The following is a 57,671-nucleotide window of genomic DNA, read 5'->3' as shown; positions in this document are numbered from 1 at the left end:
TCTCGGCGCGCAACTGCGCGTTGGTCTCGCGCAGCGCGCGTGTCCGCGCCTCGACCCGGGTTTCAAGCTCCGCCCGGCGCGCAGCGGCCTCCGACAGCCGCATCCGCGTCCGGCGGCCGCGGTCGGCCAGGGCGAAGAGCCCATACCCGACGAGCGCCGTGGCCAGCGCCGCGATGATCCAGGCCTGAAGCCGCTCGCGCTCGACGGCGGTGCCGACCGGTGTCAGCGTATGCAACCGCCAGTCTGTGCCGGGCACGGGGGCCTGCGACAGGATCGCGGTCCAGGCCGGCAGTGCCCCCCGGGCGACGCGGACGGCGTCCGGCTTGCCGGCGATCGGATGCAGAGGCAGCCGCTTGAGGGACGCCGCACCGAATTCCTGCCCCGCCTCGATCCGGGCACGCTCGGCGGCATCGATGGCGTCGAGGGTATCGAAGCGCCACCCCGGCTCGCTGGTGACGAGGACGATGCCCCGGGCATCGGTGACGAAGGTCACCTCGTGGGCCGCGCGCCACGCCGCCTCGACCGCGTCGAACTCCACCTTCACCACGACGACCCCGGCGCCAGTGCCGACGCGCCGCGCGAGGTACAGGCCGGGCCGGCTGCTGACCGTGCCGAGGGCGAATTGCGATCCGGCGCCGCCGGCCAGGGCCTGCTTGAAATAGGGACGGAAACCGTAATCCTGTCCAACGAAGCTGCGGTCGGTCCCGGCATTGCTGGCTGCGACCGTGAGCCCATCGGCGCCGATCACGTAGATGACCGCCGAGCCGGTGGCGGCTGCGATTTGTGCGAGCCGTTTGTCGACGCGATCCAGAAGGCCGCGGCCCGGATCCGGCCCGAGTGCGGCGACGACTTCGGGGTCGGTGGCGAGTGCAAGCGGCAGCGAGGCTTGCTTCTGCATCTCGGCCAGCAGCACGCCGACCTGAAGCCCGATGGCCGAGCGGGCGGCCCGCCGCAGATCCGACAGGGCCCAGCGTTCTGCGGTGCGGCCTGCGAGCCACGTCGCCGCCAGGACTGCGCAGAGCCCGAGAAGAATCGCGAGACCCCGCCGCGACGGCGTTCCGTCCGGCGTCCGGGCTCCGCTTTCGGGTGCTGCCGAGCGGATCAACGGGCTCCAACCCGTGCGGAAAGCCGGAACGCTTCGGCCCGAGGCGTGCGGAAATCCGCAAGAGAACCGATCAGGCGGTTGCACCACGGCCGTAAAAAACCGTTTTCTTTCAATGAAATGAAGAAATGCAACTCGCCGCCTTTCGGTGGCATGCCGGTTGCCATTCCCGCCACGTAACGCAGCCATGTCGTCAGGGAACGGCTGCCAGCCAAACGGCCAAGAGCAAGCGCGGACAGCGTCGGACCATTTCGACGCCAGCCGCCCAAACCGAAGCTATCGACAGGGAGAACGCCCCATGGCTGCCGTGCCGTCACCACTCACCGCCCCGCATCCGCCCGCCAAACCGAAGCCGCTGTACCGGACGCTGTACTTCCAGGTCCTGGTCGCCGTCGCGATCGGCATCCTGCTCGGCCACTTCTATCCGCAGCTCGGTGCCGAGATGAAGCCGCTCGGCGACGCCTTCATCAAGCTCGTCAAGATGATCATCGCCCCGGTCATCTTTCTCACCGTCGTCTCCGGCATCGCCGGCATGACCAACCTGGAGAAGGTCGGACGCGTCGGCGGCAAGGCGCTGATCTACTTCCTGACGTTCTCGACGCTGGCGCTGATCGTCGGCCTCATCGTCGCCAACGTGCTCCAGCCGGGCAACGGCCTGCACATCGACCCGAAGTCGCTCGATCCGAAGGCGATCGCCACCTACGCCGGCAAGGCGAAGGAGCAGAGCATCGTCGACTTCCTGATGAACATCATCCCCACGACGGCGGTCGGCGCCTTCGCGGGCGGCGAGATCCTGCAGGTGCTGTTCTTCTCGGTGCTGTTCGGCTTCGGCCTCGCCTTCCTGGGCGACCGCGGCAAGCCGGTCCTGGACATCATCAAGGTGCTGTCCGAGGCCATCTTCGGCGTCGTCAACATCATCATGAAGGTCGCCCCCGTGGGCGCCTTCGGCGCGATGGCCTTCACGATCGGCAAGTACGGCATCAGCTCGCTCGCCAACCTCGCCTATCTCGTCGGCGCGTTCTACCTGACCTCGACGATCTTCGTGCTGGTCGTGCTCGGGGCGGTGGCCCGCTACAACGGCTTCTCGATCATCCGGCTCATCCGCTACATCAAGGAGGAGCTGCTCCTCGTGCTCGGCACGTCCTCGTCCGAGTCGGCGCTTCCCTCGCTGCTGGAGAAGATGGAGCGGGCCGGCTGCTCCAAGCCGGTCGTCGGCCTCGTCGTGCCCACGGGCTACTCGTTCAACCTCGACGGCACCAACATCTACATGACGATGGCGGCCCTGTTCATCGCCCAGGCGACCGATACGCCCCTGAGCTTCGGCGAACAGGCCCTTCTGCTCCTCGTGGCCATGCTGTCCTCCAAGGGCGCGGCGGGCGTGACCGGCTCGGGCTTCATCACGCTGGCGGCGACGCTGGCGGTGGTGCCCTCCGTGCCGGTGGTCGGGATGGCGCTGATCCTGGGCGTGGACCGCTTCATGTCCGAGTGCCGGGCGCTCACGAACTTCATCGGCAACGCCGTGGCCTGCATCGTGGTGGCGCGCTGGGAGAACGAGGTCGACGAGGACAAGCTCGCGGCGGCCCTCGCTGGCCAAACCACCCGACCGGCCGGCCATACGCCGGCCCTGCAGGCCGCCGAGTGAGCCGCGGCCGTCGCGGGCCGCGGGTGCGGCTCGCGACGGCCACATCCTAGACAAGCGATATGCGATCAGCCCGCGCAGACCGGCGGGCGGCTGTGCCGGGACTCCAAGGGCCGATCCCCGGCCGTCAGCCCTGCGCGAGGGCCTGGGGCGCGAAGGCGGCGACGACCGGCCGGAACGCGCCAACGATCGCAGGATCGAGCCGGCCGGCCATGCCCTCCAGAATCGCGTATGCCGCCTCGCTCGCCATGGGCGCCCTATAGGGCCTCTGCTCGATCAGGGCCGCGTGGATGTCGCAGACGGTGACGAGCCGGACGAGGTCGGGGATGTCGCGTCCCTTAAGCCGGTCCGGATAGCCCGAACCGTCGAGCATTTCGTGATGCGACCGGACCACCAGAAGCATCTGCTGCTCGAAGCCCTGCTCGGCGAGCATGCTGTATCCCTTTTCCGGATGCAGCCGCATCACGGCCATCTCGGTGTCGTCGAGCCGGCCCGGCTTGTTGAGGATGGCGGCCGGGATGTGGATCTTGCCGACATCGTGCAGCAGGGCCGCTTTGGTGACCCGGTGACGCTCCTGCACGCCGAGGCCGAGACTTGTCGCGAAGGCGGCCGCCAGCCCGGCCACCAGCAGGCAGTGCTGGTGCGTGGCATCGTCGAATTGGCGCACCGCCCGGATCCAGTCGCGGATCCCCGTATCCCGGATCGCGACGTCGATGGCCTGGGTGCCGTTGTCGATGACGGCGGGTGTGATCGGCTGATCCGCCACGAAGACCGATGCGTAGAACCCGCGCACCTCTGCCGCCATCCGGACCGCGCAGGCGGGCACCGGCTCCTCGACATGCGCCGCGACGGGTGACGGCGGCCGCTGCGCGCCGAGCCGATCCCGCAGGTGATCGATGTCGATGGGGGCGCACAGCGTGTGCGTCGCACCGAGCGCGACGCCGACGAGCCGGGTGCGCGGGCTCTCGGTCGGCAACAGGACGACCAGGGGGACCCCGTGCCGGATCTGCACCAGGAGGCGCCGCAGACGCTCGACGGATGCCGTACCGAGATCGAGGACGTCGGTGACGATCGCGGTCGGTGTGCCGACCGGCGCCGCCGCGGCGCGGAGGTCGTGGATCTCGCAAGACAGACCATCGGACAGGTCCCCCTGCAAGCCCAGGCTGCGTACGGGATCGTCCGTGATCAGAAGGATACGGCCCATCGGCACGCTCTCTGATCGCGGCCTACGGGAACATTGCGTCAACCGTGTCCTGCGAGACCGAGGCATCGCCGGGTAGCACGGGGCCATTCAGCAGGGCCGCTTCGCCGCTGCGTCTGTCGTGCGGCAGGTTGGGCCGTGCCGGGCCATCGCCGGACGCCGACCAGACGCGCAGCATCTCGCCGATCCGCTCCTCCACGAGAACGATCGTGCGCACGACCTTCGAGATCCGCTGCCCGGTCAGATCCTGGAAGTTGCACGCCTCGAAGATGGTTTGCATCTCGGCCTGAATGGCCTCCGCGTCGGCCCGGGTCGCAGGGTGTTCCGAACGCCTCACGATCCCGCGGGCCAGCCCATCGACGGTCTCCGACGCCGTCAGAATCGCGTTCGTGGCGTCTTCCGTGCCTTGTACGACGGCGTGGAGCTCGTCGCAGGCGCGACTGGTCTCCTGCTCCTGTCGAAGGTCTGCGATTTCCTGGCGCGTCCGCGCGATCGCGTCCGAGATCGACACGAGCTGGCTCCGCAGGAGCCCGACACCCTCTTCGATGGAAACGACGTCCGGTACAGCACGGGCCATGATCGACGATCACCATGCGCTTTAATTTAGGCGCCGAAACTATCGACCATGTCTTAAGCTGGGCTTAATGCCGATTGTTTCCGTGTCTCGTCAGCGTATCGTACGATTGATGACTTAAAGATTTCATGATTTTGCGCTTCGACCCGGACGATCGGTCAATTCGATCTCCGCCGACTCATCAGCGGCGTCTTCGAGGGCGTGCAACGGTGATCTGCTGATCTGACAAGCGGCAGCGATCCGGGGCGCCGTCGCAAGCCTCGTGGAATCTCTGCCAGTTCTTTCAACTTGAGGTGGACGTGACGGTTAAAGTTGCAATTGCATGTTAAGTGACAGCATTCCGAATGGATCGATTTTGAACAATGCTGCGCGAAAAAAAAGTAAGCTTTTGATGCTCTTCTAGCGGCGTGGTCCGGTCGAAGGCTGGGTATTGAGCACGGAAATCCGAACGGTGGTTCGCTGGCTTGATGGACGAGCGCAGGCGGCGCGCTTCGTGCGGGCGCGCGGGGGTGCGACTGCCGTGGAGTTCGCCCTCGTGGCCCTTCCGTTCTTCGCGCTGATCGGGGCCTGCCTGGAGAACGGGATCGTCTTCTGGGAGCAGGAGATCCTCCAGCAGGCAGTGTCCGATGCCGGCCGGCAGATCTATACGGGCTCCTTTCAGACCGCGAACACCGGCACCACCGATCCTGCGACCCTGATGAGCCGGTTCCGGACGGCGATCTGCACACAGTCGAACGGCACCCCGCGGGTGACGATCTTCAACTGCGCCAATGTCCGGGTCAGCGTCACGCAGGCCAGCAGCTACGCGGCCGCCAACCCGGTCTCGCCCGTGGCGACCAATGCCAGCGGCGCCAGCGACTGGAACGCGAGCTTCCCCAGCTATTCCTGCGCGGGCGCCTCCGCGATCGTGATCGTGCAGGCGGCCGTGGACGTCCCGATCTTCTTCCCGCTGCTCGGTGCGGCGACGCCGAGCCTGCCCAACAGGCGTCGGGTGATTCAGGCGGCGACGGTCTTCAAGGTCGAACCGTACACAACCCAGTCCGTGTGCTCCTGATGCGCCGGATTCTGGAACGTCTCGCGCGCTACCGATGCGACGAGCGCGGGATCGCCGCGGTCGAGTTCGCGTTCGTGTTGCCCCTCCTCATCATCCTGTATTTTGCCACCGCGGAACTCACGCGCCTGGTCGACGCGAACCGCAAGCTGACGCTGTTCGCGCGCACGCTGAGTGATCTGTCGGGACGCGCGGACAATCCGAGTCCGACGGTCGAAGCCATGGCGACGATCGCGGGCGCCGCGACCGCGATCCTGCGTCCCCTCGATGCCTCGAATCTGCAGATCGTCGTCAACGCCATGGGTGTGGAGTCGGTCTCAGGCACGCTCTATGGCGGGGTCTGCTCCAGCTGGGCCCAGAACGCGACCAAGCGGCCGGCGCAGCAGCGCAACGGGACCAACGGGTTGCCCCAGACGCCGGCCGTCTATCAGTTCGACGGCGCCCGCTACATCCTCGGTGAAGTGACGATGACCTATACGCCGATCATCGGCAGCGCCCTCTACCGCTGGATCTTCGGCAACCGCGGCCTGACCTTCACGCGGCAGATCCCGTGGTCGGAGCGCACCGCGAGCGAGATCATCATGCCGGGCGGCGTGGCTTGCCCGATCTTCAACTAGCGCGACGGGGGCCCAACGTGTCCGCTGTTCCAGCCGGAATGAGCCGCCTCCTCACGCGCTGCGTCCGCACGTGTGCGCGCTCGCGATCCGGCCAGGTCGCGATCACCTTCGCCCTCGTGATGCTGCCGGTGCTGTTCGCCACGGGGGCGGCGGTGGATTACGGTCGACGCAACGCCGCCAAGGCACAGCTCGACGCGGCCCTCGACGGCGCCGTCCTCGCGGTGATCTCGCAGAAGACGAATTCGATCTCATCGACCAGCCTGCTGAACATGGAGACGCAGTTCCGAGCGGAGGCCGCCAAGGTTCCGGGCGTCACCGTGACCTCCTTCAACCCGGGAACACCCGTCAGCAACTCGGCCACACTCAGCCTGGCAGCGAGCTATACGGCCACGGTGAAGACGACGATCTCATCGTTGATGCAGGTGCCGGTCATGAACATCAACGGGAGCTCGTCCAGCACCCGCAACATGTTCCAATATATCAACTTCTACCTGCTGCTCGACAATTCGCCGTCGATGGGGCTGGCGGCGACCGACACCGATGTCGCCAACATGAAGATCGCGACGGGCGGCTGTGCCTTCGCGTGTCATCAGCACACCTACGACAATAAAGGTCGTATCACAGGGGATAGCCAGACCGACTTTTATCACGTGGCGCTGAAGAACAACATCAAGCTGCGCATTCAGGTCCTGCGTGACGCCGTGTCGGCCTTGGTCGATCAGGCGAACGCAAGCATGTCGCTGTCGCAGCAGTATCAAATGGAAATGTGGACGTTCAACGATTCCACGACGCAGACCCGGCTCCAGGCGATGACGCCGACCCTGAGCCAGATCAAGGCTGCGGCGCCGAACATCGACATCGCGTACGCGTATTACAACCAGTCGGACAACCAGACGGATTTCGAGCGCGCCATCGCGGTCATGAATACCACGATCCCGGCAAGCGGGACCGGCATCACAGCGTCCTCTCCGATCCGCTTTCTGTTCCTGGTCACCGACGGGGTCGAGGATACCGGTGGCAGCGTCACGAACCAGAGCGCCGGCTTTCAAATCCAGAGCGACCGCTTCATCGGCCCTTTCAGCCCATCGACATGCAATGCGCTGAAGAGCAAGAACGTGCGGATCGGCATCATCTATACGCAATACCTGCCGATCTACGACAACGACTTCTACAATCGGTACGTCAGACCCTATGAGGGCCAGATCGGGCCGGCGCTGCGGTCCTGCGCGTCGGACGGGCTGTACTTCCCCGTTGCGTCCGGGGGTGACATCACCGCCGCCATGCTCAAGCTGTTCTCCACCGCGGTGGCATCCGTCCGGATCAGCAACTGAACGGGTTCCGGTCACTCCGGGGGCCGGCATGGCCCTGCCTGTCGGTGGCCCTGCGTTCCGCTAAGGCGATCCGGCCGGCGTCGGTCCGAGGACATTGACCCACAGCACGATGGTTTGGCCATGCGGGTCGGGATTGCTGAACCGGTGTGGTCGCCGGCTCTCGAAGCGGAAGCTGTCGCCTTCCGCGAGTTGAAGGGTCCGCGCCTCGACGACCAGGGTCAGGCGCCCCTCCAGAACGAGGCCGGCCTCCTCGCCCTCGTGGCTGAACGGCTCGTCGCCGGTGCTCGCCCCCGGCCTCAGCACCATGTGGAAGAGGCTCATCCCGTGCGTGCCGCCGGGCGGGGTCAGCAACTGCTTGGTGATGCCGGCCCGCCAGAGCTGAAGTTCCGGCCGGTCCTTCCGGAACACCACGATCGGGTCCGGATCGGGCTCGTGCGGGCTGGGCTCGAAGAGGCCGCCGATACCGATCTGCAGCGTGTCCGCGAGGAGCGCCAGGACCCGGAGCGAGGGCGACGACAGACCCCGTTCGACCTGACTGATGAACCCGATCGAGAGACCGGTGCTGGATGCGATCGCCTCGAGGGAAAGCCCCCTGGCGCGCCGGAGGCCGCGCAGGCGCTGACCCACAGCCCGGTCGACCGGTTCCGGACCCGTTGCGTCGCCTTGGGGAATGCTCACCGTCGCACCAACCTGCCTCTCGCGTGTCTCTTCATGCACGTGAAAGTCCCTTGCGTCGATATTGGAAACGTGCGGTATTCTTCACGAGAATGAAATCGGGCGGCGGCTCTCGTCGCGCAATCCGGTCATGATGGGAGCGGCAGGATGAGAAGACGATTGGCCGGGCTGTGTCTGTCGTCGACGCTGCTCCTGGGAATCCTGGGGAGCGCGGTCGGCGCCCAATCCCTGAAGGTCGGTGCGACGCCGACAGGCCTGCCGTTCACCTTCCTGGACACCAAGACGAACACCATCCAGGGCGTGATGGTCGACCTCGTCAACGCGGTCGGCAAAGAGGCGGGCTTCACCGTGGCGGTCGAGCCGCTGCAATTCTCGACGCTGATCCCGGCGCTCACCGCCTCGAAGATCGACATCATCTCGGCGGCGATGTTCATCACGCCGCAGCGCAAGGAAGTCGTGGCGTTCTCGGCGCCGGTCTACAGCTACGGTGAGGGGCTGATCGTCCCGAAGGCCGACACGAAGGATTACATGTCCTTTGCTGACCTGAAGGGCGAGACCGTGGGCGCCCAGGTCGGCACCGCCTTCGTCGAGCCGCTGAAGAAATCCGGCCTGTTCGGCGAGGTGAAGATCTACGATACGATCCCCGACATCATCCGGGACGTGAACTCCGGACGGCTGAAGGCCGGCTTCGCCGATGCGCCGATCCTGGCCTACTACGTGAAGCAGGGAGCGTTCCCCGGCGTCCGCCTGGTTGAGACCTTCAAGCCGACCGTGGTGGCCTCGGTGGCCCTCAGCGTGCGCAAGACCGACGCGGACTTGCTGGCCAAGATCGACAAGGCGCTCGCCAAGCTGAAGGCCGACGGGACGCTCCAGGCGATTCTCACCAAATGGGGCCTGCCGCCATCGGCCGACCGGTCCTGAGCTCCATGCGCGAGTTCCTCGCCGATGCTCAGGAATACCTGCCGATCCTGCTGCAGGGCGTGCAACTGACCGTCCTGATCACCCTCGCCTCCCTGGTGGTCTCGACGCTCCTCGGCTTGGTCTGGGCGGTGATGCGCGTCTCCGGCATCGCCGTGCTGGCGGGCTTCAGCGCGGTGATGATCAACATCCTGCGCGGCATCCCGATCATCGTGCAGCTGTTCTACATCTACTTCGTCATGCCCGATTTCGGCCTGTCGCTGACCGCGGTGCAGGCGGCGATCATCGGGCTCGGCATCGCCTATTCGGCCTACCAGGCGGAGAATTTCCGCGCCGGCATCGAGGCGGTGGATCGCGGCCAGGTCGAGGCGGCGCTGTCGATCGGCATGGGCTGGGGCATGACGATGCGGCGGGTGATCCTGCCGCAGGCGATCCGGATCGCACTGCCGCCCTACGGCAACATCATGATCATGATGCTCAAGGATTCGTCCCAGGCCTCCACCATCACGGTGGCGGAATTGGCACTGCAGGGGAAGCTGATCGCGTCGTCGACCTTCAAGAATACCAGCGTCTACACGATGGTGGCGCTGATGTACCTCGCGCTCAGCCTGCCGCTCATCCTTCTGGTCCGGCATCTCGAGGCCAAGGGGCGGCATCGATGATCGTGCTGAAGGACGTGCGGAAGCACTACGGCACCCTGGAGGTGATCAAGGGCGTCTCGGCCGAAGTCACCAAGGGCGAGGTGGTGTGCATCATCGGACCCTCGGGGTCCGGCAAGTCGACCCTGTTGCGCTGCATCAACGGCCTGGAAGCCTATGACGGCGGCGAGATCCGCGTCGACGGTCAGCGGGTCGACCGGGACAAGCGCAGCATCAAGGCGATCCGGACCCGGGTCTCCATGGTCTTCCAGCGATTCAACCTGTTCGCCAACCGGACCGCCCTCGAGAACGTCGTCGAGGGGCCGATCCACGTCAAGGGCGAACCCCGTGCGGAGGCCGAGGAGCGCGCCCGGGCGCTCCTCGCGCGGGTCGGTCTCTCCGGCAAGGAGCACGCCCGGCCGGACGAACTCTCCGGCGGCCAGCAGCAGCGCGTCGCCATCGCCCGGGCGCTCGCCATGCGCCCGGAGGCGATCCTGTTCGACGAGCCGACTTCGGCCCTCGATCCCGAACTCGTCGGCGACGTGCTGCGGGTGATGCGCGGGCTCGCCGACGAGGGCATGACGATGATCGTCGTGACCCACGAGATCGGCTTCGCTCGGGAGGTCGCCGACCGGGTGCTGTTCCTCGATGGCGGCCGGCTCGTCGAGCAGGGACCCGCCGCCGAGATCCTGAACCGTCCGCAGAACCCGCGCACGCAGGATTTCCTGCAGCGTGTGCTGCACCCGCTTTAGGACAAGGCCGTGGCCGAACCGTTCCCCCTCGCCCCCTCGCTCTGGGCCACTACGGCGGCGCCCGCGCCGGACACGCCGCCTCTCGTCGAATCCGGCACGGCCGACGTGGTGATCATCGGCGGCGGATTCTGCGGCCTGTCCACCGCCCTGCACTTGGCCGAGCGCGGCATCCGCCCGGTGGTTCTGGAGGCGCGGGAGGTCGGCTATGGCGGCTCCGGTCGCAACGGCGGCCAGGTGATCCCGGGCCTGAAATACGATCCCGCGGATCTCGTCGCCCGGTTCGGGCGAGAGCGCGGCGAGCGGCTCGCACGCTTCGCTGGCGGAACCGCCGACGTGGTGTTCGACCTGATTGCCCGGCACGGGATGGACGTGCCGCACCGGCGTGCCGGCTGGATTCAGGGTGCCCATACCGAGACGGGGCTCGCCGAAGTCGAGCGACGGGCGGCGCAATGGGCCGATCTCGGCGCGCCGACCCGCGTCCTCGACAAGGCCGAGGCCGAACAGCTCCTCGGGACCGGTCGCTATCGCGGCGGCTGGCTCGACGGACGCGGTGGCGCGATCCAGCCCTTGAGTTATGCCCGCGGCCTCGCCCGGGCGGCCCTGAAGGCCGGAGCGTCGATTCACGGCGCATCGCCGGTGACCTCTCTCGAACGGACGGGATCGGGCTGGACGGTCACGACGGCCCAGGGGGCCCGGCTGAATGCCGAACGGGTCGTTCTGTGCACCAACGGCTACACGGGCGGCCTCTGGCCGGACCTCGCGCGGACCGTGATCGCGGCGAACTCCTTCCAGGTCGCCACGGTGCCGCTCTCCGACAACCTGCGGCGCTCGATCTTGCCCGAAGGCCATGTCTCGTCGGACACGCGCAAGCTCCTGCTCTACTTCCGGCTGGACCATACCGGTCGCCTGCTGATGGGCGGCCGCGGTCCGTTCCGGGAGCCGCGGAGTCCTGCCGACTGGGCCCATCTCGAACGGATCGTTGGCAAGCTGTTCCCGCAGCTCGACGGGACCGCCTTCGACCACCGCTGGTGCGGCCGCGTCGCGATCACCCGGGACTACCTGCCCCATCTCCACGAGCCGGCACCCGGCCTCCTCATCGATATCGGCTGTCAGGGCCGGGGCGTCGGCCTCCAGTCGGCAATGGGTCGTGCGATGGCCGCCTACATCGCCACCGGCGATGCCGACAACCTGCCGCTCCCGCTCACTCCGATCGCGCCGCTGCCGCTTCACGCCCTCCACCGACTGTACGTGTCGGCGATCATCGCCTGGTATCGCCTAAGCGACGGCGGCATCCGCTGAGGCGGCGAGGCTCGGCGTCTCGATGATCCAGCGAGTTCCCCGCGGGCGGAGGTGCCAGGATCCCGACCGACAGGTCGGGAAGCGGACGCTATCGGCTTCTTGGGGCAATCGCGACCCGGCCATCGAGCCGCATCGGAACAGGCCTGCCGCGCCGGTGGAGCGGCTTACTGAAACCGCCGCATCTCCGGTGAAAGGGAGCGTCCGGCCTCGAGCAGGGCCCGAACCTTGCGGGTTGCATGCAGCAGGATATCCGGGCGGGCATCCTCGTAGGACGTCTCGTCGACGAAACTCTGCAGCGCCTCCGTGATCCGATCCTCGATCTCGTCCATCAGGGCGAGGCCTTCCGGACCCTCCCTCCGGAGATGTGCGTCCGCGAGGGTCAGATAGGCCGCGCTCGCCAGCAGGAAGGCGATCCCGTTCGCCTCCCGGGCCGCGTCTGAACTCGCGTCGCCGCCGTCCGTACCGTCTGCGACGTCGTCGTCCATCGGCCTATGCACTCCTCATCCGTCAGGCCCGCTGTGCCGCCTGCGCGGCGCCGCGCAAAGTAGGGAAAAAGGGGTCGGTCCCGTCACCATTCGGGCAACGTCGGCGGTGGGTGTGGCCTGCGCGCTTGCGCCCGTGGCTCAGCCGCTGGGATCGGTCCGATCCTGCGCGGCCCGCCGTTCGCGCATCCTGCAGAGCGCCCGCCGCCAGGCGGCCACGACGGCCTCGCGTGCGCCGGCCTCGGCGCCCCTGGTCGGATCGGCCGGCCGGCCCCTGCCCTCGCGCTGGCTGTTTCGGTCTCTCGGATCTCGATTCATGATCGCCTCCCTGCGTGACAGAGAGAGACGCCGAATCCAGGGACTCCGCGGTGAGGCCGCGCACGCGAACCGCGGAAACCGCGTGCGGGGGAGCACATGCGGTCACGCTCGAGCCGATCCTCGTCTGCGGCGCTGACACCGCGCAATTTTTCTGATCGTGGACCGAAGAGTTTTTCAGCAGCGCCGGTCTGCATTTTAGGAGTACTGTCACGCGGCCGGCATGGGCCCTCGTGCAATGCCGCAAATATTGATGCGGTGCAATAACGATCGTATTCAAAACTCAGCTGACTCCCGGGGCCGATATGTCCCGGAACCACGGGGGCGGCGTATGGCAGAATCGGAGGGGACGGGCATCACGGCCGGCCGCACCTCCGAAGGCCGGGGAGGATCACGGGCTCCATGAGGAAGAACAAGGTCATCTCGGCGGAAGAGGCGATCGCGCTGATCCGCGAGAACGACGTCGTGACGACAACGGGGTTCGTCCAGAGCTGCATCCCGGAGGCCCTGCACGCCGCCCTCGAGAAGCGGTTCGTCGACACCGGATCGCCCCGTGGGCTCACCCTGATCATGACGGCGGGCGCCGGTGACAGCAAAGGGCTCGGCACGGGCCGCCTGCACCATGACGGCCTCCTCTCGCGGGTCATCGCCGCCAATTTCGGCCGCATGCCGAAGGTCGCGAAGGCCGCGCAGGACAACCTGATCCGCGGCTACAACCTGCCTCAGGGCGTCATCTCACAGCTGTACCGGGCCTGCGCCGCAGGCCAGCCGGGCCTGTTCTCGAAGGTCGGCCTGAAGACCTACGTCGATCCGCGTCATGGCGGCGCCAAGGTCAACGAGCTGACCACCGAGGATATCGTCAAGCTCGTCGAGGTCGATGGTGAGGAGTGGCTGTTCTACACGGCGACCAAGATCGACGTGGCGTTCATCCGCGCGACATCGGCCGACCCGTCCGGCAACCTCTCCTACGAGAAGGAGGCGCTGACCCTGGACTGCCTCGCGCAGGCCATGGCGGCCCGCAACAACGGCGGCATCGTCATCGCCCAGGTCGAGCGCATCGTCGACGACGGATATCTTCTGCCGAAGGATGTGCGCGTCCCCGGTATCCTCGTCGACTGCGTGGTGGTCGCCGAGCCCGAGATGCACCGCATGAATTACGGCGTCATGCACGACGCCGCGCTCGCGGGCGAGATCCGCGTTCCGGTGACGGGCATCAAGCGGATGCCGCTCAACGAGCGCAAGATCATCGCCCGGCGCGCCGCCTTCGAGCTGCCGCCGAACGGCGTCGTCAATCTCGGCGTCGGTGCGCCGGAGGGCATCTCGTCGGTCGCCAACGAGGAGAAGATCACGCCCTACATCACTCTTACCACCGAGGCGGGCGCGGTCGGCGGGGTGCTGGCCTCCGGTTCGAGCTTCGGTGCGGCGACCAATGCCGACTGCATCATCGACCAGAATCAGATGTTCGACTTCTACGACGGCGGCGGGCTAGACATGACCTGCCTGGGCATGGCCGAGTGCGATGCCGCCGGCAACGTCAACACGTCCAAGTTCGGCGGCAAGCTGAATGGCTGCGGCGGCTTCATCAACATCTCGCAGAACGCCCGCACCGTGGTCTTTGCCGGCACGTTCACGGCCGGCGGCCTCGAGATCGCGGTGAACGACGGTCAGGTGCGCATCGTCAGCGAGGGCAAGGCGCGCAAATTCGTCACGCAGGTGCAGCAGAACACCTTCTCGGGTCCCTACGCGGTGGAGCGGTCGCAACCGGTCCTCTACGTGACCGAGCGCTGCGTGTTCCAGTTGACATCGGACGGTCTTGAACTGATCGAAGTCGCACCCGGCATCGATATCGAGCGGGATATCATCGCCCACATGGATTTCGCCCCCGTGGTGCGCAATCCCGTGCCGATGGATCCGCGCATCTTCCGCGACGAGCCGATGGAGCTGATCTCGGATCTGCTCAACCTCGATCTCAAGTCGCGTGTCAGCTACGATGGCGAGCGCAACATTCTCTTCATCAACTTGGAAGGCTGGTACTGCCGGGTGAAGGGCGACATGGACGAGCTGCGCATGACCATCGTCGAGGCCTGCCGCAAGGCCGGCCAGCGGGTCAACGCCGTAATCAACCACGACAGCTTCCGGCTCAACGAGAACCTTGTCGATGATTACGCCGGCATGGTCCAGTATCTGCAGGCGAACTACTACGCCACCACGACCCGGTACGCGACGAGTGCGTTCCTGCGCCTGAAGATGGAGGAGGCCCTGAACAACCGCGGGGTCGCACCACACGTCTTCGAGCGCAAGGAGGAGGCGCAGGCCTTCGTCAGCAGCACCGAGGACAAGAAGGCCCGGAAGCGGATCTCTCCGGCGGTCGCCTCGGCGGCCTGAGGAGAGTGCCGGCCGCAGGCGGCCGGCAGTTCGGGGCATTTGCCGCGCCGTCCCGGACGGGTCGGCGTGGCGGACCGTCCGGGGCCGGCATTCGGCGCGTCGTCGGTGGCTCTCGTGGGAGGGCCAAGCCCCGGCTCCCCGCGGTTATCGACAGATCACGCCTCCGCCGAGCCCCACCCGCCATCCGCGGCGATAGTGTTTCCGAAGGATCTCCAGGCCGGAGACGCCCAAGCAGACTGGGTCTGTTACCGACGCATGCACGCGCCGTTTCTTCCCGTATAGGTTGGGCCGGCCCAGTTCCGTCCGGCCATGTCGGCGCACGCCTCGGGGAGGTCCGCTCCTGCACGCTCATCAGAACCTCGCTGCCGCGACGTCCGATGCCAAACGCGCCCAGCCCCCCTGGGCCGAGCGCGTCGCCGACCTCGCCCATGCGGCTCTGATCGAGGAACTGGAGACCTGGCCGAAGCCCGGCCTCGTCAGCCTGGTGGATTCCGGCAGCCACGACGACATGGATGCCGACACCCTCCACCGGAGCGCCGTGGCGATCCGGCCGTTCTTCGCCGATCTGGTCTCGGCGGGCAGCCGAGGGGCGGAGATGGCGGAACTCCGCGGGATCGGGCTGCGGGCCGAGGCCGCGATGATGCGGGCCACCGGCGGCGTCAACGCGCATCGCGGCGCCATCTTCTCCCTCGGTCTGATCTGCGCGGCGGCCGGCACGCCGGACACGGGGCGCGGCTCCGCCGAGGCGCGGGCCGAACGCGTCGGGCATCTGTGGGGAGCGGCGATCGCCGGGGCCCCTGTCTCGCCGGTGAGCCATGGCGGACGGGCGGTGCGCCGCTTCGGAGTCGGCGGTGCCAGCGCCGAGGCGGCGGCCGGCTTCCCGACGATCCGTACGGTCGGCCTGCCGGCGCTGCGCGCCGGGCGCGTTTGCCGGCCGGGCGAGCCTGAGGCGGCGCGCGTGCACTGCTTCTTCGCGCTGCTGGCGGTGGTCGACGATACCAATCTTCTCCATCGCGGGGGACCCGACGGCCTCGGATGGGCGCAGGCGGCGGCGGCGGACTTCCTCGCGGATGGCGGAATCGCGGCGCCGGGCTGGCGGGACCGGGCGGCTGCGATCCACCGCGCCTTCGTGGCGACGCGCCTCAGCCCGGGTGGCTGCGCGGATCTCCTCGCCGCGACGCTTCTGCTCGACGCGCTCGCCGCCGCTGGTTGAGAGCGACGGTGCGAACCGATCCGCGCGGCCGCGTTCCACTGGCGGCATACGTCGGGGCACGCGCAGCCTTCATCCGGCCGGCCCATCATCGGGAGCTCCCTCGTTCGTGACCTGCTTCAGGATCGTCCTCCTCGCGCTCGCCGTGCTCTTCGTCCTGCCCGTGGCGGCATCGGCCGTGCTCTACGCGACCCGAGCGAGTGGCGACTGGCGTCTCGCGGATCGGTCCAGCGTCGGTCTGCTGCCACGCGCGGATGCGCATCCCGGCGCCGTGCTGCGCATCTTCTCGGCGCGGACCGTGAGCTGGCGCGGCATCGTGGCCACGCATAGCTGGATCGTCATCAAGGACCGCGACGCCCCCGCCTTCAGCCGGTTCGACTACACGGCCTGGGGCCAGCCGATCTGGGTCGACCGGTTCGTGCCGGACGGGCGCTGGTTTGGAAATCCGCCGTCGGTCGTGTTCGCGGCGGACGGGCCGGAGGCGGAGGCGATGCTCCCGCGGATCCGCAGGGCTGTGGCCGAGTACCGCTACAGCCGGCCCGGCGACTATGTCGTCTGGCCCGGGCCCAACTCAAACACCTTCGTGGCCGCCGTGATGGCGGCGGTGCCGGAGATCCGCGCCAGCCTGCCGACAACGGCGATCGGCAAGGATTTCCCCTACGACGGGCGCTGGGCCGGCCTGACGCCCTCCCGAACCGGAATCCGCGTCAATCTCGGCGGCTATGCCGGAGTGACCCTCGGCTGGGTCGAGGGATTCGAGCTGAACCTGCTCGGTGGCGTCGCGGGGATCGACCTGCGGCGGCCTGGAATCAAGCTGCCGGCGGTGGGCCGGCTCGGCCTCTGAGCGGCGGATCCGGCCACCACCCTGGCAGGCGTGCGCGCAGTCGCGCACGCCGAACCGGTCCTACGGCGCGAGGTCGTGGACCGGCTCCTTCACCGGCGTGGCACTGCTGTTGAGCACGGTGCTGCCGGTCGGGACCGGTTTCAGCACGGCCCGGTCGATCTGCGGCGGCGTCGGCAGCTGGAGCTGTGCGCTGGTCTCGGCCCATTCCTGGGCGACGCGCTCGGGATCGTCGTTGAGCCTCGTGCCGTAGCTGGGGACAATCGCCCGGATCTTGGCCTGCCATTCCGGCGTGGCGACCTTCTGGGCGAACACCTTCTCCAGCACCTGCAGCATGATCGGCGCCGCCGTCGAGGCCCCGGGCGAGGCCCCGAGCAGGGCCGCGATGCTGCCGTCCTTGGCGTTGACGATCTCCGTTCCGAGCTTCAGGACGCCGCCCTTGTTCGCGTCGCGCTTGATGATCTGGACGCGCTGACCCGCCTGCCATAGACGCCACTCCGCCTTTTTGGCGTTCGGGAAGTACGCGCGGAGCGCCGCGATCCGGTCGTCGTCCGACAGCATGAGCTGTCCGGCGAGGTACTCGACCAGCGGGAATTCGTCGACGCCGACCTTCATCATCGGCCAGAGATTGCTGGTGGTGGTGGAGCTGAGGAGATCGAAATAGGAGCCTTCCTTCAGGAACTTGGTCGAGAAGGTCGCGAAGGGCCCGAACAGGATCACGCGCTTGCCGCCGAGCATGCGGGTGTCGAGATGGGGCACCGACATGGGCGGCGAGCCCACGGACGCCTTGCCGTAAGCCTTGGCGAGGTGGAGCGTGGCGACGTCGGGATTGTCGTTGATCAGGAACGAGCCGCCCACGGGGAAGCCGGCGTAATCGTCACCCTCCGGAATGCCGGATTTCTGCAGGAGGTGCAGGGCGCCGCCGCCTGCGCCGATGAAGACGAACTTGGCGTCGACCGTCCGGCGCGTGCCGTCCTTGAGGTTCTTCGAGGTCACACGCCACGAGCCGTCGGCATTCTTCGCGATGGTCTCGACTTCGGTCGACAGCCGGAGCTTGAAGCTCGGCTGTTTCTGCAGATGGGCGACGTATTGACGGGTCACCTCACCCCACTCGCAGTCGGTGCCCAGCGGCGACCACGTCGCGGCGACCCTCTGCTTCGGGTCGCGCCCCTCCATCATCAGGGGCACCCATTTGCGGAGCTGCTCCGGATCCTCCGAATACGCCATGCCGGCGAAGAGCGGGCTCGCCTTGAGAGCCTCCCAGCGCTTCTTCAGATACGCGATGTTGTCGTCGCCCCAGACGAAGCTCATGTGCGGCGTATAGTTGATGAAGGTGTGCGGATCCTTCATCACGCCGGTCCTGACCTGATGCGCCAGGAACTGACGGGTGACCTGGAAAGCTTCGTTGATCTCGACCGCCTTGGCGATCTCGATCTGTCCCGTCTTGTTCTCGGGCGTATAGTTCAGCTCCGCCAGGGCCGAGTGTCCGGTGCCGGCATTGTTCCAGCCGTTGGAGCTCTCCAGGGCGACCTGATCGAGCCGCTCGACCATCTGGATCGACCAATCCGGCTCCAGTGCATTCAACCAGATGCCGAGGGTCGCGCTCATGATCCCGCCGCCGATCAGCAGCACGTCGACCGTGCCGTCGGCACCGTCGGCCAGGACCGGCGAGCCCGGCAGCGCGGCCACGGCCAGGCCCGTCGCGGCCGTTCCGAGGATCTGACGCCGGCTGAGAGGCAGCGCGGCCGAGGCACGGCGGTTACGCAGGTCGTGAGTCTCGTCGTCGCCACGCATGGGCAGATCCCGCTTTTTGCGTACCGGACAGGCCCGATCGGCCGATCCGCGTACGGAAGACACTCGATACGACGAGCGAGAGCCCCGCTCGTCAGGCCTTCCGGATCGTTTCCCCGTTGCCGTGGCGGCGTGGCGACGGTCTCGATCGACCCGACACGACGGTCCGGCGCGTGTCCGCAGCGGTGCGAAGTTCCGATGCCCGCGCAGATCGCGAGGCGACGGAACGTACCGATGCGACGCGCGTGTCTCCTGCCACTCGGACGCCCGATCCGGCCGGAGCCGTACTCTTCGGTCCAAGACCTCGAACGCGCACAGGCGCGATCGCCGAGGGGGAGGAAAGACGCTGGCTGGCTTAGCTCAGCAGATTGATGTCGGCCTCTTAGAGGACGAGGCTCGAAAGGACAATCGCTGCAGGGGTTGCATTCACCGTCTGCCTGTCAGGCCCGGATGCAAGCATCGAAGGTTGACGACCAACCGCGGTATGACAGGCCAGCACGACCGGGCGTCGCCGATAGACTGTCCGGGATCGTGCGTCCGGATCCGCGATCGACGTTATCGGATGGACTGGCAACGGCTGATGCTGCGCGACGGCCGGCGGTCGGTTCAGTTCGGCATGACGCGCCCTGGCGTCGTCAAGTCGATTCAGTCGCCGTCCATCCGGGTGGCGCGTCGCAGCTCGGTGGCGACCCTTTCGGGCGCCTTGGCGGTCTGGACGCCGGTGACCCACCGGTCTCCCCCGATCCGGTGGTAGCCGGTACCGGCGACGAGGGTCTTCACGAGCACGGTCCGAACGGGTCGGAGGATTCCGGCTTGCGGCCGCTGCCCATCGCATCGATGAGCGGGCCGGCCTCTCGGTCCGTGACCTCGGACGGCACGACTTCCCAGCACCGACGAACCGTGTTGCGGGAACGGCATCCGCAGAGGCGGCGCGTCTTCACCCGGCGCGGGACGACGATGCGCCGCCTTCTGCGGGGGAGACCGGCCGGTTCAAGGCGCGAGGCGCGGCGCGCCGCCGGCTCATGTCGCGGGGCGGGTTCAACCGCCGTTGCGGGCCATCCGGGTCGTGACCGTACCGGCGGCGAGGCTCGGGAGCGGATCCTGCGTGCCGCTGACCACGACGAGGCGCTGCACCTCGCCGCGCAGGAAGGCCTGAAGGAACCGCTCGTAGTCGCGGAACGATACGCAGCCGTTCGAATCACCGCGCGGCCCCAGCATGTAAGTGTGCGCCAGAAGGCCGACACGGCCATAGACCGCCTCGTTGCCGCCTACCGGCGTGAGCCGGATGGCCCGAACCCCGTGGAACGGCCGCTCGCGCTCGGTGAGATCGTAGGTTCCGGGCGGCGTCGGCCCGCGCATCCGCACATTGACGAGGCGGGGATCGTCCAGCCCCTCCCCGAGACCCGAATGGGCCTCAAGACGCTCGCCGTTCGGCAGCGTCACGATCTTGGCGGCGATGTTGTAGACGGCCACTCCGCCCGTCGGGCTCGGCGCCGGGGACAGCGCCAGCGGCGGCGAGATCCGCCGTTGCGGCGCCACGTCCGCAGGCTTGCTCTCCAGAGCGGCGTAGGCGAGAGCCGGTCCGCGTTCGATGCCGAAGAGCTTCTCGAGGAAGGACCGCTCGTCGGTCTGGGGAGCGGGCTGCGCCACAGGCGGGACGTCGCGGCGCGCCATGCGCCGGTCGGACCGACGCGCGAAGCCGGTTCCGGCCGGCGCACGGAATTCGGGCGGCCGCGGAATCGGAAGCGGGACGACCATCGCGGCCTGCGGCGGCTCCGCGGCTTTCGGTTCGGTCTCGGCGCCGGGCTCCGGCACGGGTTCTGGTGTCAGGGCGGGCGGCGCGATCTGGGTCCAGGCCCAGCGCGACAGCTTTCCGCCGGCGGCTTCCCGCCACGGATCAGGCGATCCCACCGTTTCCGATTCGACGACGGTGGCCGCCGCCGTCTCAGCGGCATCCGATCTTGCGGTCGACGCCTCCGTTCGGGCGATCTCGATCTCGGCGGCCGGATCCGGGGCGCGGTGCAGGACGCTGCCCCCGAGGGCAGCGAGGGCTACCACGCCGGTGAGCACCGAAAGGGGCGCCAGCCAGGCGCCGCGCGCGGTCTGGGATTTGAGGCCGTCCAGCGGCACGGATTCGACAGCCATGCGGTTGCCCATGCTCCTCGTCGCGAGACGGGGCAGACCGGCGGCGGCTCTCCACCACAGGGGGAGGAATCGCCGCGGGCGGACCGGCCCCGCTCAAAGCGAGACAGCGGGGTCGGGCCGGCTTTTCTGCGGCGATGCGATGGTCGATCTTGGATTGATCGGGACCATTTTCAGGCGCACCGCCACCAGTGTTCGTGTCTCTAAGACACGGATCTATGTGCGATAGACTGCTAGTCGTTGTCGATTTGACGCCCGAGCAGCGCGATCGCCTTCTCGTAGACCGGGGCCGCGTTCCAGCCCTGGATCGCCGCGAAGTTCGGCTCGCCGGGCTGGTAGCCGGCGCCCGCCCGCCAGCCATGGGCCTTGAGGAAGTTCGCGGTCGACGACAGGGCCGCCCCGACATTGTTGAGGTCGCCGGTGCCGTAGGTGAGCACGTTCTTCGGCAGGAACTGCGTGTGGCCGACCTCGCCATGCGCCGCGCCGCGGGTGCTCGGGGTGAGCAGGCCGCGATCGACGAGGGTCAAGGCGGCGTAGAGCTGATCCGTGAAGTATTCGGAGCGGCGGCAATCATAGGCGAGCGTCGCCACCGCCGAGAGCGTATTGACGTTGCCGCGCACGGCGCCGAAGCCGGTCTCCATGCCCCAGATCGCCAGGAGCGGTCCCGGCGGGACGCCGTAACGCTGCTCGATGGACTCGAAGAGGGCAGCGTTCTGCCGCTTCAGGGCGCGTCCGCGGGACACGATGGTCGGGCCGCCGCGCTTGGCGAGGAATTGCTCAAGCGACAGCTTGAAGCTGTGCTGTCCGCGATCCGCCGAGATCGTGGCGGTGGAATAGGTGGTGTTCTGCAATGCCGCGAGGCTGGCAGCGCTGGCCCGGCCCCGCGCCTCCTCGGCAAACTGCCGCTTCCACGCATCGAACCCGGCCGCTGTGTTGCCGCACTGCGCAGCCTGCACCTGCCCGGCGCTGAGGGCGATCCCGGCAAAGGCCGCGACCGCGATGGTCTGACGCCGCAAATTCTCGATCACGCGAAACACTCCTTCGGCGCGTCCTCGCGCCCTGTCCTGCTGGCGATACCGGGCCACATCTGGTCGATAAGAGGGCGAGAAGATGTCGAAGGGGCGACCTTCACCTTTCTCGCCCTCAAATCATTGCGCATCCGCGGATCTCCGACGAGAGCGCGGTGGCTGCGGGTTGGCGGCATCGTGAATGCCGCGTTTTCAGGCGTAGCCACCGCTTGAGAGGCGCGAGCCACGGTTCAAAGAACAGGCATTGGGCGGATCGCATTCCTGGCGTCGGTCGAAGATGTTCCGTCTGGATCATCGCTATTTTGCCAACGAAATTAGGATTGGCTCGCGCCGTTGATGATACTGTCACAACGCTGTCAAACGACGGACATAGCTTTGCCGGCGGAAAGACTTCTGCGGAGGGGCGGCGTGGGGTCGATGATTGTCGGTGTGGCTCGGCATGAACCAAGAGTCCGCCACCCGCATTTGCGCTCCTCCTGATCGGCCGATGCTGTCTCGCAAAGCTTGCGGTCGATCGGGCCAGGGCCCAGGCGGTCGCGCATCCTCCGCCTGCGGAGCAGCCGGTCCGAACCCGCGCTGACACGACTTCGATCCCGAACGCACGACCGAAATCCGCAACACCGGCGGTCAGACCAAGACCGCCCCTGCGCCGACCTTGCCGACATCGAGACAGGATGCTCATGGCCATCGGAATGCACGATACCGGTTCCTCGCGTCCGGCGACGCTCGGTCCCGATCTCGACCGCGACGGAGTTGCCAAGGCCTATGGCCGTTGGGCGCCGGTCTACGATCTGGTCTTCGGGCCCGTCTTCGCACAGGGCCGGACCCTGGCGGCCGCGGCCGCGGAACGGATCGGCGGCCGGATCCTGGAGGTCGGGGTCGGAACGGGTCTGTCCCTGCCCGCCTACCGGCACGCCCGCAGCATCGTCGGGATCGATATCTCGGCGCCCATGCTCGAGAAGGCGCGCCAACGGGTGGCGCGGCTGCGCCTGCGCAATGTCGAACGTCTCGCCGTGATGGACGCGGAGCATCTCGACTTCGCCGACGCGTCCTTCGACGTGGTGGTGGCACAGTACGTCGTCACCGCGGTGCCCAATCCCGAGGCGGCGCTGGACGAGTTCGCCCGGGTGCTCCGCCCCGGCGGCGAGATCGTGATCACCACCCGGATCGGTGCCGAGTCCGGCCTTCGGCGCATCGTCGAGCACGCCCTCGCGCCGGTGACCAGCCGCCTCGGCTGGCGGACCGAGTTCGCCTGGGAGCGCTATGCCGCCTGGGCCGTGACTGCACCCGTGGAAATCGTCGAGCGCCGGGCGCTCCCGCCCCTCGGCCACTTCTCCCTCCTCCGCCTGCGCAAGCGCGACGCCTGAGGGCGCCTCACCTCCGACCAGCCCACCCAAATCCGAGCGGGGACGAACACCATGGCGAGTTTTCTGGACGCGCTGCGCGTGCAGCGCTGGGACGATCATCGATACTACCACCACAACCGCATCAACCAGAGCCTGCACGTCGTCAGCGCGATCAGTTTTCTGTTCGCCTATGCCCTGGCGTTCAAGGATCCGGCCACGGCGGCGTTGATCGGTTGGCTCGTGGCGATGACCTCCCGGCAGGCCGGCCACCTCTTCTTCGAGCCGAAGGGCTACGACCACATCAACGACGCGACGCACGAGCACAAGGAAGAGATCAAGGTCGGCTACAACCTGCAACGCAAGGTCGTACTCCTGGCGATCTGGGCCCTGTCGCCTCTGCCGCTCTATTTCGACCCGAGCCTGTTCGGATTGATCTCACCGCACCAGACCACCGCGGACCTGATCCGCAACGTGGGCTGGATCTGGCTGTGGCTGGCGCTGGCCGGGCTGCTGTTCCGGATGGTGCAACTCTTCGTCCAGCGCGACGTGCAGACCGGTCTCGTCTGGGTCGCCAAGATCCTTACGGACCCGTTTCACGACATCAAGCTCTACCATAAGGCGCCGCTCGCGCTGCTGCACGGCGAACTGGTCGAGGAGCAGGAGCCGCACGAGCGCGGGGCCTGAGGCTGGATCCCGCGCCGAGCGCGCGGCTCGGCGCCCCGGATCAGTCGTGATCCGGGGCGCGCAGGCCCAGCCGGGTGCCGAGCCTGCCCAGGCGCACCGCCGCGACCTCCCGCAGGATCGACCGGCGGATCGCCTTGTCGCTGGGGGCGCCACCCTCCCACCACCCATCCGACCGCATCGCCTGCGCCGCCGCCACGAAGCGCGTCGCCACGGCGTCGAAGGCCGCGTCGTCGTAGGCGAGGCTGAAGATCAACCGGCCGGTCCCGACCCACGACAGGGCCAATCCCTCCGCGCGCAGGTAGAATTGCAGCATCCAGTTGTAGCGCGACGGCTTGGTGTACAGGACCGTCCACACCGTCGACATGTTGGCGACCCGCACCGGCAGGTCGGCGTCCGCCAACAGGGCGTTGAGGCGCCGCGCGCGCCCGTCCCAGGTCGCGTCGAGGTCGGCATAGAGGGCAGCGACCGCTGGGGTGTCCAGCCGCTCGAGGAACGCGCCCATGGCGCCCATCACGTAGGGATGGGCATTGAAGGTCCCGCGGGCGAAGCAGATGTCGACCGGACGATCGTCCCGGTAGCGGCGCATCAGGTCGGCGCGCCCGCACAGGACGCCGACGGGCAGCCCGCCACCGAGCGTCTTGCCGTAGGTGACCATGTCGGCACGCACGCCGAAATACTCCTGCGCGCCGCCGCGGGCGAGGCGGAAGCCGAGGAAGACCTCGTCGAGGATCAGCACGATCCCCCGGGCGCTGCACACCGCCCGCAGGTCGTGGAGCCACTTGGTGTAGGCGGCGCGGTCGAAGGACGCCCTGCGACCGCTGTCCACCAGCGCGGAATCGGCCGGCGCGCCGGCATTCGGATGCAGGGCCTGGAGCGGGTTGACCAGGACGCAGGCGACGTCGCGGCGGGTGGCGAGCACCCGCAGCGTCCGCTCCGACATGTCGGCCAGGGTGAGCGTGTCGCGGGTCGGGACCGGGTTGCCGATGCCGGGCTGCACCTCGCCCCACCAGCCGTGATAGGCGCCGCAGAGCCGGACGATCCGGCGCCGGCCGGTGTGGTAGCGGGCGAGTCGGACCGCCTGCATCACCGCCTCGGTGCCCGACATGTGGAACGAGACCTCGTCGAGGCCCGAGATCGCCTTCAGCCGCGCGACGTTGCCGGAGACGACCGGGTGCAGCGGCCCGAGCACGGGGCCGAGCGCCGCGACGCGGGTGGCGCCCTCCTCCAGACAGGCGCGGTAGAAATCGACGCCGAACAGATTCACGCCGTAGGAGCCGGCGAGGTCGTAGAACACGTTGCCGTCGAGATCCGTGACAGTCACGCCCTCGGCGGACGCCGCGAAGGCGCCGGTTCCCAGCTGCGCGCGCACGTGGCGGGCATACTGGAACGGCACCCGGTACAGCCCGGTGAACTGCAGGTCCGAGAGACCGTCGCGCACCGCCTCGGTCTCGGCCCGCGTCCGGGCGAAGCGTGTCCGGAACCGGCCGGAGAGCCTGGCGAAACCCGCCTCGCGGCGCAGAGCCACTGCTTCGTCCGGTTCGTCCGACCGGAAGAAGGCGCGCTCCGAATAGGCGTAGTGCGGGATCAGCCCGGCGACGCGCCGGGCCATGCGGGCATGGCCGGTGAGCGAACGGTGCTTCGCCCGCGACAATTGCAGGCGCTCTGCCGCGCGCGGCAGGGCGAGAACCGCGGTGGCGGCGGTGGCGGACAGGGTGATGAGGAGCGCGGACATCGCCCCGCGCCCTATCGGAGACGGTTCACGGCATGATGACGGTTGCCCGATCCCGGTTGCGGGCGGTCCTGGCGCGGGTCGGCGCGCAGGAGGATCTCAATTTCCTTTTGACGAACCGCCTTCCGCGCCGGTTCGCCACCCGGTTCATGGGCCGGTTCAGCCGGATCGAACAGCCCCTGGTGCGCGACCTCTCGATCGCGACGTGGCGGTTGTTCTGCGACGTCGATCTCCGCGACGCCGAGAAGACGCGCTTTCCCAGCCTTCACGCCGCCTTCGTGCGCGCCCTACGCCCCGACGCCCGGCCGGTTGCCCCCGATCCCGCAGTGCTCACCAGCCCCAGCGACGCGATCCTGGGCGCCCATGGCCGCATCGAAGCGGGACGCCTGTTTCAGATCAAGGGCCTGTCCTATCCGCTCGCCGATTTGCTCGGCGGCGATGTCACGCTGGCGCGCGCCCATGAAGGCGGCTGTTACGCCACCCTGCGGCTGACGGCCGGGATGTACCATCGGTTTCACGCGCCGCACGATCTGCGCGTCGAGTCGGTCCGGCACATCTGGGGGGATACCTGGAACGTGAATCCGATCGCGTTGAAGCGTGTCGAGGCGCTGTTCTGCCGGAACGAGCGCGCGATCCTGCGCCTGCGCCTCGCGGAAGGCGGCCATGCCGTGACCCTGGTGCCCGTGGCGGCCATCCTCGTGGCGGGCTTGCGCCTCGGCTTCTTGCCTGAAGGGCTTGCCCTGCGCGAGACCGGGGGGCGGACCTTGCCCAGCGGCACGCATCTGGCGAAGGGCGCGGAGATGGGCTGGTTCGAGCACGGCTCCACCATCGTGGTGCTGGCAGCGCCGGGCTTCACGTTCTGTCCGGGACTCTCCGTGGGGTCGCGTCTGCGCGTCGGCGAGCCCCTCATGCGCCTTCCGGAGCCGCCCATCCGCTGACGATCTGCGACGCCCTCGCCCGCACCTTACGCGTAGGGCTGGCGAAGCCGCGCCTTGCCGACCCGGCGCGGTCTGCGATGCGCGCGTCCTTGAGGACTCACAGGAGACTGACACGGCCCCGATCAGCACGCGACGGGCAGGATGCGCCGGCGCTGCCCGCCACGTGCGCGCGCCTCTCGGCCCGGCAGAGGCCGGACCGTGCTTTACCGCGCCATCACACAGGCTGTGTCATTTCTCGGCAAAGCTTGTCCTGATTTGAGGGATCCCCACAGGGAGTGCTCTCAAATGAGCTTGGCCCAAAGCACACGGAACTCTGTCCTTACAGATCCATGCTTACAGAGAAGTTTGACCTTGTTCGCGAACGGCCCCTCACGTCCGCTCAGCCTCGCGTTTCCGCGTTCTCGACCGACTGCGGCTTCCTCAATGGCTCGGAGGATAACAGATTGCCCTCGTCTCACCGTCACGCCGGCACAGTTTTTCGGATTGAGGCGGCTGTACTACAGCCTGGTTCCGGAAACGAGTCTGCGCAGCACAGCCCGCAGTAGATCCGACAACCCGCCTTGGTGCAAGCTAACATGAGAATTTGTCTTGATTTCTGTTACTCCCCGAGGGGCGGCCTCATTTAAGTTTATCTCGATTTGTAGGGAACGTGGTCCGCCTGCTCCCTAGACCCGACATGCCCAGGCGCGGATGCCTGGTCCAACCCTTGGAAACAGAGGCCGGCATCAAACCCGATGCCGGCTCGATCATAGGGCCGATGGGTCCAGACCGCACCCTTAGTGTGATCTGCGGACCGGGCCATGCCCTTCGGGTTTCCGTACTTTCTTTTCGGAATGGCCGCGAGGATACCACCGGCCCCCAACGCCGGGGTGGGCATCCGGTCGAGCGCCCAGATCGGTCAGGCCCGCGAAGGCGTCCTGGCGGTCGGCTCGGCTGGCTTCGCCGATACAGTCGCTGCGGTCCTCACGTGGTCGGATCGGCCGCTCCACGATGATCTGGACGGCGGCCCGGCACGCACGAGGAAGCCGCCTCGGGACGAGGCGAGCCGGACGGCTAGGACAGCCGAGGCAGACTATCAGGAAAGCGTGTCCCGATTTGCGGCCCTGCCAATGGTATGCACTCAAGAGAGCTTGTCCCGATTGTCAGGGAATCCTGTCCTCACGCCCGGGATGTGCTTGAACCCGATGGCCTCCGCAGAGGGGCGCCCGTGACCGCGCGCCCCTCTGCGGACATGATGATCCCCGTGTCGGGCTTGAGCCAGGACCGCTGGCCGGGACGAAACCTTTTCGATTTCGCGGCCTGATCGGGCATCCACTCCCCGGAATTGCCGCGCGCAGGAATGCTCTCCGCTTTCGACGGGCAGGGCGCCACCCACGTCGGACGGGGTCTGCGGAGAGCGGGGAGCGTTTGCGAGGCGGTCGTCGAGCTCCCTGCCCTCTTCCCTCGTCGAGGTCACGAAATCGGGGACCGCGGGTCGAAGCACCGGTCCGGGGCGAGCACAGTCCCGACGCCGTCGGTAATCAAGGCCGTTTCAGCTCGCCGCGCTCAGGTCCCTTGCCCTCCTGAGCACGCCGACCATGGCTGGTGCGATGTCCGTCGAGCGAGTGACCGAGGCACCCCCGCCGGGAACAAGATCCAGGTCGTGGCGGCGACCGAGCGCCGTGGGCTCGCTCATGAGGCGCCGGCACAGCAATTCCGCCAACGACGGATCCTCGACGGCACAGACGATCTGCCGGCCCGACCGCTGCAGGGCCGACAGGACCTCGACCAAGTGCAAGGCCCGGAAATCATCGATGTGCTGGACCGGGTCGTCGAGCATGAGCGTCCGCCAATTGCACCACGGCCGGGACAGGTGAACGGAGAGGAGGAAGGCCAGCCCGGCCGCACGCCTCTGCCCGCTGCTGAACACGAATTGCGGGTTCAAGCCGTTGCCGACCCGCAGGCTCAGGAAACGCCTGACGTCGCCGCGTATGCCGTAATCGATGGTCCGCCACTCGGAATGCGGGCGAAGCCGCTGGTACAGCTCGTTCAGCAGCGGGCTGATAACCGCCAGGCGCTCGTCGATGATCTCGGCATTCGTCCTGCGGACCGTACGGTCCAGCGTCCGGGCGGTCGTCACCGCAGCGTGGGCGCGCGCGAGCCGGTCGCTCGCGTCGTCGGCCTCTGCCCGAAGCGCTTCGAGGCGCGCTTCGAGCTCCGTTACGCGTTCCACCGCCTGCGAAGCTTCCAAGGTGAGGATGCTCCGTTCCAGGTCGATCAACCGACTCCGTTCGGCCTCCACCACCTCCTCCAGGGCCTCTGGGTCGTAGGCCAGCTCTCCATCCAGGGAACGTCGCACGAGCTCGGCCGAAAGCGCCTCTTCCCGGGCTTCCAGCTCGGCTTGGGCGGACGCGAGGCGATGGACGACCGTCTCGGCCTGCTTCAGGATCTCGCCGGCATCCTCGACCCGGGTTCGGGCCGCCGCGACCTCGCCTCGCGCCTCCGGCACTGCCGACCGCCGGGCGGCGAGGCGCTGGCGCGCGGATGCGAGCCCCGTCTCGAACTCGGGGGCGCCCTGCGGCGCGCGGCATAGCGGGCAACGGTCGTCATGCAGGCCGATCCGGCTGCCGTGATCGACCAGGATCGCGAGCGACGCGGCGAGGCCGTCGCTTTCCTGTTCCCGGTCCAGGCGCGCCTCGGCGGCCTGCAGCTGGCGGCGGGCTTCCTGGACCGCGACCTCGGCTTCGGCCACCGCCACCGCGGCCCGGCCTGCGCTGTCGCCGTGTCGCGCGACCGTGTCGCGCAATGCGGCCACCGCGCGAGCCTCGTCGGCGACCCATCCCATCTCGCCGAGGTTCGACCGGCGCCTGGCCAGCGTCTTCCGAGCTGCCGCGACCCGAGCTCCCAGGTCGGGGCCGGCCCCAGGCGTAAGCTCGTCCAGGGTGGCAAGGACGGCCGCGACGTCCCCGGCCTGCAGGGCGACGTCCCGGATCTGCTCCAAGTCGGTCAGCGCCGCGGTCAGACGTGCGCGCGCCTCCTCATAGGCCTGCGCGGCGGCGTTGTGTACGGCCTCGGCGGAGGACAGGGCCTCACGAGCCTTGGCGGCGTAATCCGGACCCTCGATGGCGCCCAGGGCCCCGCGAACGAACTCGAACCGTTGCGTTTCCGTCAGGTCGAGGCTGAGCGCAGCGATCCATTCGTCGCGAATGATGGATGTCCTGCAGACCTGCTGGAGGGCCCGCTCGGGCTTCGCGCCCGGAACGCAGAGCATCGCCTCGATGCGTGCCGCGTCCCGGTCTGCGCCGGTCTCGCGCGAGCGCGTCACCGCGAAGCCGCTCCCGTCATCGGCGCGAAATCCCACGGTGACGAAGTGCGCCTCCGGGTGGCCTTCGCCGCGCCACCAAACGTAGTCGTCGAGGCTTTCCTTCGCCGCCTTGTCGACGAGGTATTTGTCGATTTGGCCGGTGAGGGCGAACTCGACCGCGTCGCACAGCGTGCTCTTCCCGACGCCGTTGCGTCCGCAGATCACGGTGAAGCCAGTGCCGAAATCCACCCGTTGGCGCTCCAGGAAGCCCCGGAAGCCGCACAGTTCGAGGTAGTCGAGCCTCATGGCGCATCCACCAGGATGCGCGCCACCTCGGAAGCGCTCGCAGCGCCCAGGAACGCGGCCACCGCGTCGTCCGGCAGGTCGCTCAACCGCGCCCGCAGACGGGCCCGGTAATCGGCCCCGCCGATCTCGGGTGCGCTGAGAACCGGCAGGAGGGGCAACAACGTTCTTCGCAAATCGGCGACCGTGCGCAAGTCGCCGCGCGCGATCTTTCGGGTCATGGAGAAGTCCTCCTCGATCCGCTCGATCTGCCGCGCGAGGGCCGGTTCGGAGCCGCAAGCCAGGAACAAGGCGTAAACGTTCCAGGCCTTTGTGCCTGCAGAGCGCAACGAGGCCGCATGCCGGCCGAGCGTGGCCTGCTGGATTTGCTGCCAATCGGCGAGCAGGCTCTCGCCGCTCGCGAAGACGTGCAGGAATCCGACGACCGCCGCGTTCTCGAAGCAGACGACCGGCACGCTGCCGCCCGGCCAGGTCCAAGTCTCATAGCCTGCCGACCGGAGGAGCACCTCGGATTGAGTCGCTATGTCCATCAAACTTCGAGCTCCCTGCGGGCGGCGGGAAGGTCGAGCCATGCCGCGGAGGCGCTCGGCCGGATTATGTCGCCCGGTCGCCCTTCCCGAACGACGTTCAACGGCAGGCCGACGTCGGTGGCTCCGGCGCAGACCACGATGTCGGCGACCTCGAACGGCGTCTCCCTGAACCGGTCCTGCACCGTCTGGAGCAGCATGCCCGAACCGTTCACGACCCTGATCCGGCGGCCCGCGAGATCATAGCCGACGGGGGTCTGGCTGGCACCGGCACGCCGCAGCAACAGGTGCGCGTAGCCCAGGACCTCGGACGGCCCCGGGTTCCGCAAGGTCGCCGCGGCGGTGGCCGGCACGCCCTCGGCGTCCCGTCGAAGGTCGTAGAGTTCCTCGCTGCCCAGGTCGGGCGGATCGAGCCAGCCCGCCTCGCACTCCGCCCCGAGCTCGCTCTCCAACGCGGCGCGCCCGGCGTGCAGGACCTTGCGTAGGTACGCCTGGGAAAACGCCCTCCGGAGTTCGTCCAGGACTTCGGCCCCCGAACGCTGAACATGCGTGAACCGGACGTTCTCCGAATTGGCCAGGGTCCAGAGTTCGGGCGCCTTGGCCTGCAGGACGTCCTCGGGCGCCAGGTCGACCAGCGTCACCGACAGCGGCGCGACGCCCGTCAATGCCTCGGCGAGAACGGTGTTGAGATAGGACCAATCCGACCAGAAGCCGACGACGAGCAGGTCGCTCTCGCGGAGGTGGTGGGCCATCCACGTCTTAGTCTTCTCGATGCGCGCGGCGATCACCCGGTCCTCGGTGAGCTGTGAGGCCGTCCAGACCGTGGCGCGCCGCTCGCGGACGGAGCAGCCATGAAATTTGAGCAGGGGCGCGTGCTTGCGGGCCTGGACCTTTGCCTCGTCGCCGTCGAGGGAGGCGAGGAGATCGAACCCGTATTCCTGCGCGCGGCGCTCGATCAGGGTGTCGTAATTCGCCGACACGACACCGGCGGCCAAGCGCGTGATCAGGAAGTCCGCCACCGCGGCGTGCCCGACGTTGGGCGGCCGGACGAAATCCTCCCAGGGCACGAGAGCGTCGATGAAGACCGACCCGAGCATGTCCTCCTTGGCGAAGATCTCCGCCAGGGACTCCAGGTCGCCGCGCAGTTCCTGCGGGCACGCCGGATCGATGCTCATGACATAGCGGTCGTAGCACCTGGCGGCCACGGTCCAGGCCGACGGCAGGGAACTCGGCGGCGCCATCGACAGGCCGGCGCCGCAGAGGAGCACGAGGCGCCCGGCTTCCATGGAGGCGAGCAATCGCGCACGAACCGCCGCGTCCAAACCGCCCCCCTTCGTCCGCCGGATCTTCGCCAAGGCGATAGACCGGAGGCACGCCTAAGGTAAAGCAAGGTGATCCGGCTTCCCGTTGCCCGCACCTAGGGTTCACCGGTGCGTCGCACCCTGGAAGTCTCGCCGGCATAGGTGCGCGTGACCGCCGGGGCGATGGGAAGGTTCGAGGCGTCTCATCCCGGGCCAGCATACGAACACGTGCTGGTGCGTCATGCCTGACATGGAGGCCCGCCAGACCAACGTCGGGAAGATCCGGCTGCGGTTTCCTTACGGCAGCGTGAGTTGCACCGCGCGCGGAGCTTTGGCGGGTAGGCCGTACAACTCGCCCATCCGAGCGACGAACTCGGTCTGACCTCCGTAGCTGGGGTGCCGGACCCGCTCGGCCGCCATACCCAAGTCCGCCAACGCCGCCTCGGCATCCCTCCCGATGGCGACCAGGACCCGGGGCCGCAATTCCGACACCAGCCATTCGAGGAGGTGGCGGGACGCCTGCCGTTCCCGACGGGTGTGGCAGCGATTGGACAGCGGGTCGCCCGACGCGTGCGGATGGAGCGGGAAGACGTTCCAGAGGAAGATCGGACGTCGCAGGTCCCGGAGAACCTGCCAGATCACCGTCGCCGTGCGCTCGGTCATCGCGGGGCCGCGGGTTGCCCGCGCCAGCGGCAATTGACCGTAGAGGCCGGCATGGGCGGAGAGGTGGGCCTCGTCCGTGAGCGCCAGGCCCGTGCGCCGCCCGCCACGGTACCCGAGGTCGCGCGCGATCCAGATCGAGTCGACGCCTCCGGCGAGGGCCGCCTCCAGCACGAGGCGCAGGTTCTCACGCCGGACCTGGGGCGCACCGACGCCGTCGTGGTCCGGGCAGGCCTCGGCGTAGGGGTTGAAGGTGTCGCTGAAGCGAAGCGCCGCGAGGGCCTCGATGAAGGCGCCAGGTGTCATGTCGGCAGGTCCTCGACCAGCATCTTCCGCCCGACCAGATCGAGCCGAAGGCGCCCGCGGCGCTTCTCCCGCAAGAAACGAAACGCTTCGTTACCGGCGAGAATGGCCTCTTCCCAAAGCCAGAGCGGGCAGGCCTCGACCTCGTAGCCGCGCACGAATTGCCTCACCGATTTCAGGAAGGCGAAGCCCAGGTCGCCCGGGCGCTGTCCTTCGAAGAAGCCGAGCTGCTTCGCCTCACCGAAGACGAACGTCGCCACGCCCTCCTCGATCAGGATCGCGCGCGCTCCGTCCTGCCCCTCGTCGACGCGGGCCTCGCTTTTCCTCTTCAGGCGGAACAGCGCGCGCGTCACCGGCGACCAGCCGAGGACGGCGGCGTAGGCATAGTGGAAGGCGTCGTGGAACCGGTAATCGTCCGGCTTCATGATGTTGTCGGTCAGGCGGTCGCCGATGAAGATGCCGTTGCATCGCTGCACGACGTACCGCCTGTCGTTCCCGCCGGTGCGCTCGAAGATGTCGATGGTCAACGCGCGGGGCAGGCGCTCTTCGTCCGGGAACGCCTCGTCGAACAGCGGCGGGGCGACGCGCGTCGCCGGCCAACGGTCCTCGGCCTTCGCGAGGTTGCGCATGGCGGCCTGCTCCAGGGTGACGCCGGCCTCGTTCGCGGCCGCGACGAGAAGGCCGAACACTGCGGAGAGACGCTCCAGGAGGTCCGGGCTTCCCGCGAGGTCGCCCCGCGCCCCCAGCGCGGCCAGCCGGCCGACGGCCCCGGCCAACTGTAGCAGGGTGTGCTCGAAGGCGACGGTCGGGACGTGCAAAGGCAAGGCACGCTGTGGCTGCACGTCCGCGAAGGTCGGCTCGGGTCCGCCGGCGAGGTCCCGGCCGGCGAGATCCCCCAAGCGCAGCCCGGCGTGATCGGCGATCACCGCCAGGTACCAGAGCGCGTCGCCCATCTCCTCGACGACGCTCGCCTCGTAGCCAAGATAGGACCGCGCGTCGCGCTGCTTCTTCTTGGTCTCGCTCAGCAGGCTGCCCGTCTCGCCGAAAAGGCCGAGCACGGCCAGGTCGAGGCCGGTGCCCTTCCCTCGCGTCCGGTCCGTCCGGACCGCCCCGGCTTGATAACCGTTCAGGCTAAGCGGCGCCGTATCCATGTCCCCTCCCCGCTCCAGGTTGGCCTATCCTCAGGTTGCCATCGTCGGACCTTTCCGGCGCTCAGTCCAGGGTTGCCTGTACCCACACACGCGGCGAACGCACCCTTGCCATACCGACCGCGGCTGACCACCTAAGCTTTACTGAGCCAGGCTCCCGGGCGGAATGCGCGACGGAAGGACCTGGGCACCGGGGAGAAGCCGCACATGCCGAAGGTTTGCGTGCTCGGTCCTGTCGACGACGAGGAACGCACGGCCCTGCTCAAGCTCTTGGCCGAGGCGGGCTGCGAGGTCGTGGACGAGGAGGTCGCCGCCGTCGAGCCCGACGAAGGGGACGACGACGAGGAGGAAGACGGCGAGCACGTCGAGGATCCCGTTGCACCGGAAGACGACGAGCCCGCGCCCGCCGATGACGAGGCCCCGGCCGGTCACGCCGAGACGCCGGACGAGGACTTGGGGGTGATCGTGCTGTCTCCCGATTGCCTCGCGGACGAGGAGCTGGGGCGCGTGATGCAGCGGGCCGCCGCCCAGGGTCGTCGCGTGATCGGGATCTGGCCTCCTGGAACCCAGGACGAAACGCTGCCGCGCGCTTTCGAGGATTACGGCGGGGATACCGTTCCCTGGGATGCGGGCAGCCTGCGGGGCGCCCTACCGCGGAGGAACGCGAAGCCCGAGTGGTTGAAGCCCGACGCCCAGCCGCGGGCGGAGCGCCAGACCAAGCGGAACAAGTGCTGAGGCCGGCGTGCGCGTCCACTCCTACGTGATCGACCACGACCTCGGGTTCGCGCCCAATCCGTTCCACCGGGTGTGCACGCTGAGCGCGTGCAAACCGCTGATCCGGCAGCACGCGAGCGTCGGGGACTTCGTGGTCGGGACCGGCTCGATTCCGAACGGGATCAAGGACCGTGTCGTCTACTGGATGCGGATCGACGAGATCCTCACCTTCGACCGGTACTGGGACGACGCTCGCTTCGGCGCCAAGCGACCCGTGATGTCCGGCAGCCGCATGCAGATCTACGGCGACAACATCTATCGACGCTCGGCCGACGGCACCTTCGTCCAGGCCGATTCCTTCCATAGCGAGCCGGGGGGCGTCACCAGCCTGCCGAACCTGGTGCGCGACACCGGTCGGACGGACCGGGTGCTTCTCGGGCGCGAATACGCCTACTGGGGCGGGTCGGGCCCGCTGGTCCCTCAGGAACTGCGCGATCTCGTGCACAGCACGCAGGGCCATCGAAACCAGTTCGCGCCCGAGCGGGTGAGCGCCTTCGTGACATGGCTCCGCGGCATGCCGGGCCGCGGCTTCCTGGGTCGCCCGGCGAACTGGCCAGCCTGAGAGCCGAGCGCCCCGGCGGCCCCACCGCCGGCGAGGACGGCCGGCGAACCCGGCCACGAGGCCATGGGCGTGGCCCGCGGCAAGGTGGCCTCACCCCGGTCCTTCGGCGACATCGACGCCGCGCGCCGGCTGCCCCCGACGGGCGGCTCGGAAGGCGCGGCGCCTGCCGGAATGAGCCTGGCTCAGAAGCCTCTACCGCCGAGTTGTCCCGTGCGATGCCCAGGGGCTTTCGAGTAGGGGCGACGGGCGGAGACCTTTCATCCGGGCCGGTCGGAAGCCCGGGCGGACAGCCGCTCGTGGCACCCGATCTGGCCTCGATCCGTCGAGCCACGGTGGCGGCACGCGATCAGAGACAGGGCGTTCCCAAAGGCGATGAATGACGGCGGCACGCATCGGGCTACGCCGTCCCGCCGCTTGGGTGCCATCTCATTCGGTCCGGGCAGCCTGGGTGATGCCGATCCATGAGCGCGGCTGCGCAGGACACACTCTCATGAAAGCTTGTCCCGTTTTCGGCTCCGCGACAGCGCCGCTCTCAACACAGCTTGTCCCGATTTGCCCGGGACCTTGTCACGCCGCGATGCGGACGCCCTGATCCGACCGCTCACGAGGTCGTCCGGCTAAGGTGTTGGTGTGTCGGTCCACGCCACGACATGGCCTCGTGGAGCGGACGGGAAGGACGCCTTGGCCTTGCCGAACCGGACGTAAAGCGCCGGAAGGACCAGCAGCGTCAGGACGGTCGCGCTGGCCAAGCCGCCGATGACGACGGTCGCCAGCGGCCGCTGCACCTCCGCACCCGTGCCCGTCGCCAGGGCCATCGGGACGAAGCCCAGGGCGGCGACCAAGGCCGTCATCGCCACCGGCCGCAGCCGGGTCAGGGCGCCCTCGCGGACGGCATCCGGAATCGCCGTTCCCTACGCCACGAGCGCGCGGATGTGGTTCAGCAGCACCAAGCCGTTCAGGACCGCGACGCCCGAGAGCGCGATGAACCCGACCGCCGCCGAGACCGAGAAGGGCCGATGCCCGAGGCGCGAACCGCGCCCGCCGGCGTCGATGGGCAGGTGCAAGCCTAACCGCGAGGGTGGACGTCGGCACCGGGTCGGCCTCGCAGGCCGGTAGTGACCTCATAAGCGCGTTGGAGGCCGAACCCGAGCGGCGGCAGGACGGAGATCCGATCCAGCCGATGCCGGGCGATCCGGCAGGTCGCCGCCTGCAGCGCCGCCAGCACCGCGACGCCGGTCGCACCGAGGACGGATCCGAGCGCGAGGCCGCGCCAGCCGAACCGATGGGCCGCCGCCGCGATCACGGTCGCGGCGATGATCCGATCTGTTCACGTCCACTGGAAGGCGACGGGGTCCCCGAACCAAGACGGCGTCACATCCTTCCTCGGTCGACGCCCCGCGCAGATCCTCATCGCCCCGCTCATGGCTTTGCGCCGACGGCGCTCGCGCGGCACGGCGGTCCCGGCTTGCTCCTAGGGTCGCGGCGCGTGGGTCCTGGCGATGCGGCGCCGAAGGTCCGTCGGGACATCCATCCGGCGCCATACCGTCGTGGTCTTTCGGCCCGTGATCGCGAAGGCTGGCCCGACGCCGGCCCGATCCAAGGCTTCCCGCACCCACCGCGCGCCGGATCCCATCTCCCTGGCGAGCGCACCCGTGGTGGCGTACTCGGCCTCGTAAGCCGCGAGCGCATCGTCCCTGACGAGGATCTCCCCGCACGGCATCGCTGTCCCCGCCATGAGGCCTGCCCGGACGATCAGGCCGACGCTGTCCGTCGGGACCGTGAGCCGCCGGCCGACCTCTTCGAGGGTGAGACCCCCACCTTCGCGCGAACGCCGCGCGACCCTGATGTCCTCCGGGTCGACCAGGAAGCCCGCGAGGCCGGGTACGTCCCGCAGGACCGCCCTGACCCGAAGCTGGCCGGCCAGGATCATGTCGCAGGTGCCGCGCACGCCGTCGACCTTGCCGTGCTGGCTGGCTCGCGCGAGCGGAAGGAGGCCGGCGGGCATGGCCCCGACGGTCGGCGCCGAGCCACGGATCCGGGATAGCACGGCGGCCACGGCATCCCGGTCGAAGACGTCGGCCTTGATGCCGGCGCGCGCGTGGATCTCGGCGGGCGGGACGATCCGCGCCGCGACCAACATACGCGTCTGGCGCTTCGCCAGCCCGAGCGCCGCCGGCAGATTTTCCGCGCGGAGCGCGCGGTCGAGGATCGCCCGGATCTGGGCGGCGGTCTCGCGGGCGATGCCGATGGGCGTACCCCTCCTCGTCCGTTGCGGCCAGGCGCCCAGGGCCTTGACGTAGCCGGCGATGAACTCCGGCCTTCGGCCGCATTCCGCGGCGATGTCGGCGAGGCTGACCAACGGGACGTCGGTATGCCGGATCACCACCGAGGTCTTGTGAACCGGGCCCCGGCCGGCGTGATGCGCATAGAGGGCCGCCCGAACCGCATCCCCGCTCGCTCCCGCCGGCAGCCGCTTCGCCCAGAGATACAGATAGCCGTAGACCTGTTCGGCCCCCCAGGCGCCGAGGCCGACATGGTCGGCTCGGGCCATCCCGTCGAGCAGGGCGTCGAAGGCGTGCGGCCAGTCCCGGGCGGTGGCGAGACCGGCCGAGAACACCTCCGGATGGCGCTCCGCCGGAAATTTCGAGAGGGCCCCGTCGGCGCCCCCGAGCAGGGCGACGCCGAACCGCTCCATGGCGTCGCAGGCCTCGGCGAGCGTCAGGCCGTCGAGGAGGGGCACGCTGGTCCGGGCCATGCCGCCGAGGCGGCCGACCACGTAGGCGTCCGCCAGCGTCGTCGCGGGCGGGACCCTGGCGCCGTCGCAGGCGAGAAGGGAATGGCCGTTCCTGCAACGGGTCAGCGAGCCGGCTTCCCAGGTGACGCCCGTCCGGCAAATCGGGCAGGACCCCTCCAGGCGGACATGATGGAGGGGACAGGTGCCGACGGCGGCCACGTCCCACCAGAAGCGCCGGTGGATGTTCCAGTGCGCGTGTCGTCCCGACGGCGTCCTGCGAAGGTCGTCCTGCCAACAGCAGGGACACCACCGCCGCACGTTCGTCGTCCAATCGTCCCGGTGGACCACCTCGTCCGCGATCACGACCTTTTTCTTGGTGATCTCGGTGGGCGTCCAACCCCGGAACGCGTCCTCGCCACGGCCGAGCCGATCCGCGAGGGGGCCGGCGGCGCGGCCCTGCAGGATGTCGCTCATGGAATGGCCCGCGGTCCTGAGGCGTTCGCGGCTCCACGGCTCGCCGTTGACGTCGAAGGCGCGCAGCAGGTGCGCCGCGGCGGATTCCCCGTCGATGACGGGCGGGATGATGGTCAGCCGCATCGGTTTCCCCCTACGCGTCGTCGGCTTGCGTCTCGACCCCGGCCTCGGCGGTCCCCGTCAGGCGCGTGAGCCTCTCGAACTCGATCTCCTTCATCTTCGGCAGGGTCGAGATGTCGACCACCAGGAACGGGTTCCTGCGCGGACCGAGCTCGAAGATCTCCTCGAAGACGAAGCCGAGGTGGTCGACCTGCCCGATGCTCGGCTTGCCCGATTGGATGGCGCGGAAGGCCGCCTTCTTGACGAGGTGCATCATGCGACCGGTGTAGCCGTTCGAAGCCTTGAGCATGCGCTGAACCATGTCGTGCTCCGACAGGCCGCACGCGGCCGGGAAGCCGAGCCTTGCCTCGACCAGCGACAGGAATTTCGTGGCCTTCTTCACGCAGGCTTCCGAGTGACCCAGGGGCTTGATCGGCTTGAAGACGCAGCGCCGGAGGAGCTGGAAATCCTCCTTCAGCACCTTCTTGAGCCAGGGCATGCCCGAGAGCACGAGGGAGACGGGGCGCAACTCCGCACCGGGCGGCCGAAGCGGGTCGTCCGGATCCGGGATGACGAGGTTCTTCAGCGTCTCGACCAGGGTGCGCCGCTCGTCACCGGTGCGTCCGCGGAAGGCATGGTGGAATTCGTCGATCATGATGATGGAGACGAGTTGGGCGTGCATCTGGTGGCGCACCCGGGTCCAGATATCGTGCTCCTTCAGGTTGGCGCTGAGCTCCTTCTCCGTCATGGCGAGGTACAGCGCGAGACCCAGCGTCTTCAGCGTGCAGGGGCTCGGCGCCTTGATGTAGACCAGCGGCCGCACGGGGCCGAACTCGTCGCGGAACGGCACGAGCGCCGGGCGGAGCTGTAACCGGGCGAGCAGATGCGACTTCCCGGCCCCGGAAGCGGCCGGGATGACGAGGCACTGTCCCTCGACATCGTCGCCGAGGTCCTTGAGCATCTCGTCGAAGCGCGCGACGGTCTTGATCACGACGTCGGTGTTAACGTGGATGGTGTCGACGCGTCGCTTCCAGGCCCGCCGTTCGAGGTCTTGCGGGCTCAAGCGGGTCGCGAACCGCTCACGGCGGACCGGGGCGGCCTGGGGGCCGGGAAGGATGGTGACGTCGGGGCGGAAGATCTCCCCGTCCTGGCTTTGCGGCATGCGATGGCCCTCACTCGGCAGTCCAGTTGTCGGGATCGTCGGGGTCGAACTCGGCGCCGACATCCGCCGTCACGCTCCGCGGATCGGCCTCGGCGGCGACGGGCCTCGGACCGGCCGGCCGGGCCGCCGGCGCGGCGTCCTGCGGGGCTTCCTGCGGGGCGCTGGCCGGGCGCGGGGCGGTCTTGCGGCCACCCTGCCCGACCCGGGGCGCGGGTGCCGCGTCGGCCGCGGCCGGCGGCGCGGCCTTCCGCGGGCGTCGGGTCCGCAGCCGCTCTTCCTCGTGGGCGCCCTCGTCCGCGACGTCCCAGGCGACCTCGAACATCGGGTCGTCGGCGTGGTCGCGGAACCAGTCGACGTCGGCGCTCGCCAGGCGCTTCGGCTTGACGCCGGCCTTGCGGCATTCGGCGCGCAGCAGCTCCATCGCGCGGACGAGCGTCGCGCGAGCGACGCGCTGGCCTTCCTGCGTCATCCGACGCGCCGTGCGGACCACGTCTCGCCACTCCGCCAGGGACGTCCCGTCGGCCAACCCGTCCTCGCAGGGGACCTTGATCCAACCGGCCTCCTCGTCCACCAGGACGAGGAGGTGGCCGAGATCGGACGCTTCGGCCTTGACAAGGAATTCGTCGCCGAAGTGGAAGCCCTTCCTGCGACGGACGCCCTTCAGTTCGTCGGACTGGTAGGTGAGGCCGAGGAAGGTGATCCCGTTCCGCTGGATGGTCCGCGGGACCACCAGGGCGATGAGCGGGTCGAGGTCGTCGGCCGACGGCGGCAGGCGCGTGCCATAGCCCGCCAGGTCCTGCCAGCGCAGCAGGGGCGTTCGTCCGAGCAGCCCGCCATGCTTGCGGTTGTGGTAGATGTCGACGACCCAGATCGTGAAGAACTCGACGAGTTGGGCCAGGGTCAGGGCGGCCTGCCCGACGCTGTCGTAGTCGCCGCGCTCGCGCACGTCGCGGAAGGTCCGTCCGGGAAGGTAGGCGCAGAAGTCGCGCGCGATGGTGCCGAGGGCGCGCTCGACCTTGCCCTTCAGGTGGGGCTTGCGCCGGGGCATGTAGCGGAGCTCGAACCGCAGCTGCCCGGCGGCCGCCTTCATCGACCGGGAGTGGAATTCCTTCCCGTTATCGAGCTTGACCACCTCCGGCACGCCGAACACGGGCCACGCCGTGTCGACCCGGATGCCGGTCAGGTCCTTCGGCAGCACCGCCATGCGCAGGCAATGCATCACCGAAGTCCAGGAGGGACGCTCGTCACTGAGGTGGAATCCCACGATCATGCGGGTCGCGGCGCAGATCGCGACCGTGAGCCAGACCCGCCTCGTGCGCTTGTCCTTGCGGCGCCGGTCGCGCGCCGGCGTGCCGTCGCCCTCCAGGACCAGGACGTCGAGCGGCGTGTGGTCGACCTCGACGATTTCGAGCGGCCGCGTCGCCTGCGGGGCCTTCTTGACGTGCCGGAACGCCTGCTCCGCCGCCGCGGGGCCCTCGCGATGGTAGATCACGTCGAACTGGCTGACGTTCGCCTTCACCCAGCGCCGAATCGTCATTCCGTCAGGCACGTCGAAGGGCACGGTGCGCGTCTTGTTCTCGCGCTCGATCCTGCCCTGGATGAAGACGATGACATGGCTCAGCGGCGGTCCGTTCCGGGTGAGCCAGTCCTCGCGCACGCGCTCCGCGATGATCATCTCGACCTCGGGATCGAGGCGGAAACCCGCCCGTCCCTTCAGGTCGTCCAGCGGGATCAGCGCCACGATGGACTTGCCGCCCTTGCGCCAGCGCCCGTACCAACCCTTCAGCGAGGAGCCGCTCACCCGTTCGAGCGGCACGTCGTCGGGATGGGAGCCCTCGTTCTCGATGGCCCGCTGCCGGCGCTCGGCCGCGACGAGCCTCGCGATATCGGCGTAGCCCTTCGGGACCTTCCTATGGGTCCGCTCGGCGAAGCACCGGTCGCAGGCCTGCACGTAGTCGAGGCGCATCAGCGCCGCGTCCTGCTGGCGAACGTCGAAGGTGTCGATGTTGCGCAGGAGGTTGTCCCTGACGCCTTGGGGGAGCCCGGCGGCGGTGTCCTCCACCAGTTGGAGCCGCCTGGGCTCGCCGAAGTAGAGGTCGGCCAACTCGGCATGGGTCTTCGTGACCGTGACCGGCCTCGCCCCGAGGGTGCGCAGCGTGACGCCGGCCTCGTCGCGCGAGAGCACCTTGTGGTAGACGCCCTCGACGATGACGAGCGCGTCCGCTTGGAGACGGATTTGGCAGGCGCCCATGGTCAGCGCAGCCCCCCGCATGCACCGGGTCCCGCCATGCGCACCCTCCCGCCGCGGTGGAGGTCCACCAGGACGGCGTCGCTCAGCACGACGGTCTCGGAACCGCCCGCGAGCCTGCGCAGGGCGAGGCCCGCCCGCTCGCGGGCGACGGAGGCGTAGGGGACGCCGTCGACGACGACGACCGCGCCGATGGGAAGGCGGAACTGCTGGTCGAGCCTGTTCAAGGTGCACTCCTGAGGTTCGCGGGGCGGCAAATCATGGCGTGGTCGTCGAAGGGTCGGCCGGGGTCGGCCAGCTCGGCCTCGCCGCGCGCGACCAGGGCCACGACGGCCCGGAAGGCGCGGGCCTGGAGCCCCGATGCCGCCCGGAGGTCCCGGACGAGGCCCTGGCCGCCGAAGCGGTCGAGGACGACGCGCATGGTGTGCTGCTCCGCCTCGTCGGCCACGAAGGTGCGCTCGCTCGCGACGAGCGCGGCGTTCGCGACGCGGAGCGCGTCGACCTCGACCTCGGTCCAGAGCTCGAAGCCGTCGTAGCCGGCGGCCCTGGCGCCGGCCTCGATGCGGGGCCGGATCCCGTCCCAGCCCAGCCTGATCACCCGCTTCCGCGGCTTGACCTCGACGGCGATGCGCCGCCCGTCGTCGATCTCCACGGCGAAGTCGGCCGTGTAGCGGCGCCACCGGACGCCGTCGTGCCACCGGAAGGGAGCGGGCTCCTCCTGGTAGCGCAGGACGGCATCGTCCTGCTCCAGGATCAGGATGAAGTCCCGCGCGAGGAGGCCCTCGTAGGCCACCATGCGGTAGCCCATCCCCACCTTGCCGGAGGGGACCTCGCCCGTGATGCAGTCCCGTCGGCCGGTGACGACCGGGCGCGACGGGCTCGGCTTGCCGACATGGCGGCTTCGCAGGGTCGCCGGCATCAGGGCCTCCGCCGGGTGTCGCGGCCGTCGGGTCCCTCGGCCCCGTCGGCGCCACCCGATTCCTCGCCGGTCGGGATCGCGGGAGCGGCCCCCGGCGACAGCCGGATGGGATAGCGAGCGACCCCCTCCTGCCAGCGGTCCAGCGGGGTCCGCCGGTCCGCTCCGGAGCGGCGGAAGTCCAGATCGGCGAGCCAGGCGTGCGCCCCCGCCATCAGGCCTCCTGCGTCCTCGACCGCCTCCCCCCGGGCCGTCAGCCAGCGCTGCAGGCCCGCTGCCCGGCAGGGAGCGCCCGGATGGTCGACCCCGGCGAAGTGCAGCCGGATGCCGAGCGCCGCCGCGGAATGCTGGAACGTGGCGCCGAGGAAGGCGGGATCATGGTCCAGCACGATCACCTCCGGCAGTCCCATGCACAGGCGGGCGGCGCCGAGCGGCTCCGCGGCAGCCGTCGCGGTCCGCGCCCCGAACAGGCCGAGCAGGTCCTCCCCGTCCGGCGGCGCAATGCCGAGCGCCGCCGCCACGATCACGCCGCTGTAGCTGTCGCGTGCGGTGACCAGGTGGACGCGGTCGGCGCCGAGTTCCGGGATGGCGAGCCGCAGGACTTCCCGGGCGACGACGACCTCGGCGAGAGGACGCCCGCACGAGAGCTGCCGGTACCGATACGCCTGCTGCAGGGAACGCAGACGGTCGCCGACCATCCGCACGAGGGTCCGGAAACCGGGAACGTGGGCGGCCGCGCCGCCCCGCGCAGGCGCCGCTTCCAGGCACCTCGCCTGTGCGAGGCGGGCCATGGCCGTCAGCGTGACGCCCAGGCGCGGGTCGGCCTCGGCCACGACCTGGTCGACCAGCTCGCCGATCCACGGGGCCCAGTGGGTCTGCTGCCGGGGCAACCGCGCCATCCGCCGGTCGGCGAGGCCGGCCGGGTTGCCGCCGGCCTCCCTCAGCCGCGCTTCCCATGTCCTGACCTGGCGCGGCGTGGGCGGATCGACGTCGTCGCTCAGCTCGCAGACGGCGCGGATCGCGGCCCGCATGTGGCGGTCACCCCGCCGTCCCTGCGGGAGGTCCTCGACCGCCCGCACGTAGCGGTGGCGGCGCAGCGCGGCGGCGCGCTCGCGCTCCGTCATCTCGTCGAGGGCCTGGATCTCGGCCCGGAGCCGGTCAGCGTCGGCAGTCGTCGACGGAAAAAGTTCGAGCTGCTTCATGGTCGTATGGGTCCTTGAAAGGCGGACGGGGCCAGCCTTGTTGATGGGATGGGATGGGATGGGGCGGCGGCCCCGGCCCGGAGGCCGGGGCTTCGTCGGCGGCTCAGAACTCGGTGGGCTCGCTGGCCTCGGTCTCCGGCTCGAACGTCCCCCGCGGGACGCCGAGCAGCGCGGCGACATCCCCGTCCCAGGCATCGAAGGCCCGGTCGATCAGGGGGGCGAGGGGCGGCTGGAAGTCGGCCGTGAGGGGCTCGACGCGGTACGGCTCGTTCATGATGCTCTCCTCGGATGGGGTCGCGCGGGGCCGGTCCGGATCCGTCGCGGGGACGGTCCGGGCGCGGCCGGCTTGGGCCGGCGGATCCCGAGGAGGCGGAGCGCAGCCCGCTTGCTTTCGCAGGCGAGAGCTGGCATACGTCGTCGGTCTCGAATGTCGGCCTTGATCCCGGTGGTTGGCCGGTCTGGTTTTCGGCAATCGTGATCACGAGGTCTGGCAATGACGCGGTCGAGAGGGCTCAAGCTCTCGGCCGACGGGCCAGTCCTAACCTGCTACGGCTTCGCAGCTCGGTTGCGGGCAAGCTCAAAGCGTGCGGTCCGGATCGGACCGTGCGCTTTTATTTTGCCGCTCCGATCACTTCCCGACCCGGTGGGTCGCGCGAGCGCGCGCGGAGGGCTGCGCGAGATATGTTGCGCATTGCCATTCTCCTCGATGATTGATGAGTTGTTGGATCTAGACTGGTCTTATGACGCCGAGGCCTTCGTTGGATCTTTCAGATACCAATGTTGTGCCTTGCGATCATGGTAAACGAGGTTTTTATTCTTAAGGCGGGTCTTGTTTTTCTCCGAGGCATCGAGCGTAAAACCGGCGTCCCGAACCGCGTCATTGACTTCGCTTCCCGACAACCCCTTGGCGCCTGCCTTCGCGAGTGCGTCGACGATGACTTGGGCAACCAGGCCCGAGACTTGCGGCACCGGCACCCGCTCGGCCCCGCCCGAGACCGGCTCGTCGGCCGGCAGCGGCTGGGCCGGCGCTTCCATCTCGGCCTGGTCGGCCGCCGGCATCGGCTCCGGCGCGTAGGCAGCCCCCTGCCGCAGGGTCGCGATCACCTGGTCGAGGCGGGCCGCCTTGGCGGTCTCCGCCGCGATGGCGCTCACGTGTTCCAACATGAGCTCCTGAAGCTGCCGCGTCCTGTCCGCGGCGGCTTGCCGGGCCCGGTCGCGCTCCTGGCACATCTGGGTGATCACATCCATTCGGCACCCCCGACCAGGTCCAGGTCCGCATCAGGTCCGGAGTAGCTCCGCGACCTGATGATCGGACCATAGACCGGGTGCCCGCCAGGCCGCAAGTTCTTTCGCCCAGGTCCACCGGACGTGGTAAACGGAACCTGACCCGGTCGGACCGGTCGACCGGGTGAGTGAAACCGGATCGCGCACCCGGCCAACCTTGTCCGTCGCGTCCCCGGGGTTATCCTCTGGCCGAGTGTCGCGTGTATCGAACGGCTGGCGACAATCGAAGTGACCAAGGGCGCCCGCAAACGCCACGTCCGCGTTCGTCGATCTTCAAGTCGATGAAGCATTCATTCGAGCACAGGCCGCCGTACCAAATGTCGGTCTGCGTATTCCAATCAGCATCGGCGCCGAGACGAAGGCGTATGCCGCATTTCATCAAGCTGGCCCTCGGGGGTCAGCTGGTATCGCGACCCTCGCACTGGCCGAGCGGCTTTGCCGTCGACAGGGCCCCCGAGCCGGTCGGCGACCCGGCCGTGGTGGACCTGGTCGTCATGGGCCTGGCCGACCGGTGGGTTGGGCCGGGGCGCGGATCAGGCACCGACCGGCCGGCCCGTCGTGCCACTCGAAGCCGATCTCGACCAGGCCGGACGCCAGCACGAGGTCGCGGACCGGGTCGAACCTGACGGCGCTTCCCTCCTCGTCGGCGGTGCGGACAAGCTCCTCCAGCAACCCGGCATCCTGCGTCCGAACCGGCTCAGGAGCGACCTGGAGCTCGCCGGTCCCGTTGACGTGCATGTGGAGGCTGGGCGCGCGGTCCAGCCGCGAGAGGCGGCGCATCGCGCGATGTGCGGGTGTGTCGAGCTCGTCGGGGATGGACGCATCGAGGATTGCATCGGCGTCTTCGGGCGCGAGCGTCGTCGGCGCGCCGTCCGACGAGACGACCGCGGAGGATTGCTCGAACCGCCCGCCGGCGACGTCGAAGCGGACCGTCAGGAGCAGCCTGACGCCGGCGCGGGACAGGGCGAGGTCCAGCCGGCCTCCGTGCCCCTCGCCCCGGGCATAGCGGGCGTCCCCGATCTCCAGGCCGGCATGCCGTCGCAGCAGTCGACCTGCGGCCGGCGCGAGCGCCTCGTCGATCAGGTCGCGGGAGAGCGCGCCGGCGAGGCTCCGGCGCCATTGCGGACCGCCCCGGTCCGATGTCCGGGCGCCGCGCGCGGGCGGCGCGAGGAGCGCGGCGGCCGTCCAGCGCAGCGCGGGGACGTCGGCCGCGGCCGCGGGGCCGCGGTGAACCAGGTCGGCCAGGTCGCCGATCAAGGATGGAAGGCCCGGCGACAGCGCCGCCTTGAGCCGGCGCTGGACCAGTGCGGCGGCGTCGGCGAGGGCCGCGGAACCGGGTCCGGATGCGGGGCGGCCCGTTCGGGTGGCGCCCGGCGCGAGCCCTTCGAGATCGGCGAGGGCCTGCAGGATGAGCGGCAGCATCCGCAGGTACTCGAAGGCCCGCCCGAGGTGCGCCCGCGTGCCGTCGGCATCCTCGGGGACCCAACGGGCGATCCGTTCCAGGGCGGCCAGCACCTCGGCGTGGGCCCTCAGGGCGAAATCCTTCGGGATCGCGTCGAGCACGGCCCGGTCGGCCGGATGGCGCGACCGGGCGAGGGGGGCGACGATGCCATCTATCCAGGCCTGCCTGATGTGTTTGCGGATGGCGCTCTGCAGCCCGGGGATCTTGGAGACCTGGAGACCGCCCCCGGAGAGCGCCGCATGCAGGGTGCCCATGGCCGTGTCGACGATGGGCCGCGTGTCGGGATGGGCCAGGGCGGAGATGGCCTGCCGCGCCCGCGCGAGTTCGTGCACGTCCGCCCGCACCGGGCGGACGCCGGCGGGGGAAACCGGGAATTCGGGGTCGGGATGCATGGCCGGACGGTGCCCCAGGCGCGCGGGCGTCCGGTCGAGGCGCACGGCACGGCCTCGCACCGGGACTGTGCGCGGAGGCCGGGCCGGGTCGGTCCTGTCCTTGGACGGCGCCCGGGAATCGGGCGCACAGCCCATTGTGCGAGGCGCGCGGCAAGGCACAAACGCCGTCCCCGACCCTGCCGGGACGTGCCGCCGCGCCGCCGCCGGCCGCGACGTTCCCGACGGCGACCCCGGTGAAGTTCCGCTCGCGCGTTCCGCCATGTCCCGCCTCGACATCCAGGGGTTCTCGGGGACCGGGCCGCCTCAGGCGGCACGGCGCGAACGCATGGGGCGCCGGACCGCGGCGCGCCGCTTCGGCATCCGTCGCACGACGGCGCCCGCGGTGGGCGTCACCGGTCCGGGCGCGTGCGCCGGCGGCCGGTCCGGTGTGCCGGCGACGCCGCGCGGCCCGGGCCCGAGACGCGGCGATCTGGACCGGGGCCCCGAGCCCGATCCGGGTGCCGCGCCCGCGACCCGGGGAGACGGGACCGGGACCCGAGGGCGAGGGTCATCCGCCCCGGCGGTCCCTGTCGACGACGAACGCCGGCCGCGTGTCGGACAGGCGTCGCCAGGCGTCGAGGTAGGCGCCGAGATGCGGTCTGCGGGTCCGCTCCAGCTCCAGGTAATCCTGGAGGCCTGCGATCGCCCTGTCGTGGGCCGCGGCGTCGGTCCGGCCGGCGAGATACGCATGGCGGACGTAGATGCCGAAGGTCGTCATCGTGTCGGTCTCGCAATACGCCCGGACGCGCTCGATCTCGCCGGCGGCGACCATGTCGGCCACCAGCGACCCGTGCTCGCCGAGTTTGCCCGGCATGCCGACCAGCGCGGCGGCCTCCTCCAGGGTAAGCCGGCTGGCGCACCCGAACCCGGACATCTCGTCCATGACGTCGACGTGGGCGCCGCCGTACCGGTTGCCGTAGCCCGACCAGCGCGTGCCGCGCCGGAACCAGGCTTCCGCCGAGATGCCGTGGAGCATCGTGCGGTGGAGCAGCGTCGGCATGTCGAAGCCGCGGCCGTTCCAGGTGACGAGCCGGAATCTGCCGGAGGCGAAGTGCCGCCAGAAGCCGCGCAGGATGCGGGCCTCGTCCCAGCCCGCCTCGCCGCCGCTCCTGCAGGCGGTGACCCGATATTCCTCCAGTCCCGTTTCGCCGTCGCGCAGGATCTCCGCCTGCACGAAGCTGACGGCGACCACGGCGTGCCACGCGCATTTCGGAAACTTGTCCCTGGCCCACACCTCGGGCGGCGGCATCAGGGTTTCGTCCGGCACGGTCTCGATATCGACGACGAGGAGCGCGTCCGCATCCGCGCCGGGTTCCGCCGCCGGCCGACGGTCGTGGCGGACGGCGGAGCGCGCGCCGGCCGCGGGTGCGCTCGCGTCGGACATGGAGGGGAGCCGAAGCCGGGGCGACGGGGAGCGGGTCTCGTGCATGGGGCGGTTCTCCGGGGCGGCTGTCAGACCAGGATCGTGCGGCTGGCGTCGAACCCGTTCGTCGGGTCGTCCGGGTCGTAGGGGTTGCTCACGACGCGCGTGCGCCCGAGCCGCAGGTCGCAGGCCTGCGGCACGTTCCCGTGGATCCAGACGGCCGGGGCGCCCCACCCCTCCATCACGGGGTCCAGGGCGGAGGCGTGCCAGCAGACCCGCCACGGGTCGAGCACGGGCCTCGCCAGGGTGGGCGGCAGGCAGGACCGTGATGGGGCGAAGCCGGTGACGACCGCGGCCCGGTCGCCCGGGCCGATGTCGCGCAGGACCGGATTCGGCATATGGCCGTACGAGCCGGCACCGACGGCGACGGCGTTGAGGGCGTCCTCGATGAAGGCCCGCGAGCGGGCGTGCGCACCGGCCGCGTCGTGCGGGAAGAAGGGCACCCCGGGCGCGCTCGCCGCCCTGTCCGTCACCGTCCAGCGGCTCCGGGCGTGGGCGCGGGCGGTCCGGGCGTTCTCGACGCCGTCGAGGGCGAAGTCCGTCCAGAGCGTCGCGCCCAGGATGACCAACCCGGGCCGGAGCGGATCGCCGAGGCGAACGGCGCCGTCGTGGAGCACGGTGATGCCCAGCGCCGCCCCGAGCGGCACGGCCTCGGCGAGCGCCTCGCCCACGGGTTCGCCGTCGAGGTACTCCGCCGGTCCCGGGACGAGGACGACCGGCCGCCGACCCTGGCGGCCGCCGAGCGCGTCCGCAAGCCAGCGCACGGACCGGCACAGGCCGGGCGCGATCCCGCCCGGGACGAGCAAGGCGTCGAAGTCCGGCAGCGGGTCCGGCAGCACGTGGGGCGCCCGGTCGACCCTGAGGTCGGACAGGGTCCACAGACGGAACGGGACGGGCTCCGACGGCGCGGACCGCGCCCCGGGGGCGGCCGGCACGGCGGACGGGCCTTCCGTCGGTACCGGTGCATGCACCTCGGCGCGGGCCACCGGATCGGGAACGTGGAGCGTCACGGCTGTCCTCCGTCCTGCGCGGCGCGGTGTTGGTCCGCCTCGGCGATCAGCGCCCGGAGCGCGTCGCCCGAGACCAGGCGCCGCGCGATCAGCAGCTCGGCGACGGCCGCCACGGCGGTGCGGTTCGCCTCCATGACGGCCAAGGCCTCGCCGCTCAGCCGGTCGAGGTCGCGCTCGACCGCCCCGAGAAGGGCGGGGTCGAGCGACAGCGCGACCGCGACCTCGTGGGGGGCGCCGCGATACGCCAACCGGTCGCCGAGGCCGAGCGAGGCGTGGTTGCCGGCGAGCAGGGTCGTCACGCGCGCGAGGTCCGAGCGGCTATCGCCGCCCGCCCCGGCGCTCGGCTCCCCGAGGAACAGGATCTCGGCAGCCCGTCCGCACAGGAGCGCGACCGCGAGGCCCTCGATCTCCGCGCGGGTCGGCGACTGGCCGAGGCGGGTCGCCACGGAGGTCGCGCCGAGCGAATCCCGGCGCGGGACCAGGTCGACCTGGGCGACGCGGGCGCCGATCCGCTCGAACGCCACGGCGTGCCCCGCCTCGTGGTACGCGCTCCGACGTCGGTCCGCCGGGCTCCCTTGATCCGGCGGCGCGACGCGGCCGAGCAGGTCCTCCGGGCGCATCGGCCGTCCGGCGGCGCGCGCGGCGGCACGGGCCTCGGACACCCACCCGGCGACCTGGGCGCCGCTGGCGCCGAGCGCGAGCGCGCCGAGCGGCGCGAGGTCCATGTCGGGCACCTCGCCGTCGTCGAGGTGTTGCCGGAAGATGACCGCCAGGTCGGCGGCCGAGGGCGGCTTGATCTCGATCACCCGGCCCAGCCGTCCGGGCCTGATCAAGGCGGGATCGAGCCTGTCGCCGTGGTTCGTCGCCGCGATGATGCACACCTCGGGGGCGCCGGGCGCGTTGAGCGCATCGAAACCGAGCAAAATGCTCGTGCACAAGGGGGTCCACCACTCGCGCGCGTGGTTGTCCATCGTGGCCCTGTTAGGAATACTATCAGCCTCGTCTAGGAACAAAATACTAGGAGCTAACGCGCACGCGTGCGTGTACGCGGCATCCCAGGCGCGGAGCACGCCGCCCAGGTGTCCGTCGGATCCGGTGAACCAGGCGCCGACCGAGGTCGCGACCAGCGGCAGGCCCGCGGCCTTCGCGAGCGAGCGGACGAAAGATGATTTTCCTAGTCCCGGGGCGGAGCTGAGGGCGACGTGCCTGTCGAGCCGCTGGAACGCGGGCGCGCCGCCGGAGGCGCGCCAGGTCGCGATCTCGTCGATGAGGCGCGTACCCCAGGCATGGGCATCGCCGAAGCCGACCAGGGTCGCGAAATCGGGCGCCGACCCGACGGCGGGATCCGCGGTGGCCTTCGAGCGCGCCGCCGCGGCGAGGCGCGCGACGCAGGACCGCGCCGTCGTCCCGCGCACCGCGGCGGCGATCTCGAAGAAGTCCAGCCCGCGGGCGATCCCGGGCGGCAGGGTCGGACGCCGCCCCGTGGCGGCCCGGACGACCCGCGCGATCACGGCGTCGGTCGCGCCAGGGAGCCGAACGTGCAGGTCCGCCGCGGCGACGAGGGCCGAAGGCAGGTAGCGCGCGGGCGATTGCGAGACCCCGAGCACCCGGTCGCCGCGGGCGAGCCGGTCTGCCACTCGGTCATTTCCGCGGTCCGCACGGTCCTCGCTTCTCGAACCGCCGTTGCGCGCCACCACGTGACCCCACGCCGCCAGGCGCCCACACGCCTCGCGGACCGGCTCGACCCAGTCGGCGGCCGGAACCTGGACGACGAGGGCGAAGGCGGGATCGGCGGCGATGCGGCGGCGCTGGGCGGGCGAGAGCGCCGCTTCGAGCGCGAAGGCCGCGAGCGTCTCGGTCGCGGGACGGCGCTCGTCGGCGGCGACGTCCCCGGTCTCCGCCTCGTTCAGGTCGTCGCGCAGGAAAGTCAGGTGGGGCATCGTCGCCTTGCTCCGAGGGTGGGTTGGGGTCCGGGGCCGGGGCGCGGCGGGTCCCGTTTCTCGGGACGCATCCGCGGGGGCGGCCTACGACGGCACCTCGACGACGCAGGCCGGGTCGAAGGCGGGGTTCTCGCCGTCGTAGCCGAGGGGGTTGCACAGGATCCGGGTCGGGCCGATCCGGTGGTCTCGACGGGCGTGGACGTGGCCGTGGAGCCAGAGATCCGGGCGGCCGGCGGCGATGAGGCCGCCGAGGTCGCTCGCGAAGGCCGGGTTCAGCACGCTTCCGGCAAAGCTCGGGTCGAGCGAGGCACGGGCCGGGGCGTGGTGCGTGACCACGACGTGCGGTCGCACCCGCGCGTCCGGCGGGTCGACCTCCAGCAGCGCGCGGAGCAGGAAGCCGCGGGTGGTGGCGTGCAGGGCAGCTGCATCCCCCGGCCGGAAGGTGCGCCAACCTGGATTTCGGGTCGTCGCCACGCAGCGGTGGTCGTTGAGACCGGCCTGCGCGGCCGCCATGGCCCGCCGGCGGTCGCCGTCGAGGCCGTAGTCGGTCCAGAGCGTGCCACCGGAGAAGGCGACGCCGCCGATCTCGACGGTATCGTCGTCGAGCAGGGTCACGCCGTGCCGTTCCGCGGCCCGGCGCCCGAGCGCGCGCTCCTCGTCCACGGCCGAGCCGTAGAATTCATGGTTTCCCGCGACGACCAGGACCGGCATGAGCGGACGGATGGTTTGGCCCAGCCATAGGACGGTGTCCGCCAGGCCCTGCCCGACGTCGCCCGCGACGACGGCGACGTCGGCGTCGGGGATGTGCGCGGGTGCCCAGGGCGCCCGCGACAGGTCGCGGTGCAAGTCGCTGAAAGTCCAGATTCGCACGTGTTTGGCTCCTGGGTTCTCAGGATCGTCTCGCTGTTCGGGAGGCGGCGGCGGTCACCGCCGCGGCGGGGGGCGGCGCCTGGGCCGCAACCTTTCGCGTCGGACCGGACGACCGCCGCGCCGGTTCGGCGACAGCCTGGCGAGAACGTGGGCGAGGACGGTGCGCGCCGCCGCATCCCCCCGCCAGGCGGCGACGAGCACCGCTGACAGCGCGAGGTCCACGACGGCGGGATCCGGTTCGGTGCCCCGGGTGAGGTCGAGCGTGACGGCGATGGCGGCCGCGGCCTCGCCTCTCCGGGCCGCGGGCCAGGACTTGTGATGCAGGCAGACGCCACCGGCGAGGGCTCGGCGGACCTCCTGGATCGCGGCGGCCGCGATGTTCGGAAGCCGTTCCGTGCGCCAGAGCGCGAGCGGGTGGCATCCCCGGGCCAGCTCGCAGCGCAGGGAAGTCGGGTCGGAGGGCTGGGGGTCGTCGCTCGGGCGCATGCGTCCTCCGGGCTCGCGATGGGCAAGACGGCCCCGCTCCCGCGTGCCGAGGCGCGCGGGCGGGGTTCGTCGGACGGGATGTCGGAGGGCTAGTGCCGGTCGAGGCGCTCGGCGCCGGCGTCGGGGTGTCCCAGGACGAAATACCTCGACAAGGTGCGCGCCCAGCGCCGGCCATCGGAGGCATACAGGTCGCTGGTTGTGATGCGCCGCCCATCGGGGAAGTTCGGATGGCCGTAGACGTCGCCGGTGAGCACCCTCACGGACCGGGTGGCAGACCGCCACCGCTCCAAGCGTGGGGCGCCCTGCAAGTCATCCGGCGTCGGCTTGACCTGGTCGCGGATGCCCTGGAGTTCGTCGGCGAGGTCGCGCAGCCGGTCGCCGGCCTCCCGGTCGTCCGGGCTTCGTGCCTGCTCGGCGTCGACGCCGAGGGCGGCGGCGTAGGCGGCGGTGTCGACCGCGTCGGCTGCTGGCTCCTCGGCGGCGGCGCGCAGGGCCGCGAGCAGGGCCACGGAGGCCACGAGGCTGCGGCTCGTGCGATCCCCTTCGGCGATGCGCTGTGCCTCCCCGCGGCCGAACGCCGGCACGACCATTGGCAGGGTCCGGATACGACCTCGACCCGGCACGAGCGCCTCGTGCCCGCGCATGACGCGGCCGAACGCGTCGGCGGCGGAGGCGCCGCCGCTTCGGCCGCAGCCGAGAAGCCAGGGCGGCGAAACGACGTCCAGACCGAAATCCTCCGACGCGTTCATGCCCGCGAGCGCGGACGCTGCGGCATGTTCCTCGAAGGGGGTCGGCCCTACCGGCAGAACCGGCGCGTCGATGCGCGCCCTCAGCCCGAGGTTTTCCAGGCACGCCGCGGGCAGGTCGAGGACGAGATCATCGTCCCGCCCCACGGCCTCGGCCGCGATCTCGCCCGCCTCGCGTGCGTCGCGCGCCTCGCGCTCGATCACGGTGAGGCCCTCCTCCGTGACCGTCCGGCCCGGCAACGGCGCCTCCTCGGGGAACCTGACGCGGAGGAGCGTGACGGGCCGGCCGAGAACGCCATAGGCGTCGGCGAGGAGGAGCGCGGCGTAGGCGGCATGGGTCCGGCCGGCGGAGCCGAAGAAGGCAGAGATCAAGGGCAATCTCCATGACGGAATCCGGACGCCGGCACGCCCGGTGGAATGGCCACCTGGCGCGCGACGTCGGACCGGTTGTGATTGATCCGTGAATCGTAAGGCAAAAGAGCGGAAATGAACAGCATATTCTGCTCGTTATCAAGAGCCGGATTTCTGGCATGGTTAACGGCTGCGTAGTGTTACAGTCTTGGGTCCGCAGGATTACTTACGCATGTGCGTGAGGTGGCTCGGTGACGCCGCTCCGGGGATACGCTCGCCACGACCGGCACGAGGCAGGTCCGCGCGCTCCGAACGTGCAAGGCGGCATTGGCTTATCGCGCGCGAAGTGCGCCGGTCCTGGGAGCTCCACGCGCCACGCATTGTCGCACAGATGACCCGGAGCGCCGGCGAGAGGCGGCTCCGACCGGCATGCCGGCGCGGCGGGCGCCCGGAACGGCGCCGATGCCGGGACGTACCCGCGGCGCGACCCTGGGGCAGAGCGGGACGATGACAGTGATCGGCGCGACCTTAGGAGCGCGAGTGACTCGATAGACTGTCAGCGAGCGCGGCCAGGGATCCGATAACCAGTAAATTCGGTACTTCTAGACATATGGAAATAGGGATGGCAAGATTCCTTCGATGCATCGGCCCAAAGGAGGACGCCGTGATCGCGACCATCCATTCCAACGACCGCACCGGGCTGCTGGCCGCAGCGCTGGTGGCCGGCGGCCTGACCGCCGCCGGTACCCGTCCGACCCTCGTCGCGGTCGGCGCCAACGGCGCCCAGGCCTGTGGCCTGGCACGCCTCTCGGGTTCGTTCGACCTGCTCCGCCCCGATCCCCGCGACGCGGCGGCCGTCCTCTCGGGACTGGCGGCACGGTCGGAAGGCGACGTGATCGCCGTCCTGCCGACGGACCTGCTTCGCGAGGGCGGTCCGGGCAAACCCGGACACCTGCGCGTCGTGGCCACGGCGTGCCGGCTGACCGCGGCCCAGGCCCTGCACGCGACCGCGTCGGGGGCTTGGCACCTTCGGTGCGACAGTGAGCTCGGCCAGCCGGCCTGGCGGATCGCCCCGCGCGTTCTGCCGCTCAAACTACCAAGGCTCTCGCCGCTGGAACAGATGCGGCTGCTCGCGGGCGATCTCGGCGAGAGCATGCGGTACGCGGCGGTCGCGCTCGCGGCCACACTCCTCGCCGTCTCGGCGGACCCGGACGCCGAGCGCTTCGAGACGGGTGACCTGACCGCGCTCATGTCGCCGCTCTCCCCGGCTCGGGACCGTGACCTGCACGAGCGGCTCCTCGACTGTGCCGCCGCCCTGGGCGACCCGGTTCTCCAGGGCGCGCCGGTCGGCACCGCCGGGGCCGCAGGCGGACGCCTCCGCAAATCCCGCCCGACGCCGGTGGCGACCGCCCGCCTCCGCGCCACGCAACCCGCCCGCCTCCGCGCCTGACGGAAAGGACCAGAGCCATGATGAACCGCACGAAGCCGAACCGCGTCTCGCTGGCCCCTCGGCCGCGCGTCGCCTCACCCGGGACCGGTCGTCCCGGTCGCTCCGGAAGCGCCCGGCGAGCGCGCGCGGGGACGAGTTCCTCGCGGGCACGGGCCGGTCGGGGCCACGTCGCCCGGAACGTGCCGCCGACGGCGACCCCGCGCTGGGAGGCGAACCCCTACGAGGCGTTCTACGCCTTGTCGGCGGACGGGGTTGGCCTGCTCGACCCCGGTTTCGACGACTGGGACTTGGACCCCTGCGTCCTCGTCGGCCTGGCGCCGAACCGTGGCGACGAGCGGGAGGATTCGTGACCGTCGTCCGCGCGGCCCGCGGGACCGGGCTTCGGACGACGCGAGCCGGCCCCGGCTCCCGCTTCGCCGCGGGAGCCGGGGGCCGGCGAAGGATCGGCGTTCCAGGTTCCGGAAACCGTTTGGAACCCGTAACGTCTATCGCTATGCGTGACCCGTTACGGGTTGCGACCTGCGGGTATGTACCCGAGCCGGAACATGGAGGCGCTTTCGGCGGGAAGCGGCTGGTCGAGCTGCTCAAGCTGTCTCCGGGAGAAATCAGAGGCGACGCCGCATCGGGGATGCCACGCCGCTGCCACAGGCCGAGATCGGCGATGGCTCCGGCGACGGTTCGGCTACGTCTGTCGCGTCAGAGGATAAGCCGGATGGCTGGCCACGCAGCGCCTCGCGACCGATATCGGCGCCGGTGCGGGTGGACCCGATGCCCCCTCGACATCCCGCCGCGCTGATGGTGCCGGACTTTCGAACGTGAAGGAGCGCAACGGCCGGCCGCGAAGGATCGACACCTCGCGGCGCCGGAGCGTGCGGTCGACCACCGAGCCGCTGCGGTAGTTCCGGATTGATAGAAATAGGGGTTGCACGGTCCGTTCCGCGTCTTCATGGTAATTCCATGGAACTCGAATTAGCGGCACGACAATTGGAGGCGCTCGGCAATCTGACCCGCCTGAAGGTGTTCCGTACGCTCGTCCGGGCGGGCCATGACGGCCTGCCGGTCGGTGCGCTCCAGCAGCGCGTCGATGTCCCGGCCTCGACGCTGTCCCATCATCTGCGCCGTCTGATCCACACCGGTCTGGTGGTTCAGGAGCGCCAAGCCACGACCCTGATCTGCCGGGCGGCCTACCCGGCGATGAACGCTCTAATCGACTTCCTCGATGAGGGAGAGCACCGCGGGCGGTCGGCCGGTCCCGCTTCGATGTCGACCTGATGGACCCGTGCCTGCGACCAGGCATGGTAGCGCCGCTCGAACTGCGCCGTTCCGACCGCCGCGACCCGTCGGGGTCCGCGCCGCCTGTCCCGCCGGAGGCGCGCCGGTGAGACTTGCCGACGACAGCGCCGACCGGGGCGGGAATGGTATGTTCCGGGCCGAAGCCGGATTTTGGGAATGCCGCGCCGATGCGCCTGACTGACGAGACCGGGACGGATCACCGCCCCTCGGACGAGGCCTGGATCGGAAACCTCATCCGACATTGGCGCGAGGACCCCGGCGCCTCCTACCGGACCTGGTTCCTGTGGGAGGAGCGCATCAAGAACTTCCGCTCGATCCGGCGCGGCCTCCAGGCGGTCATCGACGAGATCCGCGCCGACGCGTTCGGCAACGCTTATCGCGGTTCGTCGCTGGAGACGGTCGTCCACTCCATCGCGGAGCAGCGCCAGGTCTTCAAGGGCGCCGATCACGCCTTCCTCTGGAAGCCGAAGCTGCGCATACCCGACATCTACGAGGACCGCGCCAACCAGGTCGCCTTCGGCCGGTTCCTCGACGCCTGCCT

At 69.7% G+C, this 57,671-nt stretch carries 50 protein-coding genes and 1 pseudogene (2 of these 51 running past the window's edge); 20 read left to right on the top strand and 31 right to left on the bottom strand.

Features of this window, described 5'->3' with window-relative positions:
- Positions 1–1,291, bottom strand: partial view of an ATP-binding protein gene (locus P9K36_RS02410; RefSeq protein ID WP_278306515.1) — the 5' portion only. Its footprint begins 779 nt before the window's first position; the window shows 1,291 of its 2,070 coding nt (coding positions 1–1,291); it begins with the start codon at positions 1,289–1,291; its stop codon lies beyond the left edge, outside the window.
- A 109-nt stretch (positions 1,292–1,400) separates the two neighbouring features.
- Here P9K36_RS02410 and P9K36_RS02405 point away from each other — a divergent pair, with 109 nt between their 5' ends.
- Entirely contained in the window at positions 1,401–2,744 is a 1,344-nt protein-coding gene (locus P9K36_RS02405; protein WP_043346633.1) for a dicarboxylate/amino acid:cation symporter, read from the top strand.
- 124 nt (positions 2,745–2,868) lie between these two features.
- Here the strand turns inward: P9K36_RS02405 and P9K36_RS02400 are convergent, their stop codons facing one another.
- Positions 2,869–3,945, bottom strand: a complete 1,077-nt coding sequence (locus P9K36_RS02400; protein WP_043346635.1) for an HD domain-containing phosphohydrolase — start codon at positions 3,943–3,945, stop codon at positions 2,869–2,871.
- 22 nt (positions 3,946–3,967) lie between these two features.
- Positions 3,968–4,453, bottom strand: a complete 486-nt coding sequence (locus P9K36_RS02395; RefSeq protein WP_236952834.1) for a protein phosphatase CheZ — start codon at positions 4,451–4,453, stop codon at positions 3,968–3,970.
- Positions 4,454–4,967: 514 nt separating this feature from the next.
- On the opposite strand from P9K36_RS02395, the gene P9K36_RS02390 reads away from it, so the two are divergent.
- From P9K36_RS02390 to P9K36_RS02380, 3 genes are read left to right on the top strand one after another with little or no spacing between them, the layout of a single operon-like run.
- Positions 4,968–5,570, top strand: a complete 603-nt coding sequence (locus P9K36_RS02390) for a TadE/TadG family type IV pilus assembly protein (protein ID WP_091955289.1) — start codon at positions 4,968–4,970, stop codon at positions 5,568–5,570.
- Positions 5,570–6,184, top strand: coding sequence for a TadE/TadG family type IV pilus assembly protein (locus tag P9K36_RS02385; protein ID WP_043386279.1), 615 nt, complete (start codon positions 5,570–5,572; stop codon positions 6,182–6,184). The genes P9K36_RS02390 and P9K36_RS02385 overlap by 1 nt, the downstream gene beginning before the upstream one ends.
- 38 nt (positions 6,185–6,222) lie before the next feature.
- Positions 6,223–7,515 carry a TadE/TadG family type IV pilus assembly protein gene (locus P9K36_RS02380; RefSeq protein ID WP_051976201.1) on the top strand — a complete coding sequence of 431 codons (1,293 nt, stop codon included), beginning with the start codon at positions 6,223–6,225 and terminating at the stop codon, positions 7,513–7,515.
- Between the two features lie 60 nt (positions 7,516–7,575).
- Here P9K36_RS02380 and P9K36_RS02375 read toward each other — a convergent pair whose 3' ends face one another.
- Positions 7,576–8,193 carry a cupin domain-containing protein gene (locus tag P9K36_RS02375; protein WP_236952833.1) on the bottom strand — a complete coding sequence of 206 codons (618 nt, stop codon included), beginning with the start codon at positions 8,191–8,193 and terminating at the stop codon, positions 7,576–7,578.
- Positions 8,194–8,337: 144 nt separating this feature from the next.
- On the opposite strand from P9K36_RS02375, the gene P9K36_RS02370 reads away from it, so the two are divergent.
- The 4 genes from P9K36_RS02370 to P9K36_RS02355 are packed head-to-tail and all read left to right on the top strand — an operon-like array spanning position 8,338 to position 11,797.
- Positions 8,338–9,111 carry an ABC transporter substrate-binding protein gene (locus tag P9K36_RS02370; RefSeq protein WP_043346644.1) on the top strand — a complete coding sequence of 258 codons (774 nt, stop codon included), beginning with the start codon at positions 8,338–8,340 and terminating at the stop codon, positions 9,109–9,111.
- Between the two features lie 5 nt (positions 9,112–9,116).
- Entirely contained in the window at positions 9,117–9,770 is a 654-nt protein-coding gene (locus tag P9K36_RS02365; RefSeq protein ID WP_043346657.1) for an amino acid ABC transporter permease, read from the top strand.
- On the top strand, positions 9,767–10,498 hold the full coding sequence (locus tag P9K36_RS02360; protein ID WP_043386251.1) for an amino acid ABC transporter ATP-binding protein: 732 nt from the start codon (positions 9,767–9,769) through the stop codon (positions 10,496–10,498). The genes P9K36_RS02365 and P9K36_RS02360 overlap by 4 nt, the downstream gene beginning before the upstream one ends.
- A 9-nt stretch (positions 10,499–10,507) precedes the next feature.
- Positions 10,508–11,797 (top strand): FAD-binding oxidoreductase, encoded by a 1,290-nt coding sequence (locus tag P9K36_RS02355; RefSeq protein WP_053610388.1) that lies wholly within the window; start codon positions 10,508–10,510, stop codon positions 11,795–11,797.
- Between the two features lie 164 nt (positions 11,798–11,961).
- On the opposite strand, the gene P9K36_RS02350 is transcribed toward P9K36_RS02355, so the two are convergent.
- Positions 11,962–12,282, bottom strand: coding sequence for a hypothetical protein (locus P9K36_RS02350; RefSeq protein WP_043386257.1), 321 nt, complete (start codon positions 12,280–12,282; stop codon positions 11,962–11,964).
- A gap of 714 nt (positions 12,283–12,996) precedes the next feature.
- Here P9K36_RS02350 and P9K36_RS02345 point away from each other — a divergent pair.
- The 3 genes from P9K36_RS02345 (at position 12,997) to P9K36_RS02335 (ending at position 17,033) form a co-directional block, all read left to right on the top strand.
- Complete coding sequence (locus P9K36_RS02345) at positions 12,997–14,979, top strand: malonate decarboxylase subunit alpha (protein ID WP_111473123.1); 1,983 nt, start codon at positions 12,997–12,999, stop codon at positions 14,977–14,979.
- Between the two features lie 340 nt (positions 14,980–15,319).
- Positions 15,320–16,192: a triphosphoribosyl-dephospho-CoA synthase MdcB gene (gene mdcB, locus P9K36_RS02340; RefSeq protein ID WP_053610443.1), complete on the top strand. Its 873-nt coding sequence runs from the start codon at positions 15,320–15,322 to the stop codon at positions 16,190–16,192.
- 106 nt (positions 16,193–16,298) lie between these two features.
- On the top strand, positions 16,299–17,033 hold the full coding sequence (locus tag P9K36_RS02335) for a DUF3750 domain-containing protein (protein ID WP_100793886.1): 735 nt from the start codon (positions 16,299–16,301) through the stop codon (positions 17,031–17,033).
- A gap of 60 nt (positions 17,034–17,093) precedes the next feature.
- Here P9K36_RS02335 and mqo read toward each other — a convergent pair whose 3' ends face one another.
- From mqo to P9K36_RS02315, 4 genes are all read right to left on the bottom strand, one after another.
- Positions 17,094–18,824, bottom strand: coding sequence for a malate dehydrogenase (quinone) (gene mqo / locus P9K36_RS02330; protein WP_043755261.1), 1,731 nt, complete (start codon positions 18,822–18,824; stop codon positions 17,094–17,096).
- A 642-nt stretch (positions 18,825–19,466) separates the two neighbouring features.
- Positions 19,467–19,601 carry a hypothetical protein gene (locus P9K36_RS02325; RefSeq protein WP_257791605.1) on the bottom strand — a complete coding sequence of 45 codons (135 nt, stop codon included), beginning with the start codon at positions 19,599–19,601 and terminating at the stop codon, positions 19,467–19,469.
- Positions 19,602–19,859: 258 nt separating this feature from the next.
- Positions 19,860–20,966, bottom strand: a complete 1,107-nt coding sequence (locus P9K36_RS02320) for a tlde1 domain-containing protein (protein WP_043760643.1) — start codon at positions 20,964–20,966, stop codon at positions 19,860–19,862.
- A 230-nt stretch (positions 20,967–21,196) separates the two neighbouring features.
- Positions 21,197–21,991 carry a lytic transglycosylase domain-containing protein gene (locus P9K36_RS02315; protein WP_043380860.1) on the bottom strand — a complete coding sequence of 265 codons (795 nt, stop codon included), beginning with the start codon at positions 21,989–21,991 and terminating at the stop codon, positions 21,197–21,199.
- Positions 21,992–22,671: 680 nt separating this feature from the next.
- Between P9K36_RS02315 and P9K36_RS02310 the strand changes: the two genes are divergently transcribed.
- Both P9K36_RS02310 and P9K36_RS02305 read left to right on the top strand, forming a co-directional pair.
- Entirely contained in the window at positions 22,672–23,358 is a 687-nt protein-coding gene (locus P9K36_RS02310) for a methyltransferase domain-containing protein (protein WP_043760640.1), read from the top strand.
- Positions 23,359–23,409: 51 nt separating this feature from the next.
- Positions 23,410–24,021: a hypothetical protein gene (locus P9K36_RS02305; protein WP_043755259.1), complete on the top strand. Its 612-nt coding sequence runs from the start codon at positions 23,410–23,412 to the stop codon at positions 24,019–24,021.
- Positions 24,022–24,061: 40 nt separating this feature from the next.
- Here the strand turns inward: P9K36_RS02305 and P9K36_RS02300 are convergent, their stop codons facing one another.
- Positions 24,062–25,753, bottom strand: coding sequence for an aminotransferase class III-fold pyridoxal phosphate-dependent enzyme (locus P9K36_RS02300; RefSeq protein WP_043755255.1), 1,692 nt, complete (start codon positions 25,751–25,753; stop codon positions 24,062–24,064).
- 32 nt (positions 25,754–25,785) lie between these two features.
- Between P9K36_RS02300 and asd the strand changes: the two genes are divergently transcribed.
- Positions 25,786–26,688 (top strand): archaetidylserine decarboxylase, encoded by a 903-nt coding sequence (asd, locus tag P9K36_RS02295; RefSeq protein ID WP_111473124.1) that lies wholly within the window; start codon positions 25,786–25,788, stop codon positions 26,686–26,688.
- A gap of 1,531 nt (positions 26,689–28,219) precedes the next feature.
- Here the strand turns inward: asd and P9K36_RS02290 are convergent.
- From P9K36_RS02290 to P9K36_RS02270, 5 genes are all read right to left on the bottom strand, one after another.
- Entirely contained in the window at positions 28,220–30,277 is a 2,058-nt protein-coding gene (locus tag P9K36_RS02290) for an AAA family ATPase (protein ID WP_278306514.1), read from the bottom strand.
- Positions 30,274–30,729: a hypothetical protein gene (locus tag P9K36_RS02285; protein WP_278306513.1), complete on the bottom strand. Its 456-nt coding sequence runs from the start codon at positions 30,727–30,729 to the stop codon at positions 30,274–30,276. The genes P9K36_RS02290 and P9K36_RS02285 overlap by 4 nt, the downstream gene beginning before the upstream one ends.
- A gap of 74 nt (positions 30,730–30,803) precedes the next feature.
- Positions 30,804–32,087, bottom strand: coding sequence for an SIR2 family protein (locus P9K36_RS02280; protein WP_007565626.1), 1,284 nt, complete (start codon positions 32,085–32,087; stop codon positions 30,804–30,806).
- 312 nt (positions 32,088–32,399) lie between these two features.
- Entirely contained in the window at positions 32,400–33,068 is a 669-nt protein-coding gene (locus tag P9K36_RS02275) for a uracil-DNA glycosylase (protein ID WP_132252683.1), read from the bottom strand.
- Positions 33,065–34,216: a nucleoside triphosphate pyrophosphohydrolase family protein gene (locus P9K36_RS02270; RefSeq protein ID WP_050735147.1), complete on the bottom strand. Its 1,152-nt coding sequence runs from the start codon at positions 34,214–34,216 to the stop codon at positions 33,065–33,067. Before P9K36_RS02270 ends, P9K36_RS02275 begins: the two co-directional genes overlap by 4 nt.
- A 204-nt stretch (positions 34,217–34,420) precedes the next feature.
- Between P9K36_RS02270 and P9K36_RS02265 the strand changes: the two genes are divergently transcribed.
- Entirely contained in the window at positions 34,421–34,948 is a 528-nt protein-coding gene (locus P9K36_RS02265) for a hypothetical protein (protein ID WP_007565621.1), read from the top strand.
- A 7-nt stretch (positions 34,949–34,955) separates the two neighbouring features.
- Complete coding sequence (locus P9K36_RS02260) at positions 34,956–35,549, top strand: hypothetical protein (protein WP_132252685.1); 594 nt, start codon at positions 34,956–34,958, stop codon at positions 35,547–35,549.
- Between the two features lie 617 nt (positions 35,550–36,166).
- On the opposite strand, the pseudogene P9K36_RS02255 reads toward P9K36_RS02260, so the two are convergent.
- The 16 genes and pseudogenes from P9K36_RS02255 to P9K36_RS02180 all read right to left on the bottom strand — a co-directional run.
- Positions 36,167–36,562 (bottom strand): annotated as a pseudogene (locus P9K36_RS02255) (efflux RND transporter permease subunit); the annotation flags it as partial.
- 458 nt (positions 36,563–37,020) lie between these two features.
- Positions 37,021–38,880 (bottom strand): TniQ family protein, encoded by a 1,860-nt coding sequence (locus P9K36_RS02250; RefSeq protein ID WP_132252689.1) that lies wholly within the window; start codon positions 38,878–38,880, stop codon positions 37,021–37,023.
- Between the two features lie 10 nt (positions 38,881–38,890).
- Positions 38,891–40,018 (bottom strand): AAA family ATPase, encoded by a 1,128-nt coding sequence (locus tag P9K36_RS02245; protein ID WP_132252691.1) that lies wholly within the window; start codon positions 40,016–40,018, stop codon positions 38,891–38,893.
- Positions 40,019–40,028: 10 nt separating this feature from the next.
- Positions 40,029–42,290, bottom strand: a complete 2,262-nt coding sequence (locus P9K36_RS02240) for a DDE-type integrase/transposase/recombinase (RefSeq protein WP_007565595.1) — start codon at positions 42,288–42,290, stop codon at positions 40,029–40,031.
- A complete protein-coding gene (locus P9K36_RS02235) occupies positions 42,272–42,493 on the bottom strand; it encodes a hypothetical protein (protein ID WP_007565593.1) in 222 nt (73 codons plus the stop codon). The genes P9K36_RS02240 and P9K36_RS02235 overlap by 19 nt, the downstream gene beginning before the upstream one ends.
- Positions 42,490–43,185 (bottom strand): TnsA endonuclease N-terminal domain-containing protein, encoded by a 696-nt coding sequence (locus P9K36_RS02230; RefSeq protein WP_278306512.1) that lies wholly within the window; start codon positions 43,183–43,185, stop codon positions 42,490–42,492. The genes P9K36_RS02235 and P9K36_RS02230 overlap by 4 nt, the downstream gene beginning before the upstream one ends.
- On the bottom strand, positions 43,185–44,384 hold the full coding sequence (locus P9K36_RS02225) for a hypothetical protein (RefSeq protein WP_132252698.1): 1,200 nt from the start codon (positions 44,382–44,384) through the stop codon (positions 43,185–43,187). Before P9K36_RS02225 ends, P9K36_RS02230 begins: the two co-directional genes overlap by 1 nt.
- Before the next feature lie 103 nt (positions 44,385–44,487).
- Positions 44,488–44,658, bottom strand: a complete 171-nt coding sequence (locus tag P9K36_RS02220) for a hypothetical protein (RefSeq protein ID WP_165937823.1) — start codon at positions 44,656–44,658, stop codon at positions 44,488–44,490.
- A 464-nt stretch (positions 44,659–45,122) separates the two neighbouring features.
- Positions 45,123–45,632, bottom strand: a complete 510-nt coding sequence (locus tag P9K36_RS02215; protein WP_132252700.1) for a hypothetical protein — start codon at positions 45,630–45,632, stop codon at positions 45,123–45,125.
- Positions 45,633–46,160: 528 nt separating this feature from the next.
- Complete coding sequence (locus P9K36_RS02210) at positions 46,161–47,567, bottom strand: hypothetical protein (RefSeq protein WP_132252703.1); 1,407 nt, start codon at positions 47,565–47,567, stop codon at positions 46,161–46,163.
- A gap of 502 nt (positions 47,568–48,069) precedes the next feature.
- Positions 48,070–48,990 (bottom strand): 3'-5' exonuclease, encoded by a 921-nt coding sequence (locus P9K36_RS02205; protein ID WP_182592556.1) that lies wholly within the window; start codon positions 48,988–48,990, stop codon positions 48,070–48,072.
- Positions 48,991–49,013: 23 nt separating this feature from the next.
- Entirely contained in the window at positions 49,014–49,994 is a 981-nt protein-coding gene (locus P9K36_RS02200) for a hypothetical protein (protein ID WP_132252708.1), read from the bottom strand.
- On the bottom strand, positions 49,991–51,934 hold the full coding sequence (locus P9K36_RS02195) for an AAA family ATPase (protein ID WP_132252711.1): 1,944 nt from the start codon (positions 51,932–51,934) through the stop codon (positions 49,991–49,993). Before P9K36_RS02195 ends, P9K36_RS02200 begins: the two co-directional genes overlap by 4 nt.
- A gap of 84 nt (positions 51,935–52,018) precedes the next feature.
- Complete coding sequence (locus tag P9K36_RS02190) at positions 52,019–52,804, bottom strand: metallophosphoesterase (protein WP_132252713.1); 786 nt, start codon at positions 52,802–52,804, stop codon at positions 52,019–52,021.
- A gap of 54 nt (positions 52,805–52,858) precedes the next feature.
- Positions 52,859–53,290 carry a hypothetical protein gene (locus tag P9K36_RS02185; protein ID WP_132252716.1) on the bottom strand — a complete coding sequence of 144 codons (432 nt, stop codon included), beginning with the start codon at positions 53,288–53,290 and terminating at the stop codon, positions 52,859–52,861.
- An 89-nt stretch (positions 53,291–53,379) separates the two neighbouring features.
- A complete protein-coding gene (locus P9K36_RS02180) occupies positions 53,380–54,408 on the bottom strand; it encodes a hypothetical protein (protein ID WP_132252718.1) in 1,029 nt (342 codons plus the stop codon).
- Positions 54,409–55,051: 643 nt separating this feature from the next.
- Between P9K36_RS02180 and P9K36_RS02175 the strand changes: the two genes are divergently transcribed.
- The 4 genes from P9K36_RS02175 to P9K36_RS02160 all read left to right on the top strand — a co-directional run.
- On the top strand, positions 55,052–55,837 hold the full coding sequence (locus P9K36_RS02175; RefSeq protein WP_132252720.1) for a hypothetical protein: 786 nt from the start codon (positions 55,052–55,054) through the stop codon (positions 55,835–55,837).
- A 17-nt stretch (positions 55,838–55,854) separates the two neighbouring features.
- A complete protein-coding gene (locus P9K36_RS02170) occupies positions 55,855–56,187 on the top strand; it encodes a hypothetical protein (RefSeq protein WP_132252722.1) in 333 nt (110 codons plus the stop codon).
- Positions 56,188–56,794: 607 nt separating this feature from the next.
- Entirely contained in the window at positions 56,795–57,109 is a 315-nt protein-coding gene (locus P9K36_RS02165; RefSeq protein WP_053620341.1) for a metalloregulator ArsR/SmtB family transcription factor, read from the top strand.
- Positions 57,110–57,297: 188 nt separating this feature from the next.
- On the top strand, positions 57,298–57,671 hold the start of the coding sequence (locus tag P9K36_RS02160) for a hypothetical protein (protein ID WP_053620342.1). The gene runs 949 nt beyond the window's last position; the window shows 374 of its 1,323 coding nt (coding positions 1–374); it begins with the start codon at positions 57,298–57,300; the stop codon falls past the right edge of the window.

It is taken from the genome of Methylobacterium sp. 391_Methyba4 (assembly GCF_029691625.1).
In the GTDB taxonomy this organism is placed as follows: Bacteria; Pseudomonadota; Alphaproteobacteria; order Rhizobiales; family Beijerinckiaceae; genus Methylobacterium; species Methylobacterium fujisawaense.
This window is presented reverse-complemented; position numbering and strand designations above follow the sequence as displayed.

Coding starts and splice junctions, on each gene's coding strand:
- P9K36_RS02405 (WP_043346633.1), top strand. CDS start 1,401: ATGGCTGCCGTGCCGTCACCACTCACCGCCCCGCATCCGCCCGCCAAA.
- P9K36_RS02400 (WP_043346635.1), bottom strand. CDS start 3,945: ATGGGCCGTATCCTTCTGATCACGGACGATCCCGTACGCAGCCTGGGC.
- P9K36_RS02385 (WP_043386279.1), top strand. CDS start 5,570: ATGCGCCGGATTCTGGAACGTCTCGCGCGCTACCGATGCGACGAGCGC.
- P9K36_RS02380 (WP_051976201.1), top strand. CDS start 6,223: ATGAGCCGCCTCCTCACGCGCTGCGTCCGCACGTGTGCGCGCTCGCGA.
- P9K36_RS02370 (WP_043346644.1), top strand. CDS start 8,338: ATGAGAAGACGATTGGCCGGGCTGTGTCTGTCGTCGACGCTGCTCCTG.
- P9K36_RS02365 (WP_043346657.1), top strand. CDS start 9,117: ATGCGCGAGTTCCTCGCCGATGCTCAGGAATACCTGCCGATCCTGCTG.
- P9K36_RS02360 (WP_043386251.1), top strand. CDS start 9,767: ATGATCGTGCTGAAGGACGTGCGGAAGCACTACGGCACCCTGGAGGTG.
- P9K36_RS02350 (WP_043386257.1), bottom strand. CDS start 12,282: ATGGACGACGACGTCGCAGACGGTACGGACGGCGGCGACGCGAGTTCA.
- P9K36_RS02345 (WP_111473123.1), top strand. CDS start 12,997: ATGAGGAAGAACAAGGTCATCTCGGCGGAAGAGGCGATCGCGCTGATC.
- mqo (WP_043755261.1), bottom strand. CDS start 18,824: ATGCGTGGCGACGACGAGACTCACGACCTGCGTAACCGCCGTGCCTCG.
- P9K36_RS02320 (WP_043760643.1), bottom strand. CDS start 20,966: ATGGCTGTCGAATCCGTGCCGCTGGACGGCCTCAAATCCCAGACCGCG.
- P9K36_RS02310 (WP_043760640.1), top strand. CDS start 22,672: ATGGCCATCGGAATGCACGATACCGGTTCCTCGCGTCCGGCGACGCTC.
- P9K36_RS02305 (WP_043755259.1), top strand. CDS start 23,410: ATGGCGAGTTTTCTGGACGCGCTGCGCGTGCAGCGCTGGGACGATCAT.
- P9K36_RS02300 (WP_043755255.1), bottom strand. CDS start 25,753: ATGTCCGCGCTCCTCATCACCCTGTCCGCCACCGCCGCCACCGCGGTT.
- asd (WP_111473124.1), top strand. CDS start 25,786: ATGATGACGGTTGCCCGATCCCGGTTGCGGGCGGTCCTGGCGCGGGTC.
- P9K36_RS02290 (WP_278306514.1), bottom strand. CDS start 30,277: ATGAGGCTCGACTACCTCGAACTGTGCGGCTTCCGGGGCTTCCTGGAG.
- P9K36_RS02280 (WP_007565626.1), bottom strand. CDS start 32,087: ATGGAAGCCGGGCGCCTCGTGCTCCTCTGCGGCGCCGGCCTGTCGATG.
- P9K36_RS02275 (WP_132252683.1), bottom strand. CDS start 33,068: ATGACACCTGGCGCCTTCATCGAGGCCCTCGCGGCGCTTCGCTTCAGC.
- P9K36_RS02270 (WP_050735147.1), bottom strand. CDS start 34,216: ATGGATACGGCGCCGCTTAGCCTGAACGGTTATCAAGCCGGGGCGGTC.
- P9K36_RS02265 (WP_007565621.1), top strand. CDS start 34,421: ATGCCGAAGGTTTGCGTGCTCGGTCCTGTCGACGACGAGGAACGCACG.
- P9K36_RS02250 (WP_132252689.1), bottom strand. CDS start 38,880: ATGCGGCTGACCATCATCCCGCCCGTCATCGACGGGGAATCCGCCGCG.
- P9K36_RS02245 (WP_132252691.1), bottom strand. CDS start 40,018: ATGCCGCAAAGCCAGGACGGGGAGATCTTCCGCCCCGACGTCACCATC.
- P9K36_RS02240 (WP_007565595.1), bottom strand. CDS start 42,290: ATGCGGGGGGCTGCGCTGACCATGGGCGCCTGCCAAATCCGTCTCCAA.
- P9K36_RS02230 (WP_278306512.1), bottom strand. CDS start 43,185: ATGCCGGCGACCCTGCGAAGCCGCCATGTCGGCAAGCCGAGCCCGTCG.
- P9K36_RS02225 (WP_132252698.1), bottom strand. CDS start 44,384: ATGAAGCAGCTCGAACTTTTTCCGTCGACGACTGCCGACGCTGACCGG.
- P9K36_RS02220 (WP_165937823.1), bottom strand. CDS start 44,658: ATGAACGAGCCGTACCGCGTCGAGCCCCTCACGGCCGACTTCCAGCCG.
- P9K36_RS02215 (WP_132252700.1), bottom strand. CDS start 45,632: ATGGATGTGATCACCCAGATGTGCCAGGAGCGCGACCGGGCCCGGCAA.
- P9K36_RS02205 (WP_182592556.1), bottom strand. CDS start 48,990: ATGCACGAGACCCGCTCCCCGTCGCCCCGGCTTCGGCTCCCCTCCATG.
- P9K36_RS02195 (WP_132252711.1), bottom strand. CDS start 51,934: ATGCCCCACCTGACTTTCCTGCGCGACGACCTGAACGAGGCGGAGACC.
- P9K36_RS02185 (WP_132252716.1), bottom strand. CDS start 53,290: ATGCGCCCGAGCGACGACCCCCAGCCCTCCGACCCGACTTCCCTGCGC.
- P9K36_RS02170 (WP_132252722.1), top strand. CDS start 55,855: ATGATGAACCGCACGAAGCCGAACCGCGTCTCGCTGGCCCCTCGGCCG.
- P9K36_RS02165 (WP_053620341.1), top strand. CDS start 56,795: ATGGAACTCGAATTAGCGGCACGACAATTGGAGGCGCTCGGCAATCTG.